General features: G+C 70.1%; 53 protein-coding genes (2 of these 53 only partly in view). 31 read left to right on the plus strand and 22 right to left on the minus strand.

The window, feature by feature from the left end; translation table 11 throughout:
- Both EDC36_RS06760 and EDC36_RS06765 read left to right on the plus strand, forming a co-directional pair.
- Positions 1 to 85: the 3' portion of an ABC transporter permease gene (locus tag EDC36_RS06760; RefSeq protein WP_132962480.1), read on the plus strand. 743 nt of this gene lie to the left of the window's left edge; only the last 85 of its 828 coding nucleotides appear in the window; its start codon lies beyond the left edge, outside the window; it ends in the stop codon at positions 83 to 85.
- 20 nt (positions 86 to 105) lie between these two features.
- Positions 106 to 438 carry a DMT family transporter gene (locus tag EDC36_RS06765; protein ID WP_132962481.1) on the plus strand — a complete coding sequence of 111 codons (333 nt, stop codon included), beginning with the start codon at positions 106 to 108 and terminating at the stop codon, positions 436 to 438.
- On the opposite strand, the gene EDC36_RS06770 is transcribed toward EDC36_RS06765, so the two are convergent.
- The 3 genes from EDC36_RS06770 to gshA are packed head-to-tail and all read right to left on the minus strand — an operon-like array spanning position 407 to position 3,073.
- The gene (locus EDC36_RS06770; protein WP_243646506.1) at positions 407 to 805 is read right to left on the minus strand and encodes a VanZ family protein; all 399 of its coding nucleotides are present in this window, start codon (positions 803 to 805) and stop codon (positions 407 to 409) included. The two genes, EDC36_RS06765 and EDC36_RS06770, sit on opposite strands and share 32 nt — an antisense overlap.
- Positions 802 to 1,785 carry a glutathione synthase gene (gene gshB, locus EDC36_RS06775; RefSeq protein ID WP_132962483.1) on the minus strand — a complete coding sequence of 328 codons (984 nt, stop codon included), beginning with the start codon at positions 1,783 to 1,785 and terminating at the stop codon, positions 802 to 804. The genes EDC36_RS06770 and gshB overlap by 4 nt, the downstream gene beginning before the upstream one ends.
- Positions 1,778 to 3,073 (minus strand): glutamate--cysteine ligase, encoded by a 1,296-nt coding sequence (gshA, locus tag EDC36_RS06780; protein WP_132962484.1) that lies wholly within the window; start codon positions 3,071 to 3,073, stop codon positions 1,778 to 1,780. Before gshA ends, gshB begins: the two co-directional genes overlap by 8 nt.
- A gap of 137 nt (positions 3,074 to 3,210) precedes the next feature.
- On the opposite strand from gshA, the gene EDC36_RS06785 reads away from it, so the two are divergent.
- Positions 3,211 to 4,395: an MFS transporter gene (locus EDC36_RS06785; RefSeq protein WP_132962485.1), complete on the plus strand. Its 1,185-nt coding sequence runs from the start codon at positions 3,211 to 3,213 to the stop codon at positions 4,393 to 4,395.
- A gap of 54 nt (positions 4,396 to 4,449) precedes the next feature.
- Here EDC36_RS06785 and EDC36_RS06790 read toward each other — a convergent pair whose 3' ends face one another.
- The 6 genes from EDC36_RS06790 to EDC36_RS06815 form a co-directional block, all read right to left on the minus strand.
- Complete coding sequence (locus tag EDC36_RS06790; RefSeq protein WP_132962487.1) at positions 4,450 to 6,633, minus strand: putative bifunctional diguanylate cyclase/phosphodiesterase; 2,184 nt, start codon at positions 6,631 to 6,633, stop codon at positions 4,450 to 4,452.
- A gap of 24 nt (positions 6,634 to 6,657) precedes the next feature.
- A complete protein-coding gene (locus EDC36_RS06795) occupies positions 6,658 to 8,442 on the minus strand; it encodes a methyl-accepting chemotaxis protein (protein WP_132962489.1) in 1,785 nt (594 codons plus the stop codon).
- Positions 8,443 to 8,459: 17 nt separating this feature from the next.
- The gene (locus EDC36_RS06800) at positions 8,460 to 9,800 is read right to left on the minus strand and encodes a methyl-accepting chemotaxis protein (protein ID WP_132962490.1); all 1,341 of its coding nucleotides are present in this window, start codon (positions 9,798 to 9,800) and stop codon (positions 8,460 to 8,462) included.
- Positions 9,801 to 9,825: 25 nt separating this feature from the next.
- The gene (locus tag EDC36_RS06805) at positions 9,826 to 10,317 is read right to left on the minus strand and encodes a chemotaxis protein CheW (protein WP_132962492.1); all 492 of its coding nucleotides are present in this window, start codon (positions 10,315 to 10,317) and stop codon (positions 9,826 to 9,828) included.
- Between the two features lie 108 nt (positions 10,318 to 10,425).
- A complete protein-coding gene (locus EDC36_RS06810; RefSeq protein WP_132962493.1) occupies positions 10,426 to 10,971 on the minus strand; it encodes an adenine phosphoribosyltransferase in 546 nt (181 codons plus the stop codon).
- 17 nt (positions 10,972 to 10,988) lie between these two features.
- Positions 10,989 to 12,974, minus strand: coding sequence for a monovalent cation:proton antiporter family protein (locus EDC36_RS06815; RefSeq protein WP_132962495.1), 1,986 nt, complete (start codon positions 12,972 to 12,974; stop codon positions 10,989 to 10,991).
- Between the two features lie 91 nt (positions 12,975 to 13,065).
- On the opposite strand from EDC36_RS06815, the gene EDC36_RS06820 reads away from it, so the two are divergent.
- The 4 genes from EDC36_RS06820 to lptC are packed head-to-tail and all read left to right on the plus strand — an operon-like array spanning position 13,066 to position 16,932.
- Entirely contained in the window at positions 13,066 to 14,694 is a 1,629-nt protein-coding gene (locus EDC36_RS06820) for an ATP-binding protein (protein ID WP_132962497.1), read from the plus strand.
- A 26-nt stretch (positions 14,695 to 14,720) separates the two neighbouring features.
- On the plus strand, positions 14,721 to 15,719 hold the full coding sequence (locus tag EDC36_RS06825) for a KpsF/GutQ family sugar-phosphate isomerase (protein WP_132962498.1): 999 nt from the start codon (positions 14,721 to 14,723) through the stop codon (positions 15,717 to 15,719).
- Positions 15,719 to 16,267: a KdsC family phosphatase gene (locus EDC36_RS06830; RefSeq protein ID WP_132962499.1), complete on the plus strand. Its 549-nt coding sequence runs from the start codon at positions 15,719 to 15,721 to the stop codon at positions 16,265 to 16,267. Before EDC36_RS06825 ends, EDC36_RS06830 begins: the two co-directional genes overlap by 1 nt.
- Positions 16,264 to 16,932, plus strand: a complete 669-nt coding sequence (gene lptC, locus EDC36_RS06835) for an LPS export ABC transporter periplasmic protein LptC (protein ID WP_132962500.1) — start codon at positions 16,264 to 16,266, stop codon at positions 16,930 to 16,932. The genes EDC36_RS06830 and lptC overlap by 4 nt, the downstream gene beginning before the upstream one ends.
- 9 nt (positions 16,933 to 16,941) lie before the next feature.
- Here lptC and EDC36_RS06840 read toward each other — a convergent pair whose 3' ends face one another.
- Both EDC36_RS06840 and EDC36_RS06845 read right to left on the minus strand, forming a co-directional pair.
- Entirely contained in the window at positions 16,942 to 17,328 is a 387-nt protein-coding gene (locus EDC36_RS06840; RefSeq protein ID WP_132962501.1) for an RNA recognition motif domain-containing protein, read from the minus strand.
- A 249-nt stretch (positions 17,329 to 17,577) separates the two neighbouring features.
- Positions 17,578 to 18,396: a formate/nitrite transporter family protein gene (locus tag EDC36_RS06845; protein ID WP_132962503.1), complete on the minus strand. Its 819-nt coding sequence runs from the start codon at positions 18,394 to 18,396 to the stop codon at positions 17,578 to 17,580.
- 166 nt (positions 18,397 to 18,562) lie between these two features.
- On the opposite strand from EDC36_RS06845, the gene metX reads away from it, so the two are divergent.
- The 3 genes from metX to EDC36_RS06860 all read left to right on the plus strand — a co-directional run bounded on the left by metX (position 18,563) and on the right by EDC36_RS06860 (position 20,920).
- On the plus strand, positions 18,563 to 19,762 hold the full coding sequence (gene metX / locus EDC36_RS06850; protein ID WP_185971188.1) for a homoserine O-succinyltransferase MetX: 1,200 nt from the start codon (positions 18,563 to 18,565) through the stop codon (positions 19,760 to 19,762).
- The gene (gene metW / locus EDC36_RS06855) at positions 19,759 to 20,346 is read left to right on the plus strand and encodes a methionine biosynthesis protein MetW (protein ID WP_132962504.1); all 588 of its coding nucleotides are present in this window, start codon (positions 19,759 to 19,761) and stop codon (positions 20,344 to 20,346) included. The genes metX and metW overlap by 4 nt, the downstream gene beginning before the upstream one ends.
- Positions 20,347 to 20,467: 121 nt before the next feature.
- Positions 20,468 to 20,920 carry a hypothetical protein gene (locus EDC36_RS06860; RefSeq protein ID WP_132962505.1) on the plus strand — a complete coding sequence of 151 codons (453 nt, stop codon included), beginning with the start codon at positions 20,468 to 20,470 and terminating at the stop codon, positions 20,918 to 20,920.
- 31 nt (positions 20,921 to 20,951) lie between these two features.
- Here EDC36_RS06860 and aptA read toward each other — a convergent pair whose 3' ends face one another.
- Positions 20,952 to 22,343, minus strand: a complete 1,392-nt coding sequence (gene aptA / locus EDC36_RS06865; protein WP_132962507.1) for an omega-aminotransferase AptA — start codon at positions 22,341 to 22,343, stop codon at positions 20,952 to 20,954.
- A gap of 80 nt (positions 22,344 to 22,423) precedes the next feature.
- Here aptA and EDC36_RS06870 point away from each other — a divergent pair, with 80 nt between their 5' ends.
- From EDC36_RS06870 to cobA, 7 genes are all read left to right on the plus strand, one after another.
- Positions 22,424 to 22,876 carry a sirohydrochlorin chelatase gene (locus EDC36_RS06870; protein ID WP_243646507.1) on the plus strand — a complete coding sequence of 151 codons (453 nt, stop codon included), beginning with the start codon at positions 22,424 to 22,426 and terminating at the stop codon, positions 22,874 to 22,876.
- Positions 22,877 to 23,075: 199 nt separating this feature from the next.
- Positions 23,076 to 24,815 carry a nitrite/sulfite reductase gene (locus tag EDC36_RS06875; RefSeq protein WP_132962508.1) on the plus strand — a complete coding sequence of 580 codons (1,740 nt, stop codon included), beginning with the start codon at positions 23,076 to 23,078 and terminating at the stop codon, positions 24,813 to 24,815.
- A gap of 5 nt (positions 24,816 to 24,820) precedes the next feature.
- Positions 24,821 to 25,309 carry a DUF934 domain-containing protein gene (locus EDC36_RS06880; RefSeq protein ID WP_132962510.1) on the plus strand — a complete coding sequence of 163 codons (489 nt, stop codon included), beginning with the start codon at positions 24,821 to 24,823 and terminating at the stop codon, positions 25,307 to 25,309.
- Positions 25,302 to 26,114 carry a phosphoadenylyl-sulfate reductase gene (locus EDC36_RS06885; protein WP_132962511.1) on the plus strand — a complete coding sequence of 271 codons (813 nt, stop codon included), beginning with the start codon at positions 25,302 to 25,304 and terminating at the stop codon, positions 26,112 to 26,114. Before EDC36_RS06880 ends, EDC36_RS06885 begins: the two co-directional genes overlap by 8 nt.
- Positions 26,111 to 27,070 (plus strand): sulfate adenylyltransferase subunit CysD, encoded by a 960-nt coding sequence (gene cysD / locus EDC36_RS06890; protein ID WP_132962512.1) that lies wholly within the window; start codon positions 26,111 to 26,113, stop codon positions 27,068 to 27,070. The genes EDC36_RS06885 and cysD overlap by 4 nt, the downstream gene beginning before the upstream one ends.
- 2 nt (positions 27,071 to 27,072) lie before the next feature.
- Complete coding sequence (locus EDC36_RS06895) at positions 27,073 to 28,371, plus strand: sulfate adenylyltransferase subunit 1 (RefSeq protein WP_132962514.1); 1,299 nt, start codon at positions 27,073 to 27,075, stop codon at positions 28,369 to 28,371.
- A 4-nt stretch (positions 28,372 to 28,375) separates the two neighbouring features.
- Complete coding sequence (cobA, locus tag EDC36_RS06900) at positions 28,376 to 29,146, plus strand: uroporphyrinogen-III C-methyltransferase (protein ID WP_132962515.1); 771 nt, start codon at positions 28,376 to 28,378, stop codon at positions 29,144 to 29,146.
- Here the strand turns inward: cobA and EDC36_RS06905 are convergent.
- The 5 genes from EDC36_RS06905 to EDC36_RS06925 all read right to left on the minus strand — a co-directional run bounded on the left by EDC36_RS06905 (position 29,065) and on the right by EDC36_RS06925 (position 34,436).
- A complete protein-coding gene (locus EDC36_RS06905) occupies positions 29,065 to 29,877 on the minus strand; it encodes a sulfite exporter TauE/SafE family protein (protein WP_132962517.1) in 813 nt (270 codons plus the stop codon). The two genes, cobA and EDC36_RS06905, sit on opposite strands and share 82 nt — an antisense overlap.
- 96 nt (positions 29,878 to 29,973) lie before the next feature.
- Positions 29,974 to 31,260, minus strand: a complete 1,287-nt coding sequence (locus EDC36_RS06910; RefSeq protein WP_243646508.1) for a glycerate kinase type-2 family protein — start codon at positions 31,258 to 31,260, stop codon at positions 29,974 to 29,976.
- Positions 31,251 to 32,027, minus strand: coding sequence for a hydroxypyruvate isomerase (gene hyi, locus EDC36_RS06915; RefSeq protein ID WP_132962520.1), 777 nt, complete (start codon positions 32,025 to 32,027; stop codon positions 31,251 to 31,253). The genes EDC36_RS06910 and hyi overlap by 10 nt, the downstream gene beginning before the upstream one ends.
- 26 nt (positions 32,028 to 32,053) lie before the next feature.
- Positions 32,054 to 33,601 carry a glycerol kinase GlpK gene (glpK, locus tag EDC36_RS06920; protein WP_132962521.1) on the minus strand — a complete coding sequence of 516 codons (1,548 nt, stop codon included), beginning with the start codon at positions 33,599 to 33,601 and terminating at the stop codon, positions 32,054 to 32,056.
- Between the two features lie 34 nt (positions 33,602 to 33,635).
- The gene (locus EDC36_RS06925) at positions 33,636 to 34,436 is read right to left on the minus strand and encodes a DeoR/GlpR family DNA-binding transcription regulator (RefSeq protein ID WP_132962523.1); all 801 of its coding nucleotides are present in this window, start codon (positions 34,434 to 34,436) and stop codon (positions 33,636 to 33,638) included.
- A gap of 147 nt (positions 34,437 to 34,583) precedes the next feature.
- Here EDC36_RS06925 and glpD point away from each other — a divergent pair, with 147 nt between their 5' ends.
- The 6 genes from glpD to ugpQ all read left to right on the plus strand — a co-directional run bounded on the left by glpD (position 34,584) and on the right by ugpQ (position 41,171).
- Entirely contained in the window at positions 34,584 to 36,176 is a 1,593-nt protein-coding gene (gene glpD, locus EDC36_RS06930) for a glycerol-3-phosphate dehydrogenase (RefSeq protein ID WP_132962525.1), read from the plus strand.
- Between the two features lie 81 nt (positions 36,177 to 36,257).
- Complete coding sequence (gene ugpB, locus EDC36_RS06935) at positions 36,258 to 37,577, plus strand: sn-glycerol-3-phosphate ABC transporter substrate-binding protein UgpB (RefSeq protein WP_243646509.1); 1,320 nt, start codon at positions 36,258 to 36,260, stop codon at positions 37,575 to 37,577.
- 9 nt (positions 37,578 to 37,586) lie between these two features.
- Complete coding sequence (ugpA, locus tag EDC36_RS06940; protein ID WP_132962527.1) at positions 37,587 to 38,468, plus strand: sn-glycerol-3-phosphate ABC transporter permease UgpA; 882 nt, start codon at positions 37,587 to 37,589, stop codon at positions 38,466 to 38,468.
- Between the two features lie 14 nt (positions 38,469 to 38,482).
- Positions 38,483 to 39,337 (plus strand): sn-glycerol-3-phosphate ABC transporter permease UgpE, encoded by an 855-nt coding sequence (ugpE, locus tag EDC36_RS06945; protein ID WP_132962529.1) that lies wholly within the window; start codon positions 38,483 to 38,485, stop codon positions 39,335 to 39,337.
- An 11-nt stretch (positions 39,338 to 39,348) separates the two neighbouring features.
- Positions 39,349 to 40,359 carry a sn-glycerol-3-phosphate ABC transporter ATP-binding protein UgpC gene (gene ugpC / locus EDC36_RS06950; RefSeq protein ID WP_132962531.1) on the plus strand — a complete coding sequence of 337 codons (1,011 nt, stop codon included), beginning with the start codon at positions 39,349 to 39,351 and terminating at the stop codon, positions 40,357 to 40,359.
- Between the two features lie 5 nt (positions 40,360 to 40,364).
- Positions 40,365 to 41,171, plus strand: coding sequence for a glycerophosphodiester phosphodiesterase (ugpQ, locus tag EDC36_RS06955; RefSeq protein WP_132962533.1), 807 nt, complete (start codon positions 40,365 to 40,367; stop codon positions 41,169 to 41,171).
- Positions 41,172 to 41,186: 15 nt separating this feature from the next.
- On the opposite strand, the gene mnmH is transcribed toward ugpQ, so the two are convergent.
- Positions 41,187 to 42,233 (minus strand): tRNA 2-selenouridine(34) synthase MnmH, encoded by a 1,047-nt coding sequence (gene mnmH / locus EDC36_RS06960; protein ID WP_132962535.1) that lies wholly within the window; start codon positions 42,231 to 42,233, stop codon positions 41,187 to 41,189.
- A 69-nt stretch (positions 42,234 to 42,302) separates the two neighbouring features.
- Here mnmH and selD point away from each other — a divergent pair, with 69 nt between their 5' ends.
- Positions 42,303 to 43,379 (plus strand): selenide, water dikinase SelD, encoded by a 1,077-nt coding sequence (gene selD / locus EDC36_RS06965; protein ID WP_132962536.1) that lies wholly within the window; start codon positions 42,303 to 42,305, stop codon positions 43,377 to 43,379.
- Positions 43,380 to 43,389: 10 nt separating this feature from the next.
- Here the strand turns inward: selD and EDC36_RS06970 are convergent, their stop codons facing one another.
- Positions 43,390 to 44,373: a metal ABC transporter solute-binding protein, Zn/Mn family gene (locus EDC36_RS06970; protein WP_243646510.1), complete on the minus strand. Its 984-nt coding sequence runs from the start codon at positions 44,371 to 44,373 to the stop codon at positions 43,390 to 43,392.
- Positions 44,374 to 44,506: 133 nt separating this feature from the next.
- Positions 44,507 to 46,423 carry a glutamine--fructose-6-phosphate transaminase (isomerizing) gene (glmS, locus tag EDC36_RS06975; protein WP_132962538.1) on the minus strand — a complete coding sequence of 639 codons (1,917 nt, stop codon included), beginning with the start codon at positions 46,421 to 46,423 and terminating at the stop codon, positions 44,507 to 44,509.
- A gap of 140 nt (positions 46,424 to 46,563) precedes the next feature.
- On the opposite strand from glmS, the gene EDC36_RS06980 reads away from it, so the two are divergent.
- Together EDC36_RS06980 and EDC36_RS06985 are read left to right on the plus strand one after the other, a co-directional pair.
- Positions 46,564 to 47,067, plus strand: coding sequence for an Lrp/AsnC family transcriptional regulator (locus tag EDC36_RS06980; RefSeq protein WP_132962539.1), 504 nt, complete (start codon positions 46,564 to 46,566; stop codon positions 47,065 to 47,067).
- A 34-nt stretch (positions 47,068 to 47,101) separates the two neighbouring features.
- Positions 47,102 to 47,557 carry an SH3 domain-containing protein gene (locus tag EDC36_RS06985; protein ID WP_132962541.1) on the plus strand — a complete coding sequence of 152 codons (456 nt, stop codon included), beginning with the start codon at positions 47,102 to 47,104 and terminating at the stop codon, positions 47,555 to 47,557.
- 19 nt (positions 47,558 to 47,576) lie between these two features.
- Here the strand turns inward: EDC36_RS06985 and glmU are convergent, their stop codons facing one another.
- Positions 47,577 to 49,025, minus strand: coding sequence for a bifunctional UDP-N-acetylglucosamine diphosphorylase/glucosamine-1-phosphate N-acetyltransferase GlmU (gene glmU / locus EDC36_RS06990; protein ID WP_132962543.1), 1,449 nt, complete (start codon positions 49,023 to 49,025; stop codon positions 47,577 to 47,579).
- Between the two features lie 106 nt (positions 49,026 to 49,131).
- Between glmU and EDC36_RS06995 the strand changes: the two genes are divergently transcribed.
- From EDC36_RS06995 to EDC36_RS07005, 3 genes are read left to right on the plus strand one after another with little or no spacing between them, the layout of a single operon-like run.
- On the plus strand, positions 49,132 to 50,076 hold the full coding sequence (locus EDC36_RS06995) for a ketopantoate reductase family protein (protein WP_132962544.1): 945 nt from the start codon (positions 49,132 to 49,134) through the stop codon (positions 50,074 to 50,076).
- 46 nt (positions 50,077 to 50,122) lie between these two features.
- Positions 50,123 to 50,971, plus strand: coding sequence for a formyltetrahydrofolate deformylase (purU, locus tag EDC36_RS07000; RefSeq protein ID WP_132962545.1), 849 nt, complete (start codon positions 50,123 to 50,125; stop codon positions 50,969 to 50,971).
- A 15-nt stretch (positions 50,972 to 50,986) separates the two neighbouring features.
- Positions 50,987 to 51,859, plus strand: coding sequence for a LysR substrate-binding domain-containing protein (locus tag EDC36_RS07005; RefSeq protein ID WP_132962546.1), 873 nt, complete (start codon positions 50,987 to 50,989; stop codon positions 51,857 to 51,859).
- Between the two features lie 48 nt (positions 51,860 to 51,907).
- Here EDC36_RS07005 and EDC36_RS07010 read toward each other — a convergent pair whose 3' ends face one another.
- Positions 51,908 to 52,333, minus strand: coding sequence for an Hsp20/alpha crystallin family protein (locus EDC36_RS07010; RefSeq protein ID WP_132962547.1), 426 nt, complete (start codon positions 52,331 to 52,333; stop codon positions 51,908 to 51,910).
- A 187-nt stretch (positions 52,334 to 52,520) separates the two neighbouring features.
- Between EDC36_RS07010 and EDC36_RS07015 the strand changes: the two genes are divergently transcribed.
- Together EDC36_RS07015 and EDC36_RS07020 are read left to right on the plus strand one after the other, a co-directional pair.
- Positions 52,521 to 54,014: an FAD-linked oxidase C-terminal domain-containing protein gene (locus EDC36_RS07015; protein WP_132962548.1), complete on the plus strand. Its 1,494-nt coding sequence runs from the start codon at positions 52,521 to 52,523 to the stop codon at positions 54,012 to 54,014.
- A 61-nt stretch (positions 54,015 to 54,075) separates the two neighbouring features.
- Positions 54,076 to 55,203: the 5' portion of a sensor histidine kinase gene (locus tag EDC36_RS07020; RefSeq protein WP_132962549.1), read on the plus strand. Its footprint extends 603 nt past the window's final position; 1,128 of the gene's 1,731 nt are visible here — the first part of the coding sequence; its start codon is at positions 54,076 to 54,078; its stop codon lies beyond the right edge, outside the window.

A 55,203-nucleotide genomic window follows, 5' to 3' on the forward strand; every position in this document is an offset into this window, starting at 1 on the left:
CCTGGTGCTGGATGCCCTGGTCGGGCGCGTCGAGCGGCGGCTCCTCACTTGGCAGCCCAAGGCCGGCGAAACCGAAAAACTCTGATGGACGCCAACGCAGGAACGATGAAACCGTGGCTGTTGCTGGCGCTGGCCATCGTCAGCGAGGTGATCGCCACCACGGCGCTCAAAGCCAGCGACGGCTTGACGCGGTGGCAGCCGTCTCTCGTGGTCGTGGTGGGCTACGGGGTGTCGTTTTACTGCCTGTCCCTGGTGTTGCGTCACATCCCCGTGGGCATCACCTACGCGGTGTGGTCGGGGCTGGGCATCGTGCTGATCACGTTGGCCGCCGCGGTGCTGTACGGTCAGCGGATCGACCTGGCCGGCTGGGTCGGCATCGGGCTGATCGTCGCCGGTGTGCTGGTGCTCAACCTCGTGTCGCGCGCCACGTCGCACTGAGGCCGCGTGCCACGGTCAACCCGACCCAGCCCAGCGCCACGCCCACCGCATCGGCGATCCAGTCGGCCACGTCCCCATGGCGCCAGCCGGTGGCGGCTTGGGCCACCTCGATGGCCGCGCCGTGCGCCAGCAACGCCAGCACCACCTTGGCCGTGTGCGCCTGAGGCCACGCCAGCCGGGCCAACACCGCCAGCGCGGCGAAGGCCAGCGCGTGCTGCGCTTTGTCCCACACGTCGAACACCTGGGGTGGCAGGTGCTGCACCGGCGTCAAGGACAGCACCGTCACCCCGCCCGCCCACAGCAGGAACAGCCCCCGCCACACCGTCGGCCTGACCGGGCCAGCGCCACCACGACCCATCGTGGTCATCCCTGGGCCGGCGTCAGCGCCGCCTGCAAAGCGTCGACGAAGCGCGCCGCGACATCGAACCCCGTTTGCTGGGTGATTTCCTGAAAGCACGTCGGGCTGGTGACGTTGACCTCGGTCAGGTAGCCGCCGATGACGTCCAACCCCACCAGCAGCAGACCACGCGCCGCCAGCGTCGGCCCCAGCGCGCGGGCAATCGCCCACTCCGCTTCGGTCAGCGGCTGCGCCACCCCCTTGCCTCCGGCGGCCAGGTTGCCGCGCACCTCGCCGCCTTGGGGGATGCGCGCCAGCGCGTACGGCACCGCTTCGCCGCCGATGATCAGCACGCGCTTGTCGCCCTGCGCGATGGCGGGCTCGAAGCGCTGCACCATGATCGTGGTGTGGCCGTGCTGGGTCAGCGTCTCGACGATCGCGCCGAGGTTGAGGCCATCCGGTCCGACGCGGAAAATGCCGCGCCCGCCCATGCCATCCAGCGGCTTGAGGATGATGTCACGGTGCTCGGCATGAAAGGCACGGATCGCCTCGGCCGAGCGCGTCACCAGCGTCGGCGGCGCGAACGCGGCAAACTCCATCACCGCCAGCTTTTCCGGGTGGTCACGCAGCGCGGCCGGGGCGTTGAACACGCGCGCGCCGTCGCGCTCAGCCTGCTGCAGCAGGTGCGTGGCGTAGAAATATTCGGCGTCGAACGGGGGGTCCTTGCGCATCAGCACCGCATCGAAGCTGTGCAGCGGCTCGCGCGCCTGCGCGCACACGTGGAACCAATCGTGCGCGTCGTCGCGCAGCTCGAGGTCGCGCACCCACGCCGTCACCGGGCCGCCGCTGCCCCACTGCAGGTGCTGCGGCTCGCACGCGGCCAGCCGGGCCCCGCGGCGCGCCAGTTCGCGCATCATCGCGTAGGTGCTATCCTTGTAGGTGACGAAGGTGTGCAGCGGGTCGGCCACCACCAGCACGCGCCGACCGTGCCAGAACGCTGGCTCAGGCATCGTGCTCGGCCTCCGGGTCGGTGGCTTCCAGCTCGTAGGCCGCGGCCAACATGGCCAGCCGCGCCACCACGCCGTACATGTAAAACCGGTTGGGCACACTGGCCCCGGGTTTGCTGCCGGGCTGCGGCTGCAGCGCGCTTTTTTCGAACGCCAGGGGCACAAAGCTGGCGCCAGGGGCGTTGAGGTTTTCGTCCACGCCGCGCTCGGCGTGCACGCGGTAAAACCCCCCAACCACGTAGCGGTCCATCATGTACACCACCGGCTCGGCCACGGCGTCGTGGATGCGCTCGTGCGTCATGACGCCCTCCTGGATGATGACGTCGCTGACCTGCTGGCCGTCCTTGATGACATTCATTTTGTTCTTGGTGCGGCGGTTGAGGTTGCTCAGTTCCGCGGCGTCGCGCACCATCATCACCCCCATGCCGTAGGTGCCGTTGTCGGCCTTGACGACGACGAAGGGCCGCTCCTGGATGCCGTACTCCTTGTACTTGCGGCGGATTTTGGTCAGCAGCGCGTCGACGTTGGACTGCAGGCACTCAAACCCCGTGCCTTCGGCAAAGTTGACCTGGCCGCAGTGCGCGAACATGGGGTTGATCAGCCACGGGTCGATGCCGACCAACTTGCCAAAGCGCTTGGCAACCTCCTCGTAAGCGCGGAAGTGGTTGCTCTTGCGCCGCACGTGCCAGCCCGCGTGCAGCGGGGGCAGCACGTACTGCTCGTGCAGGTCCTCCAGCATGCCCGGCACGCCAGCGCTGAGGTCGTTGTTGAGCAGAATGGTGCACGGGTCGAAGTGCTTCAGGCCGATGCGGCGCCCCTGGCGGATGATGGGCTCCAGCACGATGCGCTCGCCGTTGGGCAGGTCGATCGGCGTGGGTTCCTTGACCTCGGGGTTGAGCGAGCCGATGCGCACGTTGAGCCCGGCCGAATAAAAAATGCGCTGCAACTGCGCCACGTTCATCAGGTAAAACATGTTGCGGGTGTGGTTTTCCGGCACCAGCAACAGGTTTTTGGCCTCGGGGCAGATTTTTTCGATCGCCGCCATGGCCGCCTGCACGGCCAGCGGCAGCATTTCGTTGGTCAGGTTGTTCCAGCCGCCGGGAAACAGGTTGGTGTCCACCGGGGCCAGTTTGAAGCCAGCGTTGCGAATATCCACCGAGGTGTAAAACGGCGGCGTGTGCTCCATCCATTCCAGGCGAAACCAGCGCTCAATGACCGGGGTGGACTCGAGGATGCGCTGCTCCAGCTCGTTGATGGGGCCGGTCAGCGCGGTGACGAGGTGCGGAACCATGGGGTGTCCTCCTGCGCGTTGTGGATGCCCAGGCGCAAGCGAGGGCGCGATGGGCTGCATTGTAGAAAGCTCCCCGCCCCGCGGAAGCCCCAGCCGGCGGCGCTGCCGCCAACCGCTATGCGCTATAACAGCGCCCCATGAACCGCAACCTGTGGCTGCTGGCCGCCGCGCAAGGCCTGTTTCTGACCAACAACGTGGTGTTCATCGCCATCAACGGGCTGGTGGGGCTGCAGCTGGCGCCCGCGGGTTGGATGGCCACGCTGCCGGTGATGGGCTACGTGGTGGGCGGGGCGCTGTCCACCGGTTGGGTGGCGCGCGCCCAGGCGCGGTGGGGCCGCCAGCGCGCGTTTCAGCTCGGCTTGCTGGTGGCGCTGGGGTCAGCCTTGCTGGCGGCCTGGGCGGTGTGGCTGGGCAGTTTTGCGCTGCTGGTGACCGCCACCGTGGTGGCCGGCTACTACAGCGCCAACGGGCAGCTGTACCGCTTTGCCGCCGGCGAGCTGGCCGCCCCAAGCGAGCGCGAAAAAGCCGTCTCGCTGGTGCTGGCCGGCGGTTTGATCGGCGCCATCGCCGGCCCCAACCTGGCCAACCACACACGCGACGTGCTGGGCGTGCCGTTTCTGGGGGCGTACTTGGCGTTGGCCGTGGTGGCGCTGGTGTCGATGGTGATCATGGCGGCGATCCGCTTCCCAGCCGAGCCGCCACGCCCCGCCGGCCCACGGGCCAGCGGCCGCAACGCCTGGGCGCTGCTGCGCGAGCCACGGTTTGCCGTGGCCGCGCTCGGGGCCGCGCTGGGCTACGGGGTCATGAACCTGCTGATGGCCGCCACGCCACTGGCCATGCAAACCTGTGGCATGCCGTTCAGCGACGCGGCCTTGGTGCTGGAGTGGCACGTGATCGGCATGTTCGCCCCCGGCTTTGTCACCGGCCACCTGATCAAGCGCTGGGGCGTGCTGCGTGTGATGGGCGCGGGCGTGGCGCTCAACGCGGCGTGCATCGCCATCGCGTTGTCGGGGCAAGACCTGCAGCAGTTCGTGGTGGCGCTGTTCCTGCTGGGGGTGGGGTGGAATTTTTTGTTCACCGGCAGCACCACGCTGGCCATGCAGGCCTACCGCCCCGAGGAAAAAGACCGCGCCCAGGCGTTGATCAACTTCGGCGTGTTCGCAACGATGGCGCTCACCTCGTTCGCGTCGGGGGCGTTGGTGACGACGCAGGGCTGGTGGTGGCTCAACGTCGGCTCCACCGTGCCGGTGGCCGTGATGGCGCTGGCGTTGTGGATGCTGGCGTGGCGGCAACGCGCCGCGGCGGCGGGCACGGGCGCCTGAGCGCTTGCATCAAACCCCGGGCACCGCCCACCGCCCCAACGGGTCGCGCCCGCATCAGGCGGGGGATGGGGATGCGGCGCCGATGATGGTGACGCCAAAACCGGTCGGGGTCGGCCCCAACGGCTGCGCGGGTTCCAGCGGGACCGGCCGTCCGAAGTGGTAACCCTGGAACAGCCGGCAACCCATCGCGCGCAGCACCTCGAACTGTTCCGCCGTCTCCACGCCCTCGGCCACGACGTCCATCTCCAGGCTCTGCGCGAGTTGCAGGATGGTGCGGGCGATGGCGGCGTCGTTGGGATCGGTCAGCAGGTCACGCACGAAGCTGCGGTCGATCTTGAGCTGCGTCAGCGGCAAGCGCTTAAGGTACGCCAGCGACGAGTACCCGGTGCCAAAGTCGTCCAGCGCAAACTGGATACCCAGCGCCGCCAGCGCCTCCATCTTGGCGATGGTGTCCTCGACGTCGTGCAGCAATTGGCTCTCGGTCAGCTCCAGCTTGAGCCGGCGTGCATCGGCACCCGCCTCGTGCAGCGCGCGGCGCACGGTGTCGACGAAGTCGGGTTGGCGCAACTGGCGTGCGCTCAGGTTGACGGCCAGCGTCCAGCCAGCGCGCTGCGGGTCGTGCGCCCACGCGGCCAGCAAGCCGCAGGCGCGCTGCAGCACCCACTGCCCCAGGGGGATGATCAACCCGCTTTGCTCGGCCACCGGGATGAACTCGCCCGGCGGCACCAGACCCCGCGTCGGGTGGTGCCAGCGCAGCAGCACCTCCTGGGCGCACACCTGGGCACGTACGTCCACGATGGGCTGACCGTACAGGCACAACTCGCCGTCGCGCAGGCCGTGGCGCAGCTCGCGCTGCAGCGTCGCACGCTGCACCACGGTGGCCTGCATCGACGGGTCAAAAAACTGCACCGCGTTGCGCCCGGCGGCCTTGGAGTGGTACATCGCCAAGTCCGCGCGGCCCAGGATGTCGGCGGCGCTCTCATCCTGACCGGCAAACAACGTGATGCCGATGCTGGGCGTGACGGTCAGGTCGTGCGCGTCGACGACGACCGGCTGCTGCACCACCTGGCGGATTTTTTCGGCCACGTGCTGCGCGCGCCACGCCGCCTGATCGGGCTGCGCGTGCAAATCTTCCAGCAGCACCACGAACTCGTCGCCGCCCAGCCGCCCCACCGTATCTTCGGCCCGTACCGCGGCACGCAGCCGCTCGGCGCACGCGCGCAACAGGGCATCGCCCGCCGCGTGACCATAGGCGTCGTTGACGTCCTTGAAGTCGTCCAGGTCGATGAACAGCAGCGCCGCCCACTGGCCGCTGCGCACGCTGCTGGCCTGCGCCTGACGCAGGCGGTCCTGGAACGCGCGCCGGTTGAGCAGCCCCGTGAGGTCATCGTAATAGGCCAGCCGCTGGATGGTGGCCTCGGCGCTCTTGCGCGCGGTGACGTCGCGCCCGATGCCGCGCCAGCCGACGCAGCGCCCCGCGGCGTCGCGCACCGGCTCGCCGCTGATGGCAAACCAGTAGGTACGCCCGTCCGGTAAGGTGCGCTGAATCTCAAAACGCTTGAACGGTCGGCCCTGCGCCACGGCGTCGCGCAGGGGCTTCCAGTCCTCGGGCTTGGGACGGTTGGCCGCCGGCACCTCCCACGGCGTGCGCCCCATGAACGTCGGCGCGATGCCCTGCTCGCGCACCACGCGCCCTTCCAGCCGGGTGTAGCGACCTTGGGCGTCCCATTCCCAATACCAGTCGGCCGACAGCTCCGTGAGGCTGCGGAAGCGCTCTTCGCTGTCGCGCAACTGCGCCAGCGCCTGCGCGTGCCTGGAAATGTCGGTGTACACCCGTGCCCAACCGCCGCCCGGCACGGCCACCGTGGCGCCCTGCAGCGTGCGCCCGCTGGCGGTGGTGTAGCTGTACACGTGGGGTTGGCCGCTGGCACGGGTGGCCCGCAGGTGGTGCCAGACGCGCTCGATGAGCCGCTCGGGATCGCCTTTCAGGTCGCCGCGCGCGGCTTGCCAGCGCACCACGTCGTCGATCAGGGGGGCGCGCTGCATCAGCTCGGCCGGCAACTCCAGCATCTGCAACGCGCATGTGTTGTAGCCCACCACCCGACCCTGCGCGTCCAGCACCACAAACGCATGCTGCAGCGCGTCGAGCAACTGCGCCACCGACAGCCGCCCGCTGCGCACGGCCTCGTCAGCGGCGGCGCTGGCCACGCCGGGCAGGGTCACGGTGAAGTCGGTCATGGCGCGTGGTCAGGGAATCGACGGTCAAAACGTCTCCCACTCACCGTCGTCCGCGGCCGCAGGCTTGGGGGCCGGGCCCGCCTTGGACGCCGCCGCAGCCGGGGCCTTGGCCGTCGCCGGGGCCGGCTTGGGCAGCGAGGGTTCACGCCGCGCGGCCGCCCCGGGCAGCGGCTTGGGCGGCCCCGCCGGCTTGCGTGGCGGCGCCACCTTGGGCAAGCTCGGCTTGGACGTGGCCGTTGGCTCGACAGCCACCGGCAGGTTGTCCCCCGTGCGGAATTGCGCCACCACCCGCTGCAGCTCGGCCGCTTGCTGACGCAGGCTCTCCGCCGCCGCCGTGGCCTGCTCCACCAGCGCCGCGTTTTGTTGCGTGGCCTGGTCCAACTGCGACACCGCCGCGTTGACCTGCGTGATGCTGTCGCTTTGCTCGGCGGTGGCCGCGGTGACTTCGCCAATCATGTCCGCGACGCGCTGGATGGCCTGCACGATCTCCTCCACCGTGCGACCCGCGGTCTCGACCTGCTGGCCGCCCTGCTGCACCCGCGCCACGCTCTCTTCGATCAGCGCTTTGATCTCCTTGGCCGCCTGCGCGCTGCGCTGCGCGAGTTGGCGCACCTCGCCCGCCACCACCGCAAAACCACGCCCTGCCTCGCCAGCACGGGCCGCTTCCACGGCGGCGTTGAGCGCCAGGATGTTGGTCTGGAACGCAATGCCGTCGATGACGCCAATGATGTCGGCGATCTTGCGGCTGCTGGCGTCGATGCCCTGCATCGTGCCCACCACTTCGCGCACCGCCGCGCCGCCACGCTGCGCCGCGTCGGCCGCTTGCTGCGCCACCTGGTTGGCCGTGCGCGCCGCGTCCGCGCTGTGGCGCACCCCGTCGGTGAGTTGCTGCAAGCTCGCCGACGTCTGCTCCAAACTCGCCGCGTTGCTCTCGGTGCGCGCCGACAGGTCCTGGTTGCCTTGGGCGATTTGCACCGCGGCGCTGGCCACCTGGTCGGAGGCGCCGCGGATGCGCGCAAACGCCTGCCGCAGCGCGGTCTGCATGGCGTCCAGCGCGCGCAGCAGATCCCCCACCTCGTCGCCCCGGCTGGTGTGCAGGCGGTGCGTCAGGTCGCCTTGGGCGATGCTGCCCGCCACCGCCACGGCCTCGCGCAACGGCCGCACGATGCCCCGCGTCAACGACACGGCCACACCGATCCCAAGCACCACCGCCACCACCAAGGCAGCCAGTTCCAGCCACTGCGCAACGCGGGCCGCCTCGCGCGCCTGATCGACCAGTTGTTCCGCTTCCTTGACCAAGGCATCGCTGAGCGCCTGCTGCGCGGCGGTGTAGGCTTGCGCCGCGGGCTGGTAGCGCGACTCGGCCAACTGACGCGCACGCTCCATGTCGCCCGCGCGCACCGCGGCCATCACCTCGTCGCGCACCGCGATCTGCGCCGCGCGCAACTGACGCACCCGCTCGAACGCGCTTTGCTGGCTGCTCAGGCCAATGCTGTCAGCCACCTGCTTTTCGAGCTGATCCACCTGCTCGCGCGTCGCGGCGATTTGCTGCTGAAAATACGCCAGCAGCTCTGGGTTGTCCCCAAAGCGCGCCAGCGCTTGCGTGCGCGCCACCTGCTGGCGTGTCAGCGCCGTCCACTTTTCGGCGGCAAACGCCACATCGGTGATCGCATCGGACGCGCGCACATGCTGATCCACGGTTCGCGCGCCCACCCAGGCGGCGACGAACACCATCAGCATCAGCACGATCATCAGCCCGAACGCCAGCCCCAACCGGATCCCAATCTTCCAATCGCGTATCGCCATCATCAGCTCCTCATTTCGGCTCAAACCTGCGCTGCGCTCAGCCGCCGCCGCTCAGGCCCGCGGTAGCTGGACGGGTCGCCGTGGCCGCGCACCTGGGCCGGCACCAGCGGCGCATGTTCACCCCCGGCGCCGCCGGGCAGGCGGAAGACGGCCACCATGTCGCTCAGGCGCTGCGCCTGGGCGCGCACATGGGTGGCGGTGTCGGTGCTGCGGGCCACCAACGCGGCGTTTTGTTCGGTCATCTGGTCCACCTCGGCCACGGCGGCGTTGATTTGCGCCAGCCCCTGGGCCTGTTGCTGGGTGGCGGCGGTGATTTCGCGGATGAAGGCCGAGACTTGCTCGGCGTTGGCCACGATGTCGCGGATCGTCGCGCCCGCGGCGTGCACCTGTTCGGTGCCGGCGCTGACCTTGGCCACACTGGCTTCGATGAGGGTTTTGATCTCCTTGGCCGCCTGCGCGCTGCGCTGCGCGAGTTGGCGCACCTCGCCCGCCACCACCGCAAAACCACGCCCTGCCTCGCCCGCGCGGGCCGCTTCCACGGCGGCGTTGAGCGCCAGGATGTTGGTCTGAAACGCAATGCCGTCGATGACGCCAATGATGTCGGCGATTTTGCGGCTGGCCGATTGGATGCCGTCCATCGTCGTCACGACGTCGGCCACGGCACGCCCGCCACGCTCGGCCACGTCGGCGTTGCGGCGCGCCAGCTCGATGGCGGACTGCGCCGCTTCGCTGCTTGAGGCCACGTGGCGCGTCAGGTCGTCGATGCTGGCGGCCGTCTGGCGCAGGTGTTCAGCGGTCTGCTCGGTGCGCTGCGCCAAGTCCTGGCTGCCGCTGGCCACCGCTTCGGCGGTGGCGCGCAGCCGTGCAGCAGTCTCGTGCACGGCGCCCACGGTGCGCACCAGCGACGCCTGCATGTCGGCCAGGCTGCGCATCAGCTCGGCCAGTTCGTCCTGGCCTCGGGTGTCGGCGCGGGTGGTCAGGTCGCCACGTGCGATGGCCACCGCCAGCGCCTGCGCTTGCTGCACCGGGCGCACGATGCTGCGCATGTTGATCCAGGTCGTCGGCGCCACGATGGCCAACGCCACCAGCAGCGCCCCCCCCAACGCCCACAGCGCTTGCTGGCGAATCTGCTCGCCGTGCTCGGTGAGCTGAATCATCTGCTGCGCAAAAGCCTCGTCACCGCCATTGCCGGCTGCCGTCCAGGCCAGGGTCAGCGCCTCGTGCTGGGCGATTTGCATGTGGTGCACCGCCCACACGCCCACCCCCGCCAGGGCCAGCAGCAGCGCCAGCACCACGGCAATGGCACCCAGCATGCGCGTGCGCACGCGCCATGTGCGCATCCAGTCGTTGTTGGTCATCATGTTGCCTCGACGGTTGGGCCGGCGTTCAGGCGTCCATCAGCCCCATGTCGGGGCTGCTCATCAGCGCCTCGATGTCCATCAGGATCAGCATGCGCTCGCCCACGCTGGCGATGCCGGTGATGAAGGCCGTGTCCACGGTGGTCGAGGTCATCTCGGGCGCGGCGCGGATCTGGTCACGCGGCAACTCCAGCACGTCGGACACCGAATCGACCACCACGCCGACCACCCGCCCCTTGACGTTGAGCACGATGACGACGGTGAGGCCGTTGTACTCGACGCTGGGGCAGCCCAGCTTGATGCGCAGGTCCACCACCGGCACGATGACGCCGCGCAGGTTGACCACGCCCAGCATGTGCCGCGGCGCGTTGGCGATGCGGGTGGGGTTTTCGTACGAGCGGATTTCCTGCACGCGCAGGATGTCGATGCCGTATTCCTCAGCGCCAAGGCGAAACGTCAGGTACTCGGCGCTGTGGCGTGCGGCGGCGTCGTGGCTTGGCGCGGCGGCGATGGCGGTCATGGCAGCACTCCTCGTCGGCTCAAAGCCCTAAGTATCGGCCAAAACACCACGGCCGCCAGCCGGGTCAACCCCAACGGGCCGCATCACGCAGCCCGAAGGTGACGGATGTCAATGTCCGTCGAAGCTGACCAGCGTGTACAGCGGCAGACCCGCCGAGCGCAGGCGCTGCTCGCCCCCCAGCTCGGGCAGCGTCACGATGGCGGCACCCTCCATCACGGTGGCGCCGAGCTTTTCCAGCAGTTTTTTGCCGGCCATCATCGTGCCGCCGGTGGCGATCAGGTCGTCGATCAGCAGCACACGGTCACCGGGCTTGACGGCGTCGGTGTGCAGCTCGACGGTGGCGCTGCCGTACTCGAGCTCGTACGTCTCTTCGACGGTGGTGAACGGCAGCTTGCCCTTTTTGCGGATGGGCACGAAACCCACCCCCAGCTCGTAAGCGACCACCGAGCCGATGATGAAGCCGCGCGCGTCCAGCCCCGCCACGACGTCGGGCCGCAGCGCACGGTCCATGTAGCGGTGCACGAAGGCGTCGATCAACACGCGAAAGACCTTGGGGTCTTGCAGCAAGGGGGTGATGTCGCGAAACTGCACACCCGGCGCGGGCCAGTCGGGCACGGTGCGGATGTGCGAGCGCAGGTAGGCGGCGGTGTCCATGGGACGTGATTATCCTGCTAGCCGGCCAACAAGCGGCTTTCGGCCAACGCCAGCGCTTCCGGCACGCCGTACAGCACCACGGCGTCGCCACCTTGCAGCACCAGGTCGTCCGACGCTGCCTCACGGCGCCCGCTGGCGCGGCGCACATCCATGACCTGCACCCCGATGGCGTGCAGCGCCAAGTCACCCAAGCGCTGGCCGACGGTGGGGCCGGCCGGCGGCAGCACCACGGTGGCCAGCCGCGCCTGGTGTTGCTCGTCGACGCTGTCGTCGTCGGCGCCATGGAAGTAGCTGCGCAGCAGTTGGTAGCGCGCTTCGCGCTGCTGCTGCACGAGGCGCACCACACGCCGCAGCGGCACGCCCACCAACGCCAGCGCATGGCTGGCCAGCATCAGGCTGGCCTCCAGCGCTTCGGGCACCACCTCGGCGGCGCCCTCGGCTTGCAACTTGGCCAGGTCGGTGTCGTCCAGCGTGCGCACCACCACCGGCACGTGCGGCGCGTGCTCGCGCACGTTGTGCAGCACTTTGATGGCACTGGGCGTGTCCATATACGTCACCACCACCGCCGAGGCCCGCGCCAGCCCCGCCGCCATCAGCGCCTGCAACCGCGCAGCGTCACCGAACACCACCGAATGGCCCGCCGCAGCAGCTTGGCGCACCCGATCCGGATCCAAGTCCAGCGCCATGTAGGGGATCTTTTCCGCCTCCAGCAGACGCGCCAGGTTTTGCCCGCAGCGGCCGTAGCCGCAAATGATGACGTGCCTGTCGGCGGCAATGGCGCGGCGTGCGATCTGCGTCATCTGCACCGACTGCATCAGCCAGTCGCTGCGCACCAGCCGCGTCACCAGCGCGTTGCTGTGCTGGATCACAAGCGGCGCCAGCAACATGGAAAGGATCATCGACGCCAACGTGGGGTTGAACAGGGTGGGCGGCACCAGGGCGTTCTGGTTGGCCAGTTGCAGCAGCACCAAGCCGAACTCGCCCGCCTGCATCAGGTACAGCCCAGTGCGCAGCGCCGTGCCCAGCGGGGCGCCCAGGGCGTGCACCAGCAGGGTGATCAAGCCCGCTTTGAACGCCAGCGACAGCACCAGCAGCAACAGCACCAAGGGCCAGCGCTCCAGCACGATGCGCCAGTCCAGCATCATGCCGATGGTGATGAAAAACAGCCCCAGCAGCACGTCGTGAAACGGCCGGATATCGGTCTCCACCTGGTGGCGAAATTCGGTCTCGGCGATCAGCATGCCGGCCACGAACGCGCCCAGCGCCATCGACAAGCCGGCGTGTTCGGTCAGCCACGCCAGCCCCAGCGTGACCAGCAGCAGGTTGAGCATGAACAGCTCCTGGCTTTTGCGCCGGGCCACCAGCGTCAGCCACCAGCGCATCACGCGTTGCCCGCCGGTCATCAACAGCACCAGCAGGGCCGCTGCCTTCAGCAACGCCAGGCCCAAGGCCCACCACAGCTCTTCGCCCGGGGCGGCCAGCGCCGGAATCAACACCAGCAACGGCACCACCGCCAGATCCTGGAACAGCAAGATGCCCACCACGCGCTGGCCGTGCTCGGTTTCCAGCTCCAGACGCTCGGCCATCAGCTTCATCACGATGGCGGTGCTGCTCATCGCCATCACGCCGCCCATGGCCACCGCCATCGGCCACTCAATGCCCCACCAGTCCGGCAACAGCCACCCCAGCGCCAGCGCGGCGGCGGTGGTCAGCAGCACCGTCAGCAACACCTGCGCCGTGCCCAGCCCAAAGACGAACCGCCGCATCGCCCGCAGCTTGGGCAGGCTGAACTCCAGGCCGATGGCGAACATCAAGAACACCACACCGAATTCGGCCAGGTAGCGCAGCCCCTCGGTGTTGTGCGCCAACGCCAGCGCGTGCGGCCCGAGCGCCACCCCCACCGCCAGGTAGCCGATCAGCGGCGGCAGCTTCAGCAACCGGCACACCACCACCCCCAGCACGGCGGCCAACAGCAGCAACAGGGTTAGGTCGAGCACGTTCACGCACCCGATCTTACTGGCCAACATAGATAGCGACGGCCCGAGCCTGGACTTCGGCGCCACCCGCGCGCCGCATGCGCTACCATCCTGGCGCATGAGCGCGCGCCGCAAGCTGCCCATCGGCATCCAGACCTTCGCCAAGATCCGCGGCGAGGGCTGCTACTACGTCGACAAAACCCCGCTGATCGCGCGGCTGGTCGAGCAAGGCAGCTTTTACTTCTTGTCGCGCCCGCGCCGCTTTGGCAAGTCACTGCTGATCGACACCATCGCCGAGGCCTTTGCCGGCCAGCGGGCTTTGTTTGAAGGCGGTGAGGCCGCCGTGGCGCTGGGGGTGGACCCGGCGGTGGCCAACCGCCCGCGGCTGTTTCTCGCCGAGCACTGGGACTGGGGCCGGCGCCACCCGGTCATTCGCCTGAGCTTCGCCGGTGGGGTGCACCATGACCCAGCCGGGCTCCACCGGGCCATCGTTGACCAGATCGACCGCAACGCCGAGCAGCTGGGGGTGGAGCTTCCCCCCACCGATGACGTGGCCTTGCGCTTTGACCATCTGCTGCAACGCGCCGCCAACGTCTGGAACGCCCAGGCCGTGGTGCTGGTCGATGAGTACGACAAACCGATCCTCGACAACCTCGAAGCGCCCGAGGTCGCCCGCGCAATGCGCGAGGGCTTGCGCAACCTCTACTCCGTCATCAAGGGGCGCGACGCCGATGTGCGCTTTGCGATGTTGACGGGCGTATCCAAGTTTTCCAAGGTGTCGATCTTTTCGGGCCTCAACAACCTCAACGACATCACGCTGGACGACCGCTACGGCACGCTGTGCGGCTACACCGAAGAGGATCTGGACACCGTCTTTGCGCCCGAGTTCGAGGCGGCGGCCAGCGACGGCCAGCCCCTGGACCGAGGTGAAGTGCGCCGTTGGTACAACGGCTACGCCTGGGGGCCAACCTCGGTGTACAACCCGTTTGATGTGCTGCTGCTGCTGGATAAGCGCCAGTACCGGGCGCACTGGTTCGAGACCGGCACGCCGACCTTCCTCGTGCAGTGGTTGCAGCGCAAGGGCTTCTTCACCCCCAGGCTGGAGCAGCTGTGGGCCAGCGAGGCGCTGCTGTCGGCGTTCGATGTGGACGGCATCGAGCCCGAGGCGATGCTGTGGCAGACCGGCTACCTGACGATACGGCGCAGCGTGCTCAAAGCCGCGCGGCGCGAGTACGAGCTGAGCGTGCCCAACCTGGAGGTGCGTGCCGCGCTCAATGAACACCTGCTCCATGCATGGCACCCCAACCCAGCGCAGGTCAGCGTGTTGACCAGCGCGTTGTACGACATTTTGGTCAGCGGTGACGCCGCCGCGCTCAAAGCGCACTTCCAGCGCCTCTTTGCCTCCATCCCACACGACTGGTACCGTGCCAACCCGATCGCGCAGTACGAAGGCTACTTTGCCAGCGTCTGCTACAGCCACCTGGCCAGTCTCGGGGTGGAGATCATCGCCGAAGACGTCAGCAACGAAGGCCAGTGCGACCTCACCGTCAAGCACGCCGGCACCGCGTGGGTGTTCGAGTTCAAGGTCGTGGACGGCGACCAGGGCACGGGCGAGGCGCTGCGGCAACTCCAGACCAAGGACTACGCGGCCAAGCACCGCGGCGCGCCGGGCGTGGAGCGTGTGATCGAAGTCGGCGTGGAGTTCAGCCGCAGCAAGCGGCAAATCGTGGGGTGGGACGTGCGGTGACACCACCCTTGCACACTCGGGATGTCATGACCAACGACCGATTGCCTTCAAGCGACGCCGACTGGATCGCGCTGGCGCGCCAGACACTGGCCATCGAAGCCGCCGGCCTGCAAGCGATGGCCGAGCGGCTGGACCAGCGCTTCGCCGACGCGGTGCGCACGCTGCTGGCGTGCCGCGGCCGCGTCGTCGTCACCGGCATGGGCAAAAGCGGGCACATCGGCCGCAAGATCGCGGCGACGCTGGCCTCCACCGGCACGCCGGCGTTTTTCATGCACCCAGCCGAAGCCAGCCACGGTGACCTGGGAATGATCACCCCGGCCGACGCGGTGCTGGCCATCAGCAACAGCGGCGAAAGCGATGAGCTAACGACCATCTTGCCGCTGATCAAACGCATGGGCGTGCCGCTGGTGGCCATGACGGGGCGCGCCGACTCGACGCTGGCGCGGCACGCCGACGTCGTGCTGGACACCGGCGTGGCGCGCGAAGCCTGTCCGCACAACTTGGCCCCCACCGCCAGCACCACGGCGCAGCTGGCCATGGGTGATGCGCTGGCCGTGGCGCTGCTGAGCGCGCGCGGGTTCCAACCGGAGGACTTCGCGCGCTCCCATCCCGGCGGTGCGCTGGGCCGCCGCCTGTTGACGCTGGTGCGTGACGTCATGCGGCCGCTGGACGTGACCCCGCGCGTGGCGCCGCACGCCACGCTGCCGGAGACGATGCGGACCATGAGCGCCGGGGGCCTGGGCGCTGCCGCCGTCGTCGACGAGCAGGGGCGTCCCATCGGCATTTTCACCGACGGCGACCTGCGCCGCCTGATCGAAGCGCGCCCGGGGGCCGACCTGCGGGCGTTGACCGCCGCCGAAGTCATGCACCCCCGCCCGCGCAGCGTGCACCCCGGGATGCTGGCCGTCGAAGCAGCCGACCTGATGGAGCAGCACCGTATCCACAGCGTGTTGGTGGTCGATGACGACGGCCGGCTGGTCGGCGCGCTGAACTCGCACGACCTGATGCGTGCCAAGGTGATCTGATGGACCGCCCTGTGCTGACCTTTGCCCCTGAGCTGCTGCTGCGCGCCCAAGGCGTGCGCGTGGCGCTGCTCGACGTCGATGGGGTGCTGACCGACGGCGGCCTGTGGTACGGCCCGGACGGCGAACAGCTCAAGCGCTTTCACACCCTGGACGGCCACGGCCTCAAGCTGCTGCGCCGCGCTGGCATCGAACCCGCGGTGGTGACCGGGCGCGATTCCCCCGCGCTGCGTGCACGGCTGCAGGCGCTGGGGGTGCGCCACGTGCGCTACGGCACTGAAGACAAGCGCCCCGCCGCCGAAAGCATCCTGGCCGAGCTTGGCGTGGGGTGGGACGCGGCGGCGGCCATCGGCGACGACTGGCCGGACCTGCCGGTGCTGACGCGCTGCGCCCTGGCCGCGGCCCCACCCACCGCGCACCCGGAGGTGCTGGCACGGGTGCACCACGTCACCGCAGCGCCCGCCGGGGGCGGGGCGGCGCGTGAGTTCTGCGACCTGCTGCTGGTGGCGCGCGGCCACTACGTCACGTTGTTGCAGGAGGCGCTGGCGTGACCCCGCGTGCGGCCCCGCCGCCCCCCCGTCCCACGCGGCCGGCGCAGCCTTGGTGGGTGCGGGCGTGGGATGTGGCCTCGCTGTACCTGCCGGTGGCGCTGATGGGAACGCTGGCGCTGCTGACCTGGGCGGTCGTGCAACGCGTGCCGACCGACCACCCCAGCCCCAGCCGCGCCCTGGGCCAGGGCGAGCCGGACTACACGCTGCACCACTTCACGCTGCAGCGTTGGAGCGCACCGGGGCAACCCGAGCTGTTGCTGCGCGGTGACCGTCTGGTCCACTACCCCGCCGACGCGCGCACCGACATCGAGCAAGCGCATCTGCAACGGGTGGTGCCCGCCGACGCGACACGCAGCACCCTGCGAGCCCACCTGCTGCAAACCGACGACCGCCGCGTCCACTACACGTTGCGGGGACAGGTTCGCTACGAGCGAACACCTTTGCGCCCCGGGGGCGCGCCGCGCCTGACGTTGGACGCCGAAGAGCTGACCTGGGACAGCGAACGGCAGGTGCTGCAAAGCACACAGCCGGTGCGCATGACGCGTGACGCGGACGTGATAACGGCCAACCAGATGCGCTACGACGAGCGCCACGGGTTGGCCGAATGGCAAGGTCAGGTGCGCGCCACGCTGGTGGCGCGCGCGGGGCAACGGGCGCCCCGCTGAGGTTGGCGATCAGTAGCCGCCGCCGTACCCACCACGGTCATCGCGGCGACGCGGTGCACCGTAGGGGCTGCGGAATTGGCCATCGCCACCGCCGAAGCCGCCTTCACGACGGCCGCCGCCAAACCCGCCGCTGCGCGGCGGGCGCGGCTCCATCGGCCGGGCTTCGTTGACCACCAGGTTGCGGCCGCCCATCGACTGGCCATGCAGACCGGCGATGGCCGCCTGGGCCTCGGCATCGCTGCCCATTTCGACAAAACCAAAACCCTTGGAGCGACCGGTGTCGCGCTCCATCATCACCTTGGCGCTGGCCACTTGGCCGTACGCGCTGAACGCTTGCTGCAGATCGCCGTCGCGCACCGAATACGGAAGGTTGCCGACGTACAACTTGTTGCCCATGAAGGGACTCCTCGAAAAACACACTGACACAAACGAGCGACGGAGCCCCGACGGCAAACAAACCAACTGCTGCACGCGAAACCGACCGATCACCACTGACTGGGCCGACGTCGCGAACATCGACCCGGATCGCATTATGCGCCGATTGCGCTGCCCGTGGGGATTTTTTGATCCATACACCCCTGCCACCACGGGAATGATGCGCCAAAACAACACCGCGCCCGTCGAAACACCGTTGCGGCCCAACGTTCACGACGCGGAACCACGGCGGTAGATCACGTGGTAGGTCAACCCCACCAGCACACTGCCTCCCAGCAAATTGCCACCGATCACCGGCACCAGGTTGCCCAGCATGCCGCTGAACGTCACCGGGGGTGTCGCGGGCGCACCGCCCCCGGCCTGCACCAGCATCGCCAGCGGAAAGAAAAACATGTTGGCGATGCTGTGCTCGAAGCCCGCCGCCACGAACGTGGCGATGGGCGGCACGATCGCCACCGCCTTGTCCGCCACGCTGCGCCCGGCCATGGCCATCCACACGGCCAGACACACCAGCACGTTGCACAACACCCCGCGCCACAGGGCCTCGTGCCACGGCAATGCCTGCTTGTTCAGCGCGATGTGGACCACCTGCTGCGCCAGCCGTCCGCCGTTGAGTCCGGTTTGACCGCTGGCCCACACCAACACCGCCAGCCCCGCGGCGCCCAGCCCATTGGCCAAACACACCCACCCCCAGTTGCGCAGCACCTCGCGGGTGCTGATGCGGCCATCGGCCCAGGCCATGGCCAGCAGGTTGTTGCCCGTGAACAGTTCGGCGCCGGCCACCACCACCAGCAGCAGGCCCAGTGCAAACACCAGCCCACCCAGCCACTGCGAGGCCGCCCAGCCCAGCGTGGCATCGGCCTTGACGATGAGAAACGCCAACGCCCCCAACCCAATGAACGCGCCGGCCAACACCCCCAGCATCAACAACGGCAGCGTGGCCAGTCGCGCCTTGGCCACGCCCACCGTCTCGATACGCTGGGCCACTTCCCGTGGGGCGTAGGCGTCAAAACCATACAGCTCGGACATGATCAGCCTCCTGCGGCCTGCGACGCCGCAACGCCCTTTATACTGTGGTCTGCGCCGATTTGGATCCCGCTTGCGGGCGCGTAACAAGTACCGCTAAAGAGGAAGCGCCGGCCAGGCCTTGCCGGCGTCGCCACTGCGGTCACGGCGCATCAGGCAAGGAAACACCGTGATCGTCACCCCCCAACGCCTTCACGTCGACACCCCGCTGCCGCTGCGCAGCGGTGCGGTGCTACCCGCTTTCGAGCTGGTGTACGAGACCTACGGACAGCTCAACGCCGCGCGCGACAACGCGGTGCTGATCTGCCACGCGCTCAACGCCAGCCACCACGTCGCCGGCCACCACGCCGACGCCCAGGGGCAACCCATCCCCAAAAGCGAAGGCTGGTGGCACAACATGGTCGGACCGGGTAAACCGGTGGACACCGAGCGCTTCTTCGTCATCTGCGCCAACAACATCGGTTCGTGCTTTGGCTCCACCGGCCCCACGCACATCAACCCGGCGACGGGCCAGCCGTGGGGCGCCGACTTCCCCGTCGTCACGGTGGAGGATTGGGTCAACGCCCAGGCGCGGCTGCTGGACGCGTTGGGCATTGAGCGGCTGGCCGCCGTCATGGGCGGCAGCTTGGGTGGGATGCAGGCGCTGTCGTGGACGCTGCAGTACCCCGAGCGGGTGCGGCACGCGGTGGTGGTGGCCAGCGCCCCCAACCTGACGGCCGAAAATATCGCCTTCAACGAGGTGGCGCGCCGCGCCATCGTGACCGACCCGGATTTTCATGGCGGGCACTACCTGCGCCACGGCACCAAGCCGCGGCGGGGCTTGCGCATCGCGCGCATGATCGGTCACATCACGTACCTCAGCGACGACGTGATGAACGAAAAATTCGGCCGCCGCCTGCGCCCGCTGGCCGAGGCGGTGCGCAACGGCGACATCGCCACGGCCGAGCGGCTCGCCTACCGCTACACCACGCAGGACGTGGAGTTCGAAATCGAAAGCTACCTGCGCTACCAAGGCGACAAATTCAGCGAGTATTTCGACGCCAACACCTACCTGCTGATCACGCGGGCGCTGGACTATTTCGACCCCGCGCGCGAACACGACGGGGACTTGAGCGCCGCGCTGCGCCGCGCGCGGGCGGACTTTTTGGTGATTTCGTTTTCCACCGACTGGCGGTTTGCGCCGGCGCGCAGCCGCGAAATCGTCAAGGCGCTGCTGGACAACCAGCGCGCGGTGAGTTACGCCGAGATCGACGCTCCGCACGGGCACGATGCGTTTTTGCTCGACGACCCCCGCTACCACGCGGCGGTGCGCGCGTACTTCGAGCACCGCGTCGGCGCCCACCTGAGCACGCCCGGAGGCACGGCATGAGCGACCGCCTGATCCAACACCTGATCGCTGAGCGCGTGCCGCACGGCGCGCGTGTGCTCGACCTGGGCTGCGGCGACGGCGCGCTGCTGGCGCACCTGCGCGACGCGCGCGGCTGCCGCGGCTACGGCATCGAAATCGACGACGCGCTGGTGCACGCCTGCCTCAAGCGCGGGCTGGACGTGCTGCAGTTCAACCTGGAAGAAGGGCTGTCGATGTTCGCCGACGACAGCTTCGACGTGGTGCTGCAAATCGACACGCTGCAGCACCTGCGCAACGCCGAGACGATGCTGCGTGAGACGGCGCGGGTGGGGCGCAGCGCGATTGTGGCGTTTCCCAACTTCGCGCACTGGCCCAACCGGCTGCGTGTGCTGGCCGGGCGCATGCCGGTGACCCGGCGGCTGCCCTACCAGTGGTACGACACGCCCAACATCCGCGTGGGCACCTTTGCCGATTTCGAGGTTCTGGCCGAACGCCTGGGGTTGCACATCGACGACGCCTTTGGCATCGACGACCGCGGCCGTGTGGTGCGCCGCTGGCCCAACCTGCTGGCCAGCACGGCGGTGTTCAAACTCAGCCAACGCTGACACCGCCCAGCAACCCCGGAATTGGCGGCGGTTGGTGCCGCTGTTTCCATGATCAGCCCGCGGCGGGCGCTGCCATCATCGGTTCACTGCCCCCACGTGGAGGAGCAGCAGGAGGTCGATCATGCGCATCCCGGCAACCCATCCCGCCCATGCCGCTTGGCCTGCGCCCCGGGCGTCGACGACCCGCACCACCGCAGGCGACGCCGCGCCCTCGGCGACGGACAGCCCCGTGGCCACACCAACGTCCGCCACCGCCAGCGGCGGCCCGCCTGGCCTGCAACGGGTGCTGCAGCGGCTGCAAGCCCTGCCCACCGACACCCGCACGCCTGGCCAGCAGCAAGCGCTGACGCGCATCGAGCGCAACTTGCAACGCTACCTGGAGCATCAGGGCCTGGCCGACGGCACGGTGCGGCCGGCCGAGCAACCGGCCCTGACCACCGAGGTTGACCCGGTGGCGGCCCCGGGCCCAACCCCTGAGCCCGACGAGGCGCAAGGGGACGTGGCCTTGACCCCCGTCACCAACGGTGAGCCGCCCCTTCCAACGCAAGCGTTGTTGGAGGCTTTGCCCGGCTGAGTCAGGCCGGGCCACCGGGCGCGCAGAGGGGTCAGTCCAACGCCCGCAGCGTCTCGCCCAGCGCGTCCACCAGGCGGTCGATCTCGGCTTCGGTGCTGATGAAGGGCGGCGCCAGTTGCACGGTGTCGCCGCCGTAGCGCACGTAAAAGCCCTTGGCCCACATGCGCATGGCCACCTCGAAGGGGCGCTTGAGCGGCTCGCCCGGCGCCGGGGCCAACGTCAGCCCCGCCGCCAGCCCGTAGTTGCGGATGTCGAGCAGATGGGGGCTGGCGCCGCGCAGGCTGTGCACCTTGGCCTCGAACACCGGGGCCAGCGCCCGCACCCGCTCGGGGGCGTTGTCGCGCTGCAGCAGCGCCATCGACGCCAAGCCCGCCGCGCACGCCACCGGGTGCGCCGAGTAGGTGTAGCCGTGCGGGAACTCCAGCGCGTACGTGGGGCCGCCAGCGTCCATGAAGGCATCGTAGATGCCTTGGCGCACCGCCACCCCTCCCAGCGGCTGCACGCCGTTGGTCACTTGCTTGGCAAAGGTCAGCATGTCCGGCACGACGCCGAACGCCTCGGCGCCGGTCCACGCGCCGCAGCGCCCAAAGCCGGTGATCACTTCGTCAAAAATCAACAAGATGTCGTGCTGGGTGCAGATGTCGCGCAGGCGCTGCAGGTAGCCCTGCGGCGGCACCACCACACCGGCCGAGCCGGACATCGGCTCGACGATCACCGCCGCGATCGTCGAGGCATCGTGCAGCTCGATCAGGCGCAGCAGCTCGTCGGCCAGCGCCGCGCCGGCGTACAGCCCGGCGCCGTCGGCCGGCGGTTGGCCACGGAAAAACGCCCCCGCCGGGGGCTGGGTGTGCGGCAGGTGGTCGGCTTCGACACCCTGGCCAAACAGCTTGCGGTTGCCAACGATGCCCCCCACCGACACGCCACCGAAGTTGACGCCGTGGTAGCCCTTGGCGCGCCCGATCAGACGTGTCTTGCTCGCCTGCCCGCGCACGCGCCAGTAGGCGCGGGCGATTTTGAGCGCGGTGTCAGCCGCCTCCGAGCCCGACGCGGTGAACATCACGCGGTTGAGCCCAGCGGGCAGGCGCTCGACGATGCGGTTGGCCAGCTCGAACGACAGCGGGTGCCCAAACTGGAACGCGGGCGAGTAGTCGAGCGTGGCGACCTGGCGGCTGACGGCTTCGACGATCTCGCGCCGCCCGTGCCCCAGCCCGGTGCACCACAAGCCCGACAGCCCATCGAACACACGCCGACCGTCGGCGTCGATCAGGTACGCGCCCTCGGCGGCCACGATGATGCGGGGGTCGGCCTTGAACTGGCGGTTGCCCGTGAACGGCATCCAGTGCGCAGCCATCCACGACGCGTCACCGGGACGCAGCTCGGCGCTGGTGGGGGTCGTGTGGGCGGGGGTGTCGGACAGGTTCATGGTCGGATCAACAAGTCGCGGGAGGAGGGAGAAACAGCGCAACCCCTTGGCTGCACCGAGGTTGCTGCATTCGTGCCATTATGCGCGCCATGACCGCGCACGGCCAAGCCCCACATCCGCCCGAGGTGCCCGGCAGCGGCCCGGCAGCGGCCGCCGCGCAGGGCCTGATCTTGCTGGCGCACGGCGCCCGTGACCCGGCCTGGGCCGCGCCGTTCGAGCGCGTCGCGGCGGCGGTGCGCGCGCAACGGCCTGCGTGGCGGGTGAGCCTGGCCTACCTTGAGCTGATGACGCCCGACCTGCTCACCGCCGGCACCGTGCTGGCGGCGCAGGGGTGCGCGCAAGTGACGGTGTTGCCGCTCTTTTTGGGGGTGGGCGGGCATGTGCGGCGCGACGTCCCGGCGCTGCTCGCGCAACTGCAGGCCGACCACCCCGGCGTGCATTGGCAGCTTGCCCCGCCCATCGGGGAGCACCCGCGGCTGCTGCAGGCGTTGGCCGACATCGCCTTGGGGGTGGTGCCACCGCCCCCGGGCTGAGGCCGCCAGCGGGCAGCCCCAACCGCTGCACGGACCCATGGCACCCCACCGCGGCGCCGGCAGCGCGACCGTCCCCATGGCCGCCGGGCCTTATATGCACCCACGTTATAGATATAAAACTATCTTTTAGTTCCATTTTTCATAACCCATCAGCACAATCAGGGGCCCAAGTAAGGTTTGAACGCTTGACGCCCCTGCGATGTACAGCTACACCGACTTCGACCGCCACGTCATCCGCCAACGCGCGGCGCAGTTCCGCGACCAACTGCAGCGCCACCTGCGTGGCGAGCTCAGCGCCGACGACTTCAAGCCGCTGCGGCTGCAAAACGGCTGGTACATCCAGCGCCACGCCCCCATGCTGCGCGTGGCCATCCCGTACGGCGAGCTCAGCAGCCGCCAGTTGCGCACCTTGGCGCGGGTGGCACGCGACCACGACCGCGTGACCGAGGGCCCCTTCGCGGGGCAAGGCGGCGTGGGCCACTTCACCACGCGACAAAACATCCAATTCAACTGGATCGCGCTGGAGCGCGCGGCCGACGTCATGGACCTGCTGGCCGAGGCCGACCTGCACGGCATCCAGACCAGCGGCAACTGCATCCGCAACATCACCACCGACGCGCTGGCCGGCGTCGCGCCGGACGAGGCGGTGGACCCGCGCCCGTACTGCGAGCTGCTGCGCCAGTGGAGCACGCTGCACCCGGAGTTCGCCTTTTTGCCGCGCAAGTTCAAAATCGCCGTCACCGGCGCGGCGGACGACCGTGCCGCCATCGCGTGGCACGACATCGGGCTGCAACTGCTGCGCAACGACGCCGGCGAAATGGGGTTTCGCGTGCTGGTCGGCGGTGGCATGGGTCGCACGCCGCTCATCGCCCCGACGATCGCGGACTTTGTGCCGTGGCACGACATCCTGCTGTTCCTGGAAGCCATCGTGCGCGTGTACAACCTGTACGGCCGGCGCGACAACCTGTACAAGGCGCGCATCAAGATCCTGGTCAAGGCCGAGGGGCAGGCGTTCATCGACGCGGTGCTGGCGGAGTACGAGGCCTTGCGGCGTGATGATGCGCTGGGCGCGGCGCTGCGCCTGCGCGAAGCCGATCTGCAGCGCGTGCAAGCGATGTTCGAGCCCCCGCGCGACTGGGTGGCGCGACCACCGGCACCGTCCCCCGATGCGCCGACCATCGAAGCCGACCCGGCGTTCCAGCGCTGGCGGGCGCGCCAGGTGCACGCGCACCGGCTGCCCGGGCTGGTGGCGGTGACGCTGTCGATCAAGCGCCCTGGCCAAGCGCCCGGCGACGTCAGCGCCGAGCAGCTCGACGCGCTGGCCGACCTGGCCGACCGCTTCAGCGCCGGCGAAGCGCGCGTGACGCACGAACAAAACCTGCTGCTGCCGTGGGTGCACGCCACCGCACTGCCGGCCCTGTGGCAGGCCGCGCGCGCGCTGGGGCTGGCCGGCGCCCATCGGGGGCGTCTGACCGACCTCATCGCCTGCCCGGGTGGCGACCTGTGCGCGCTGGCCAACGCGCGCACCACGCCGATCGCGCTGCAGGTGCTGCAGCGCTACCAGGACCCCGACGAACTGGAAGCCCTGGGCGACATCGCGCTGCACATCAGCGGCTGCATGAACTCGTGCGGACACCACCACAGCGGCCACATCGGCATCCTGGGCGTGGACAAGGACGGCACCGAGTGGTACCAGCTCACGCTCGGTGGCTCCGACGGCCAGGCCGCCCACGGCCCCGCGCGCGCCGGGCGCGTGGTGGGCCCGGCGTTCGCCGCCGACGAAATCGGCGACGCCCTGCAAGCGGTGCTGGACACCTACCTGGAGTTGCGGCAGCCCGGCGAACGGCTGCTGGACACCGTGCAGCGCGTGGGCGTGGCGCCGTTTCGTGCCGCCACCGACAGCGTGCGCCGCACCACCGCCGAACCCGTGGAGGCCTGAGCACGATGCCACAACCGTTGCTGCACTTCATCGACCCGGCGCACGATCTGTGGCGCCGCGCACCCGCCGACGCCACCGCCCCCGCGCCCCACGCCGGCCTGGTGCTGAGCGCCGAACAATGGCACGCCGTGCGCGGCCACTGGCCCGCCGAGCTGCCCGTGGGCGTGCTGTGGCCCAACGATCGGCCCATCGAGGCGCTGGCGCCGGACCTGCCCCGGCTGGAACTGGTGGCGCTGGTGTTTCCCAAGTGGACCGACGGCCGCGCCTACACCCAGGCCCGGCTGCTGCGGGCGCGCTACGGCTTCACGGGCCAGGTGCGCGCCACCGGCGATGTCATCGCCGACCAGGCGCTGCCGCTGTGGCGCTGCGGCTTTGACGCCGCCGAGCTGCGCGCCGACCAATCCCGCGAGGTCGCGCAGCGGGCCCTGCAGTGGTTCGCAGCGTACTACCAACCCGATGTGCGCCATCCCGAGGGAGGACGCCTCCATGCCTGAGACACCCGTTCCAACCATCGTCATCGAGCCGCCCGTGCCGGGGCGGGCCTTCAGCCTGTACGACGACCCCAGCGCCGACCACGACGACCGCGTGCAACGCAGCGTGCAATGGCTGCGTGACAGCGCGCAGCAACACCCCGGCCGCATCGTGCAGGCCACGAGCCTGGGCGCCGAGGACATGGTGCTGACCGACCTGATCGTGCGCTACGGCATCCCGATCGACGTGGCCATGATCGACACCGGCCGGCTGCACCCCGAAACGCTGGCCTTGCGCGCACGCGCCGAAGCGCACTGGGGCATCCGCATCGAGGTCTTCGCCCCCGAGCCCGAGGCGGTGGCTGCCTTCGAGGCCGAACACGGCCCCCATGCGATGTACCGCAGCCCCGCGCTGCGCCACGCCTGCTGCGGTCTGCGCAAGCTGCAGCCGCTGCAGCGCCTGCTGGCGGGTCGCACGGCGTGGGTCACGGGCCTGCGGCGCGAGCAGTCGGCGCAGCGCGCCGACGTGCCCATCGTCACCACCGACGACGCCGGGCGCACCAAGCTCAACCCACTGGCCGAATGGAGCTGGGGCGACGTGTGGCACCACATCCGCCGCCATGGCGTGCCGTACAACCCGCTGCACGACGCCTTCATGCCCAGCATCGGCTGCGCCCCCTGCACCCGCCCCATCGCGGTGGGCGAGGACTTTCGCGCCGGCCGCTGGTGGTGGGAAGACGACCACCGCCGTGAGTGCGGCCTGCACCTGCCCAGCCCCGCGCGCCACGCCGCCTCCCCCATGGCCTCCACCTTGGTTCAGCCCCTATGAACGCCACCGTACACCCTGACCAACTGCTGCCCGAGATCGATTGGCGCCACCTCGATGCGCTGGAAGAAGAATCGATCGAGATCCTGCGCGAAGCCGTGGCCGCGTTCGAGCGGCCGGCGCTGCTGTTTTCCGGGGGCAAAGACTCGTGCGTGGTGCTGCATCTGGCGCGCAAAGCCTTCCAGCGCCGCGGTCCCGATGGGCGCTGGCACGGCGCCCTGCCGCTGCCGCTGCTGCACATCGACACCGGACACAACTTCCCCGAGGTCATCGCCTTTCGCGACGCGCTGGTGGCCCGCCACGGCGACCGGCTGCTGGTGGGCCATGTGGAAGACTCCATGCGCCGCGGCACCGTGCGGCTGAGTGACCCGCTGGCGTCGCGCAACGCGGCGCAAAGCGTCACGCTGCTGGAAACCATCGAGGCGCACCGCTTGGACGTGCTGGTGGGTGGTGCGCGCCGCGACGAAGAAAAGGCGCGCGCCAAGGAGCGCATCTTTTCGCACCGCGACGCCTTCGGCCAGTGGCAGCCCAAGGCCCAGCGGCCCGAGCTGTGGACGCTGTTCAACACCCGGCTGCAGCCCGGCGAGCACATGCGCGCCTTCCCCATCAGCAACTGGACCGAACTGGACGTGTGGGCCTACATCGCGCGCGAGCGCATTGAGCTGCCGTCGCTGTACTGGGCGCACCCGCGCCAGGTGGTCCGCCGCGGCGGGCTGCTGGTGCCGGTCACGCCGCTGACCCCACCGCAACCCGGTGAAACGGTGGAAACGCTGCAGGTGCGCTTTCGCACCGTGGGCGACATGAGCTGCACCTGCCCGGTGCCCAGCAGCGCCGCCACGCCCGAGGCCGTGGTGCTGGAGACGCTGCGCAGCACGGTCAGCGAGCGCGGCGCCACCCGCGTGGACGACCGCGCCAACGACGCCGCCATGGAACGCCGCAAACGCGAAGGGTATTTCTGACGATGGACACGCACCTGAACGACCACCACACCCCCGCCGAGCACGCCGCGCTGCGCTTTCTGACCGCCGGCAGCGTGGACGATGGCAAAAGCACCCTGATCGGCCGCCTGCTGCTGGACAGCCAGGCGCTGATGACCGACCAGGTGCAGGCGCTGCAAGCGCGCAGCCGCACGCCCGACGCGCTGGAGCTGGCGCTGCTGACCGACGGCCTGGAGGCCGAGCGCGAGCAGGGCATCACCATCGACGTGGCGTACCGCTACTTCGCCACGCCGCGGCGCAAATTCATCATCGCCGACGCGCCCGGCCACGAGCAGTACACCCGCAACATGGTCACGGCCGCCGCCGGCAGCCACGCCGCCGTGGTGCTGGTGGACGTCACCAAGCTGGACCTGCACGCACCGCAGGTGGCGCTGCTGCCGCAAACCCGCCGCCACGCGCTGCTGGCGCACCGCCTGGGCGTGGCGCACCTGATCTTTGCCGTCAACAAAATCGACGCCGTGGCGGACCCCGGAGCGGCTTTCGCCGCCGTGCGGGCGGCGCTGCAGGCGTTTGCCCAGCAGGCCGGGCTGCAGCCGACGGCCATCGTGCCGATTTCGGCGCTGCGGGGCGACAACGTCACGCAGCGCCTGCAAGCGCCGTGGTGGGACGGCCCGGCGCTGCTGGAGCTGCTGGAGGGACTGCCCGTGCCGCAGCCACGCAGCGATGGGCCGTGGCGCTTGTCGGTGCAGTGGGTGCAACGCGACGGCGATGGCACCGGACACCAGGCGCGCGTGTACTGGGGCCGGCTGGCCAGTGGCCGCGTGCGCGTGGGCGACACCGTGCAGGTGCACCCCAGCGGCGAGCTGGCCCAGGTGGTGCGTCTGCTGCACCACGCCGGCGCCGAGCGCCCCGAGGCCCGCGCGGGCCAATCGGTGGGGGTGGTGCTGGACCGCCAGCTCGACATCTCCCGCGGCGACTGGCTGGGCGCCCCTGGCACGCTGCAGGCGCAGCGGCGCTTTGCCGCCACCGTGGCGTGGCTGGATCCCGACCCGGCGGCCATCGGCCGGCGCTACTGGCTGCGCCACGGCCACCGCTGGGTGCAGGGCCGCATCGCCGCCATCGAGCACCGGCTCGACATCCACACCCTCACGCCGCAGCCCGCCGACAGCCTTGGCGTCAACGAGCTGGCGCGCGTGATCGTGGACGTTGCCGAACCGCTGCCCGTCCAACCACTGGACGGGGCCAGCCCACAACCCGGTGCCTTGATCATGGTCGATCCGGGCACGCACCGCACCAGCGCCGCGCTGCTGGTGGAGGCCTGAGACCGTGGCCACCGTGGCCTTTGTCGGCGCAGGGCCGGGCAGCGCCGACCTCATCACCCTGCGTGGGGCACGTTGGCTGGCCCAGGCCGACGTCGTGCTGGCCGATGCCCTCACCGACCCCGGCCTGCGTGCGCTGGCGCCCCAGGCCCAGTGGGTCGATGTCGGCAAGCGCGGCTTTGCGCGCAGCACCGCGCAAGAGGTCATCCACGCGCTGCTGCTGCACCATGCGGCGCGGGTGGGCTGCGTGGTGCGCCTCAAAGGCGGCGACCCGAGCGTGTTTGGCCGGCTGGAGGAGGAGCTGGCCGTCGCACAAGCGGCTGGCCACGCCACCGTGGTGGTGCCGGGCGTCACCGCCGCGCTGGCGGCCGCGGCCGACGCGCAACGCCCGCTGACCCGCCGCGGCCGCGGCCGCAGCGTCGCGCTGACCACCGCGATGACACGCGAAGGCGCCCTGCAAGCCCAGCGGCACGCCGCCACCGAGGTGCTGTACATGGCGGGCAAACAACTCGGCGCGCTGGCGCGGCAACTGCGCGCCGCCGGTTGGGCCGACGACACGCCGGTGGCGGTGGTGTCGCGCGCCGGCTGGCCCGACGCCATCCACACCCAGCACACCGTGGCCACCCTGGCCCAGGCCAGCGTGCTGCACAGTGGGCGGCCGACGGTGGTCATCGTCGGCACGGGGGCCTTGCCCCCTCACGACAACACCAGCTTGACCCCCACCCAGGTCAGCAGCACCGACAGCAGCGAACGCACCAGCGCCACCGGCGCCCATTGAACCAAGCGGCTGCCCAGCCAAATGCCGGGCAGCGAGCCGGCCAGCAACCAACCCAGCAAGCTCCAGTCCACCGTGCCCAGCGTGGCGTGGCCCAACCCCGCCAGCAGCGTCAGCGGCACCGCGTAGGTCACGTCCGCCGCCACCAGGCGCGCCAGCGGCAGGTGCGGGTACAGCACCATCAGCACCGCCACCCCGATGGCGCCCGCCCCCACCGATGTCAACGTCACCAGCGCGCCGATGAGCGCGCCCATCACCACCGCCGCGCCTGGCCAGCGCGGGCGCTCTTGTTGCCCGGCAGGCACCACGGTGCGCACCACCGAACGATCGGCGTGGCTGCGCCACCACCACCCCGCACGCAGCACCTTGTAGGCGGTGGCCGCCGCGGTCAGCAGCAGCATCACGCCCAACGTGACCTTCATCGCGTGCTGCACGGCGGGGTTCGTGGCCCCCACGTGCGCCAGCACCGCCAGCATCAGCAGCGTGCCCAACACCCCACCGCCGGTGAGCTGGGCCACCACGCGCCACGGCACCAGGCCATGGCGCGCGAACGACACCGCCCCCGCCCCCTTGGTGGCAGCGGCAAACAGCAAATCGGTCCCCACCGCCAGCTGGGGTTGGACCCCAAACCCGTAGATCAGCAACGGGGTCATCAACGAGCCTCCGCCCACCCCCGTCAAACCCACGATGAAGCCGACCACGGCCCCGCCCACGATGTACGTCCCTTCGATCATGGGGCGCACTGTAGGCGCAACACCGTCCAAAACGAACAACTTTTTTGGCGTTTGTTTATGCCTTGCCGCTATAAGGTAGCGGCGCGTCGGACGCCCTCACAACACCAGCAGCGCACGAAAATCGTTGACGTTGGTGTGCGTGGGCCCGGTGACCAGCAGGTCGCCCAGCGCGGCGAACAAGCTGTACGCATCGTGCGCCTCCAGGTACGCGCGCGGCGGCAGGCCGGCCGCGCGCGCCCGCGCCAGCGTGTCGGGGGTCACGAACGCGCCGGCGTTGTCTTCGCTGCCATCGATACCGTCGGTGTCCGCCGCCAGCGCCCACACGCGCGGCTCGCCCTGCAGGGCCAGCGCGCAGCCGAGCAAAAACTCCGTCGCGCGCCCGCCGCGCCCCGCCGGCCCGCTGACCGTCACGGTGGTTTCACCGCCCGACAGCAACACGCACGGCCCCGCCCATGGCTGCCCGCGCCGCGCCACGCTGCGCGCCAGCGCCGCGTGCACCTGCCCGACGGTGCGGCTCTCGCCCTCGACGTCATCCCCCAGCAGGTGGGCCGCCAGCCCCGCTTGGCGCGCCGCCTCGGCGGCTGCGCACAGGCTGTCCCACGGGGTGGCGATCAGGTGCACTTCGGCCCCGGCCAGCCGGGGGTCGCCGGGCTTGGGCGTTTCCCACCGCCCGCTGCGCCAGGCATCGCGTACCACCTCGGGCACTTCGATGCCGTAGCGCTGCACGATGGCCAGCGCCTCGGCGCAGGTGGTGGGGTCGGGCACCGTGGGGCCGCTGGCGATCACCGCCGGGTCATCCCCCGGCACGTCGCTGATGGCCAGCGTGATCACTTTGGCCGGCGCGCACGCCGCCGCCAGCCTGCCGCCCTGGATGGCGCTCAGGTGCTTGCGCACGGTGTTCATTTCGTCGATCGACGCGCCGCTGAGCAGCAGCGCACGCCCAATGGCCTGCACGTCCGCCAACGACAGGCCCGGCTGCGGCAGCGGCAGCAGCGCCGAGCCGCCCCCCGAAATCAGGCACAGCACCAGGTCGTCGGCGGTCAGGCCCTGGGTGAGCGCCAGCATGCGCTGGGCGGCGTCCCAACCCGCTTGGTCCGGCACCGGGTGCGCCGCTTCCACGACGGTGATGCGCCCGCCGCCCACCCCCGGCGGCGTGTGGCCATAGCGGGTCACCACCAAGCCGTGCAGCGGCCGGTGCGCAGGCCAGGCCGCCTCCACCACGGCGGCCATGGCCGCGCTGGCTTTGCCCGCGCCCAGCACCAGCGTGCGTCCGCGCGGCGGCGCAGGCAGCCACGCGGGCAGCACATGCGCGGGTTGGGCGCGCCGAACCGCCGCCTCGAACAGGGCGCGCAGCAGGGCGCGGGGGTCGTGTTTCAGCGCCATCGTTGCATCCATCCCAAGCCGGCCTCGGTGCCGGCGGCGGGGCGGTACTCGCACCCCACCCAACCCGTGTAGCCCAGCCGGTCAAGTTCGTCCAGCACCGCTTCCCAGCGGATTTCACCGCTGCCGGGCTCGTGACGCCCCGGGTTGTCGGCGATTTGCACATGCCCGATGCGCGCCATGTGGCGCCGCAACGTGCCGATCAGCTCGCCCTCCATGCGTTGGGCGTGGTACAGGTCGTACTGCAACGCCACGTTGGGCTCGCCCACGTCGTCCACGATGTCCAGCGCCTGCACGGTGCGGTGCACGAAAAAGCCCGGGATGTCGAAGGTGTTGATCGGCTCCAGCAGCAGCTGGATGCCGTGCGGCTGCAGCTGCCGCGCCGCGTAGCGCAGGTTGTCGATCAGAACCTGGCGGGCCTCGACCTGGGGCACGTGCGCCGGCGCCACGCCCGCGATGACGTTGAGGCGCGGCACCTGCAGCGGCACCGCCCAGCGCAGGGCGTGCTGCACGCCGGCACGGAATTCGTCGATGCGGTCCGGGTGGCAGGCGATGCCGCGCTCGCCCGCCGCCCAGTCACCGGCGGGCAGGTTGTGCAACACCAACGGCACGCCAGCCCCGTCCAAGGCGGCACGCCAAGCGTCGGGCTCGTGCTCGTAGGGGAACTGCACCTCGACCGCGGCAAAGCCCGCGCGCGCCGCCGCTTGCACCCGTTGCAGCAGCGGGTATTCGGTGAACAGCAGCGACAGGTTGGCGGCGAAGCGTGGCATGGGGCGCATCGTAGCGCAGCCACGCCTCAGCCCGAGGCGCAGCCGCCGGGCGTGTCCACCCCCGCCAACACCTGCCGCACGGCGCGCTGCCAGCGTGCCATTTCGCCCTCGGCCCAGGCGCGCGGTCGCTGCGGTTCGAAGCGGCGCTGCACGCGCCACAGCGCGCGCAGCTCGTCCAGGCTGCGGTACACGCCCGCTTGCAGGCCGGCCAGCCAGGCGGCCCCCAGGGCCGTGGTCTCGGTCACGGCGGGGCGCAGCACGGGTATGCCCAGCAGGTCGGCCTGGTACTGCATCAACAGGTCGTTGACGGCCGCGCCACCGTCGACGCGCAGCTCGCGCACGGGGGCGCCGCCAGCGGCTTGGGCGTCGGCATTCATGGCTTGCAGCAGCTCGGCGCTTTGCAGCGCGATCGACTCCAGCGCCGCGCGCGCGATGTGCGCCGCGGTGCTGCCGCGGCTCAGGCCCACGATGGCGCCGCGCGCGTGGGGCTGCCAGTGCGGCGTGCCCAGCCCCGTGAAGGCCGGCACCAGCGCCACGCCGCCGCTGTCGGGCACGCGCTCGGCCAGCGCCTGCACCTCGGCGCTGCTGCGGATGATGCCCAGGCCATCGCGCAGCCATTGCACCACCGCCCCGCCGACGAAGACACTGCCTTCCAGCGCGTACGCCGTTGACGCCCCCGCCTGCGCCGCGGCGGTGGTCAACAGCCCGTGCTGCGACGCGGGCCAGTGCCCACCGGTGTGCAGCAGCATGAAGCAGCCGGTGCCGTAGGTGTTTTTGGCCAGCCCGGGCTCGAAGCACGCCTGCCCAAACAACGCCGCCTGCTGGTCGCCGGCCACGCCGCCCATCGGCAGCGGTGGCAGCCGGGACGCCAGCTCGGGGTCATCCAGCACCGTGGGGTCAAGCTCGCCAAAGACGTGACTCGACGGATGAACGCTGGGCAGCCACGCGGCAGGCACCTCGAACGCGCGCAGCAGCGCCTCGCTCCAGGCGCCGGTGCGCACGTCCCACAGCAGCGTGCGCGCGGCGTTGCTGACGTCGGTGGCGTGCACGCGCGCGCCGGTCAGCCGCCACAGCAGCCAGCTGTCCACGGTGCCGCAGGCCAGTTCGCCCTGCTCAGCACGGGCACGCAGGCCCGGCACATGGTCCAGCAGCCAGCGCAGCTTGCCCGCCGAAAAGTACGCGTCCAGCCGCAAGCCGGTGGTGGCTTGCACCAGCGGCTGCAAGCCTTGGTCGCGCCAGCGCGCGCAGGCCTGCTCGGCGCGGCGGTCTTGCCAGACGATGGCGCGATGCACCGGGCGGCCGCTGGCGCGCTCCCACACCACGGTGGTTTCGCGCTGGTTGGTGATGCCCAGCGCCCGCAGCTCGCGCACGCGCGGCCCAAGCTGGCGCAGCACGTCGACCAGGGTAGCGCGTTGGGTGGCCCACAGCTCCTCGGGGTCGTGCTCCACCCAGCCGGGCTGGGGGTAGTGCTGGGTCAGCTCGCGCTGCGCCACGGCCACGATGCGCCCTTCGGCGTCGAACACAATGCTGCGCGAGCTTGTGGTGCCCTGGTCCAGGGCCAGCAACAAAGCCATCGGATGCTCCTCGTCCCTCGTGGGGCTGTGGGCTTCAGCCCGCCGTCGCGACCACGCAGGCCACGTCCGCCTCGCGCAGCATGGCGTCGAACGGCGCCGGCGGCGCACGGTCGGTGTACACCCGCGTCAGCTCGCTGATGTGGCCCACCTCCACCATGGCCGGGCGGCCAAACTTGCTGTGGTCGGCGCACAGCCAGACCTGGCGCGCGTGCTCGATGATGGTGCGCGCCACGCGCACTTCGCGCACGTCGTAGTCGCGCAGCGTGCCGTCGGCTTCGATGCCCGAAATGCCGATGAGCGCGATGTCGACGCGGAACTGGCGCAAAAAGTCGATCGTGACCTCGCCCACGATGCCGCGGTCGCGCGCACGCACCACGCCGCCGGCGATGACGACCTCACAGTCGGGGTTGTCGGCCAGGATGGCGGCGACGTTGAGGTTGTTGGTGATGACGCGCAGGCCGCGGTGCTGCACGAGGGCGCGGGCCACCGCCTCGGTCGTGGTGCCGAGGTTGAGCATCAGCGAGCAGCCTGGCGGCACGTCACGCGCCACGGCGCGCGCGATCGCTTCCTTGGCCGCGGCGTTGAGCGTCTGGCGCTGGGTGTAGGCCAGGTTTTCCACCGTGGACACGGGCGTGCGCACCCCGCCGTGGAAGCGCGCCAGCAGGCCCAGTTGCTCCAACTGGCGCACGTCGCGCCGCACGGTTTGCAGCGTGACCCCAAAGCGCTGCGCCAGCGCCTCGATGGACAAGGCGCCGGCCTGGCGCACGGCGGCCAACAACTCGCTTTGGCGGGGGTTGAGGGCGCGTCGCCGGCGCCCGACGGTGGGTTCGTGCATGGCCTGCCATTGTGCCGCGTGGCGGCGGCAACGCCCATCGGGATACACCCCAACAAGCAACATAAACGAACAGTACCGAATACAATCGAACCATCTCCGCGCGCCCTCGACCTGGTTGGCGTGCCCACCTTGCGCTTGGCTTCACCGATGGACACCAACGCCCCTTCGCTCCCTCCCCAGGGCCCACTGTTCGACGCTGTGGTCGTCGGCGGCGGCATCAACGGCTGCGGCATCGCACGCGACTTGGCCGGCCGTGGCGCACGGGTGTTGCTGGTCGAGCAACACGACCTCGCGGCGCACACGTCGTCGGCGTCCACCAAGCTGATCCACGGTGGGCTGCGCTACCTGGAGTACGGTGAGTTTGGTCTGGTGCGCAAGGCGCTGCAGGAACGCGAGGTGCTGCTGCGCGCCGCGCCGCACCTGATCCAGCCGCTGACCTTCGTGATGCCGCACGACCCTGGGATGCGCCCGGCGTGGATGATTCGCATCGGGCTGTGGCTGTACGACCACCTGGCGCGGCGCGAGCTGCTGCCGGCCAGCACGGCGTTGGACCTGCGTCAGCACCCCGCCGGCCAGCCACTGCGCGACGGCTGGACGCGCGCCTTTGCCTACGCCGATGGCTGGGTGGACGACGCCCGCCTGGTGGTGCTCAACGCGCTGGACGCCGCCCAGCGCGGCGCGGTGGTGGCGCCGCGCACGCGCTGCACCGGGCTGCAGCGGCACGCGCAGCACTGGATGGTCACGCTGCAGCCCGATGGCGGCGCCCCTGTCACGGTGCGCACCCGCGCCGTCGTCAACGCCGCCGGTCCGTGGGCCGAGCAACTGCTGCGCGAACACGCCGGCCTGCCGCCGCAGCGCCACCTGCGCCTGGTGCGCGGCAGCCACATCGTGGTGCCGCGCCTGTTCGCGCACGACGCTGCGTACCTGCTGCAGGCGCGCGACCGGCGGGTCATCTTCGCCATCCCCTTCGAGCAGCGCTACACGCTGGTGGGCACCACCGACGTGGAGCATCACGCCGGCCTGGACGCGGTGGCCATCGACGCCGATGAAACCGCCTACCTGTGCGCCGAAGTCAGCCGCTACTTTCGTCGCGCCATCACCCCCGACGACGTGGTGTGGCATTACAGCGGCGTGCGTCCGCTGCTGGACGACGAGCACGGCAACCCGGCGGCCGTCACGCGCGACTACCGCCTGGAGCTCGACACCGCGGGCGCGCCGTTGCTGACGGTGTGGGGCGGCAAAATCACCACCTTTCGCACGCTGGCCGAGGAAGCGGCCCAGCGCTTGGCCGCACCGCTGGCCTTGCGCGGCGCGCCTTGGACCCGCGCGGCGCCGCTGCCCGGCGGGGATCTGGAGCGCGTCGTGGGCCCATGCGCGACGCCGATGCAGGCCCTGCAACGCTACCGCGCGCACCTGCAGCGGCGCTGGCCGTGGCTGGACGCCGCCGTGGTTCACCGTTGGGCGCGCGCCTACGGCACGTTGGCGCTGGACTGGCTGGAGCCGGCGCGTGGACCGCACGACCTCGGACGCCAAGTCGCCCCCGGCCTGTTCGAAGCCGAGCTGCAACACCTGCACCGGCGCGAATGGGCGCGCGACGCCGACGACGTGCTGTGGCGACGCACCAAGCTGGGGCTGCACCTGGAGGCGGCGCAGCGCACGGCCGTGGCGGACTGGCTGCAACGCCTGCCACCCCCGGACAAACCCCTAGCCCCCTTGGAGCGCGGGGCTGGATGTCACTAAACTGTCATCCGGTGTTCGCATACTCGCGTAGCCTTTCGTTTGAAGGTTCGTTTTGCATCTCTGTCTGATCAAGGAGCCGTGATGACACTGCCGCTCAAGCGCCTGATGGCCGCCACGCTGGCCGCTGCTGGCATCGCCAGCGCCCACGCCCAAACCGAAATCGTCTGGTGGCACTCGATGGGTGGCGCCTTGGGCGAATGGGTCAACGACCTGGCCGCCGAGTTCAACGCCAGCCAGAAGGACTACAAGGTGGTGCCGGTCTTCAAGGGCAGCTACGACGAGTCGATGACCGCGGCCATCGCGGCGTTTCGCGCCGGCAACGCGCCGCACATCCTGCAGGTGTTCGAAGTGGGCACCGCCACGATGATGGCCAGCCGCAACGCCATCGTGCCAGTGGCCGAGGTGATGAAAAAGGCCGGCGCGTCCTTCGACCCCAACGCCTACGTGGACGCCGTCAAGAGCTACTACACCGCCCCCAACGGCCAGATGCTGAGCTTCCCGTTCAACAGCTCGACCACGGTGTTGCACTACAACAAGGACGCCTTCAAGGCCGCCGGGCTGGACCCCAACAAGGCGCCCAAGAGCTGGCCGGAGGTGGCCCTGGCCGCGGCCAAGCTCAAAGCCAGCGGCCACAAGTGCCCGTTCACGACCAGCTGGCAGAGCTGGACGCAGCTGGAAAGCTTCTCGGCCTGGCACAACGTCGAGTTCGCCACCAAGAACAACGGCTTTGGCGGCCTGGACGCGCGGTTGGCCTTCAACAGCCCGCTGCACGTGCGCCACATCGAAAACCTGGCCAACATGGCCAAACAAGGCTTGTTTGTCTACAAAGGGCGCGGCAACGCGGCCGATGCCACCTACGTCTCGGGCGAGTGCGCGATGATGACCGGCTCGTCGGCGCTGTACGGCAACGTCAAGCGCAACGCCAAGTTCGACTTCGGCATTTCCACGCTGCCGTACTACCCCGACGTGCCCGGCGCGCCGCAAAACACCGTCATCGGCGGCGCCAGCCTGTGGGTGATGGCGGGCAAAAAGGACGCCGACTACAAGGGCGTGGCCCAGTTCCTCGCGCACCTGTCCAAGCCCGAGGTGGCGGCCAAGAGCCACCAGCGCACCGGCTACCTGCCGGTGACCAAGGCAGCCTACGAGTTGACCGAAAAATCGGGCTTTTACAAGCAAAACCCCGGCACCGACGTCTCGGTGGAGCAGATGATCCGCAAAACCACCGACAAGTCGCGCGGCATCCGCTTGGGCAACTTCGTGCAGATCCGCACCATCATCGACGAGGAGATGGAGCAGGTCTGGGCCGGCAAAAAGAGCGCCAAGCAGGGGCTGGACGACGCGGTGCGCCGTGGCAACGAACAGCTGGAGCGCTTCCAGCGCGCCAACCAAGGCAAACTGTGACGGCGCGGCGTGGATAAACGGGTTCACTTCCACGCCCGCTGGCTGCCGTGGCTGCTGGTGGCGCCGCAACTGGCCATCGTCGGGGTGTTTTTCTTTTGGCCGGCGGCGCAGGCGCTGCTGCAAAGCGTGCTGGAGCAAGACGCCTTCGGCGGCAGCGTCACCTTCGTCGGGCTGGACAACTTCCGCCGGCTGCTGGCCGACGAGACCTACCTGCAGTCGTTTCAGGTCACCGCGGTCTTTTCCGCGCTGGTGGCGGTGGTGGGGCTGGCGGTGTCGCTGCTGCTGGCGGTGATGGCCGACCGCGTCGTGCGCGGCGCGCGCTGGTACCGCACGCTGCTGATCTGGCCCTACGCGGTGGCGCCGGCGGTGGCCGGTGTGCTGTGGATGTTCATGTTCGCCTCGCCGATGGGCGTGGTGGCCTGGGCGCTGCAGCACGTCGGCATCGAATGGAACCACCGCCTCAACAGCCAGCACGCGCTGACACTGATCGTGCTGGCCGCAGTGTGGAAGCAGGTGTCGTACAACTTTTTGTTTTTCCTGGCGGGGCTGCAAGCCATCCCGCGCTCGCTGATCGAAGCGGCCACGCTGGACGGCGCCAGCCCCTGGCGGCGCTTTTGGACCATTGTCTTTCCGCTGCTGTCGCCGACGACGTTTTTCCTGCTGGTCATCAACGTCGTCTACGCGTTTTTTGACACCTTCGCCATCGTCGACGCCACCACGCAGGGCGGCCCCGGCAAAGACACCGCCATCCTCGTGTACAAGGTGTACTACGACGGCTTCAAAGCGCTGGACATGGGTGGCTCGGCCGCGCAGTCGGTCGTGCTGATGGCCATCGTCATCGCGCTGACCGTGGTGCAGTTCCGCTACATCGAGCGCAAAGTCCAATACTGACCCCCCAAAGCACCATGGTTGAACGACGTCCCTGGCTCGACGCCTTGGCCCACGCCCTGTTGCTGCTGGGCGTGGCGGTGATCGCCTTTCCGGTGTACCTGACGTGGGTGGCCTCGACGCAAAGCGCCGAACAGATCGCCACCAGCGCCCCGCTGTCGCTGCTGCCCGGCGACCAGATGCTGACCAACTACCGCCTGGCGCTGCTCGGTGGCGAGACCAGCGCCGGCAGCCGCTTTGCGCCGGGGCTGCCGATGATGGGCGTCAGCCTGGCGATGGCGTTGACCATCGCGCTGGGCAAGATCGCGATCTCGCTGCTGTCGGCGTTTGCCATCGTGTACTTTCGCTTCCCGCTGCGCAAGCTGGTGTTTTGGGCCATCTTCGTCACGCTGATGCTGCCGGTGGAGGTGCGCATCGGCCCCACCTACGAGGTCATCGCCGGCCTGGGGCTGCTCAACACCTACGCCGGCCTGACGGTGCCACTGATCGCCTCGGCCACGGCGACGTTTTTGTTCCGGCAGTTTTTCATGACCATCCCGGACGAGTTGGTCGAGGCCGCGCGGGTCGATGGCGCCGGCCCGATGCGGTTTTTCTGGGATGTGCTGCTGCCGATGTCGCGCACCTCGATGGCGGCGCTGTTCGTGATCCAATTCATCTACGGCTGGAACCAGTACCTGTGGCCGCTGCTGGTCACCACCGACGAGTCGATGTACCCGATCGTGCTCGGCATCAAGCGGCTCATCACCGGTGAGGCCTACACCGAGTGGAACATCGTCATGGCCACCGCGATGCTGGCCATGCTGCCACCGGCCATCGTCGTGCTGGCGATGCAAAAGTGGTTCGTCAAAGGCCTGGTGGACAGCGAGAAATAACCCCAACCCTCATGGCATCCCTGCACTTCGACAACGTCGTCAAACGCTACGAACACGGCCGCCAGCACGTCACCGCGATCCATGGCCTCAGCGCCGAGATCGGCGATGGCGAGTTCGTGGTCATCGTCGGCCCCTCGGGCTGCGGCAAATCCACGCTGCTGCGCATGGTGGCGGGGCTGGAAACCATCTCCGCGGGCACGATCCGCATCGGCCAGCGCGTGGTCAACGATCTGGAGCCCGCGGCGCGCGACATCGCGATGGTGTTCCAGAACTACGCGCTGTACCCGCACATGAGCGTGTTCGACAACATGGCCTACGGCCTGAAGCTGCGTGGCGTGCCGCGCGACGACATCCGCCGTCGCGTCGAAGAAGCGGCGCGCATCCTGGAGCTGGGCCACCTGCTGCAGCGCAAGCCGCGGCAGTTGTCGGGCGGGCAGCGTCAGCGCGTGGCCATGGGGCGCGCCATCGTGCGCCACCCGCAGGTGTTTTTGTTCGACGAGCCGCTGTCCAACCTGGACGCCAAGCTGCGCGTGCAAACCCGGCTCGAAATCCAAAAGCTGCACCGCACGCTGGGCATCACCAGCCTGTTCGTCACCCACGACCAGGTCGAGGCGATGACGCTGGCGCAGCGTGTGATGGTGATGAACGCCGGCCGCATGGAGCAGTTTGGCACGCCGGAGGAGGTGTACCACCGCCCGGCGACCACGTTCGTGGCCACCTTCATCGGCTCGCCGGCCATGAACCTGCTGCACGATGTGCCCGGCAGCCAGGCAGGGCGTTGGCTGGGCATTCGGCCCGAGCACCTGCGCGTTGGCAGCGAGGGCTGGCCGGTCACCGTGGAGGCGGTGGAGCTGCTGGGGGCCGAGCGGCTGATCCACGGCCACACGCACGGGCAGGCCATCACGGTGCGCGTGGCCGAATCCGACCCCTGCCACCCGGCGCCGGGCGACGTGCTGCACGTGCAACCGCTGCCCGAGCGCGTGCACCAGTTCGACCGCGCCAGCGGCCAGCGCGTGGGGTGAGGCCCATGGCCGCCGACCTCGACGCCCCCAGCCCCAGCGCCATGCCGGCGTGGCCGTGGCCGCGCTGGATCGCGCACCGCGGCGCCGGCAAGCTGGCCCCGGAAAACACCCTGGCCGCGTTCGAGCTCGGCTGGCGCCACGGCTGGCGCGCCTTCGAGTGCGACGTCAAGCTCAGCGCCGACGGGGTGCCGTTTTTGCTGCACGACGCGACGCTGCAGCGCACCACCAACGGCCACGGCATCGCCGGTGAGCTGGCGTGGGACGCGCTGGCCCGGCTGGACGCCGGCGGTTGGCACAGCCCCGCGTTTGCGGGCGAGCCGCTGCTGCGGCTGGACCGGCTGGTGGCCTGGGCGCTGCCGCGCGGGGCGCTGCTCAACCTGGAGATCAAACCCACCCCCGGCACCGAGGCCGCCACCGGCGCCGCCGTGGCGCAGGCGGTGGACGCGCTGTGGCGCGACCACGGCGCAGGCACACCCGGCGGCCCGCCGTGGCCGCTGCTGACCTCGTTCCAGCCAGTGGCGCTGCAGGCCGCCCAGGCCACCTGCCCGCACCTGCCGCGCGGGCTGCTGCTCGACACCCTGTGGCCCGGCTGCTGGGCGGTGGCGCGCAGCCTGGGCTGCGTGGCGGTGGTGCTCAACCACCGTCTGTGGACGCGCACGTTGCTGCAGCAGCAGCGCGCCGCCGGCTACCGCACGCTGGCCTACACGGTCAACCACGCGCGCCGCGCCGAGCAGCTGCTGCGCTGGGGGCTGGACGCCGTCATCAGCGACCGCATCGACGCGTTGGGGCCCGGCGCGTCCGCCGCCGGTTGACGCGGCGTTCGGCCCTCAAGGGTGCGCGGCCACCCACGCACACGCGGTGGCCTGCAGCGTCGCGGGCGTCACGTCCGGCAGCGGCCACACCGTCGTGGCGACACCACGCGGCAGCGCCCGGCGGTACAGCGGGTCGTAGTGCAGCGCCATCAACTCGGCGAACAACTCGTCCAGCCGCCCCTGGCGGGCCCACCGCTGCCAGCGTTGCAGCGTGTCGTTGGGGTGCAGGCCACGCAGGGCCGCCAGCCGCTGCGCCAGCGCCTCGGGGTCGCGGCCCAGCCAGGCATAGTCCTGCCGCACCAGCGCCAGGCGAGCGGCAAAGGGCACTTCGAGCTCGACGCGCGGCGCACGCTGGATGGCGTCGGCCAGCGTCGTGGGCAGTTGCACCGTGCCGATTTTGCGGCTTTCTGCTTCCACCCACACGGGCCGCGTCGGGTCCAAGCGGCGCAGCGCGTCGACCAAGGCGCTGTCGAACGCTTTTTGGCTGGGTTGCGGCTGTCCGTCGGGCCACGCCCCCAGGATCGAGCCGCGGTGATGCGCCAGCCCCTCCAGGTCCAGCACCTGCGCGCCTTGCTGCGCCAGCGCGTGCAGCAGCCGCGTCTTGCCGCTGCCGGTGGGGCCGGCCAACACCCGCCACGTCAGCCGTGGCGGCAGCGCGTCGAGCTGCTGCACCACCCAGCGCCGGTACGCTTTGTAGCCACCTTGGAGCTGCGCCGCCGCCCAGCCGATTTGCCGCAGCCACAGCACGAAGGCGCCGCTGCGCTGCCCGCCGCGCCAGCAGTACACCAACGGCCGCCATGCGGCGGGCTTGTCCGCCATCAGGCGCTGCACGTGCTGCGCGATGTTGCGCGCCACCCACACGCCGCCCAGGCGGCGCGCCTCAAACGGACCGCGCTGCTTGTACAGGGTGCCGACGATGCGGCGCTCGTCATCGCTGAGCACCGGGGCGCTGACCGCACCGGGGATATGGTCCAGCGCGAACTCCGCGGGGCTGCGCGCGTCCAGCACGGTGTCGAACGCGTGCAGCGCGTCGAGCGTCACAATAGCGGGCGCATGGGCCATGGCTGCGATTCCAATGCGGTGGCGGGCCTGTGTGTTGACGGTCAACCTCCATCCACCCCGAGCGACACCATGTCCAGCGAAGCACGCGACCCCAACCGGCTGACCCAGTGGGCCCACGGCGGCGGCTGTGGCTGCAAAATCGCCCCCGCCGTGCTGCAACGCCTGCTGGCCCAGGTGCCGGCGCACCTGATGCCGCCGGAGCTGCTGGTGGGCACGGCCACCAGCGACGATGCGGCAGTCTACCGCCTGCGCGACGACTTGGCGCTGGTGGCCACGACCGATTTTTTCACGCCGGTGGTGGACGACGCCTACGACTTTGGCGCCATCGCCGCCACCAACGCGCTGTCCGACGTGTACGCGATGGGCGGTGAGCCGCTGCTGGCGCTGGCGCTGGTGGGCATGCCTGTCAACCAACTGCCGCACGAGGTGATCGGGCGCGTGTTGCAGGGCGGCGCCGACGTGTGCCGCCAAGCGGGCGTGGTGCTGGCGGGCGGCCACTCGATCGACACGGTGGAGCCGATCTACGGGCTGGCCGCCATCGGCACGGTGCACCCGGCGCGGCTCAAAACCAACGCCGGCGCGCAGCCGGGCGATGTGCTGGTGCTGGGCAAACCGCTGGGCATCGGGGTGCTGTCGGCGGCGCTCAAAAAGGGCCTGCTCAGCGCCGACGGCTACCAGGAGATGCGCCGCTGGACGACGCTGCTCAACCGCGCCGGCGCCGCCCTGGGGGCGTTGCCGGGCGTGCACGCGATGACGGACGTGACCGGGTTTGGTCTGGCCGGGCACCTGCTGGAGGTCTGCCGCGCCGCGGCGGTGCAGGCCACCGTGCAGGCCCGTGCGTTGCCGGTGCTGCCGATCAGCCGCGCGTTGCTGGCGCAAGGGGTGGCCACCGGCGCTGCGGGGCGCAACTGGGCCAGTTACGGCGACGCGGTGGACCTTGGCGCCGTGGCCGCGGACGAGCGCGGCGCCGTGCAAGCCATCCTGACCGACCCGCAAACCAGCGGCGGGCTGCTGGTGGCGTGCGCGCCGCAGGCGCTGGACGCGGTGCAGGCGGCGCTGGCCGCCGCGCAAGGGCAACCGGGCTGGGTCATCGGCCGGGTGGAGGCGCTGCCGCCCGGCGCGCCCGCCACCGTGCGCGTGGTGTAGCGGCGCGGGCTCAGCCGCCTGCGCCGCGGATGGCCTCGGTGAGCACGCGCGTGTTGTGCCGCATCAGCGCGATGTAGTCCGGCGCCGGCCCTTCGGGGGTCGACAGGGCGTCGGAATACAAGGGCTGCCGCGACGGACGCACGCCGGCTTCGCGCGCGATGCGCTCGACCAGGCGCGGGTCGCTCAAGCGCTCGACAAACACCGCGCGCACGCCCTCGGCCTTGATGTGGCGGATCAACCGCGCCACCGCCGCGGCGGACGGCTCACTGGCCGTGCTCACGCCCTGGGCGGGCAAAAACGTCACCCCATAGGCCTGCGCGTAGTAGCGAAAGGCGTCGTGCGAAGTCACGACCTTGCGCTGCGCGGCGGGGATGGCCTGCCAAGCCGCGCGGATCTCGTCGTCCAGCGCTTGCAGCCGGGCACGGTAGTCGGCCGCGCGCTGCCGGTACCCAGCGCACCCGCCCGCGTCCAGCCGGCACAGCGCCTGCTCAATGCGCTGGACGTAATGCAGGACGTTGCGCACGTCCTGCCACGCGTGCGGGTCATGCTCGCCGTCATCGTGATCGTGATCGTGACCGTGCGCGTGGGCCGCGTCGCGCTTGCCGGCCCCGGCCGCCGGCAGCGGCGTCAACCCGTCGGTGACGCGCAGCAGCTCGCCGCGGTAGCCGGCGCTGCGCATCAGCCGCTCCAGCCACCCCTCAAAACCAAGGCCATTGGCAACCAGCAAACGCGCCGTGCTCACCGCCCGCACGTCGGCCGGCGTCGGGTGGTAGGCGTGCGCGTCGGCCTGTGGCCCCACCAGCGCGCGCACCTGCACGCGCTCGCCGCCCACCTGCCGCACCAAATCGGCCAGGATGCTGAAACTGGCCACCACCGGCAGCGGCGCCTGCGCCCGCACGGGCAGCGCCACGCTCAGGGCCGCCGCACCGGCGGCCGCCAGCCACGGGCGTCGGCGCACATTGGTCATCCCCAGAACATCGTCCCAAAGCTTCATGCACCGTACCTCCTGATCGGGCGCGTCGCGGATCGGCCCACCAACCAGCCCGCGGGGAACCACCCCCCACAGCCGCCCGCGCCAACGCAGCCCCACCCCACCAGCGTAGCCAAGCTGTCAAGAGGGGGGCGCCTTACTCCACCGTGACGCTCTTGGCCAGGTTGCGCGGCTTGTCGACGTCGGTGCCGCGCAGGCACGCGGTGTGGTAGGCCAACAGCTGCAGCGGCGCCACGTGCAGGATGGGGCTGAGCGCGCCGTAGTGCTCCGGCATGCGGATCACGTGCAGCCCCTCGCTGGCGGTGATGTGGGTGTCGGCGTCGGCCAGCACGTACAGCACGCCACCTCGCGCGCGCACTTCCTGCATGTTGCTCTTGAGCTTTTCCAGCAGCGCGTCGTTGGGCGCCACCGTCACCACCGGCATGGCGCTGGTCACCAGCGCCAGCGGCCCGTGCTTGAGCTCGCCCGCGGGGTATGCCTCGGCGTGGATGTAGCTGATTTCCTTGAGCTTGAGCGCCCCCTCCAGCGCGATCGGGTAGTGCAGCCCCCGCCCCAAAAACAGCGCATGCTCTTTGGCCGCGAAGTCCTCGGCCCAGCGGATGACCTGCGGCTCCAGCGCCAGCACCGCCTGCAGCGCCGCCGGCAGGTGGCGCATGGCGCGCAGGTGCTGCGCCTCTTGCTCGGGGCTGAGCCGCCCCTTGCGCTGCGCCAGCGCCAGCGTCAGCAAAAACAGCGCCGCCAGTTGGGTCGTGAAGGCCTTGGTGCTGGCCACACCGATTTCCACCCCAGCGCGCGTGACGTAGGCCAGCTCGCACTCGCGCACCATGGCGCTGGTGGCCACGTTGCAGATGGTCAGCGTGTCGGTCAGGCCCAGCGCCTGCGCGTGGCGCAGCGCGGCCAACGTGTCGGCGGTCTCGCCGCTTTGGCTGATCGTGACAACCAGCGTGCCGGGCTCGGGGACGCTCGTGCGGTAGCGGTACTCGCTGGCGATCTCCACCGCGGTGGGCACCCCCGCGATGGCCTCCAGCCAATAGCGCGCCACGCAGCCGGCGTAGTAGCTGGTGCCGCAGGCCAGGATCAGCACGCGCTGGGTGGCGTCGAACACGCGCCACGCGGCGCGCGAACGCACGCCGTGGTCGTCGAACAGCTCGGGCACGATGCCCTCCACCCCCTCCAGCGTGTCGGCCAGGGCACGGGGCTGCTCAAAGATTTCTTTTTGCATGTAGTGCCGGTACGGGCCCAGCGCCACGTCCTGGCTGCCGACCTGCACGGTCTTGATCGGACGCTGCGCGTCGTCCAGCCGGGCACCGTCGCGCCCCAGCACACGCCAGCGGCCCAGCTGGATATCGACCACATCGCCTTCGGCCAAAAAAACGAAGCGGTCGGTGACGCCGGCCAGCGCCAACGCGTCGCTGGCCAGGTACAGCGGCGCGGGCACGCCATCGCCCCCGGTACCCACGCCCAACACCAGCGGCGAGCCCGCGCGCGCGCCCACCAGGCGCTGCGGCTCGTCGTGGTGCAGCACGGCGATCGCGTACGCACCCTGCAAGCGCTGCGCCGCACGGTGCACGGCCTCGGCCAGGTCGCCCGCGTACAGGCTGTCGATCAGGTGCGCGATGACCTCGGTGTCGGTCTGGCTTTCGAACACGTAGCCCAGGGCCTCCAACTCGGCGCGCAGCGCGTCGTGGTTCTCGATGATGCCGTTGTGCACCAGCGCCACGCGCGGCGGGCGCTGCGCCGCCGCGGCGCCCGGCCCATGGCTGACATGCGGGTGGGCGTTGTGCACCGCCGGAGCGCCGTGCGTGGCCCAGCGCGTGTGGGCGATGCCAGTGGCCGCCGCCACCCCCTGCACCTGCGCAGCCAGCTCGGCCACGCGCGCGGTGCTGCGCGCCCGCCACAGCCCGCGGCCCGGCGCCGTGCCGTCGGCCAACGGCGCGCCCAGGTGCAACGCCAACCCGCACGAGTCGTAGCCGCGGTACTCGAGCCGCTGCAAGCCCTGCACCAGCACCCCCACGATGTCGGCGGTTGCCACCGCCCCGACGATGCCACACATATCGGTTGACCTCCTTGCGACATGGATGGGTCACAGCGTACGCCGAAGCGATCGACATGTGCTTTTGATTTCGCGTGACTTTTGGAATATTCTTTTGATCTACAGACGTACGCGCATAAAGCTTCATAAGCAACACTTATATGAAAGATTATTCCATCGACACCGTGGACATCGCACTGCTGGACGCGCTGCAAGACGATGCCAGCCTGTCATGGGCGGCGCTGGGGCAACGCTGTGGTGTGTCGGCCCCGACGGCGCTGCGACGGGTGCGTCGGCTGCAGCAGCTTGGCTTGATCGAGCGCCACACCGTCGTGCTGCGCCCGGAACGCTTGGCCGCCTGGCTGGGCCATGGGCTGACGGCCATCGTCGAAGTGGCGCTGGAACACCAGGGCGCGGAGCAGCTGCAGGCGTTCGAGCAGCGCGCCGTGGCCGAGCGCGCGGTGCAGCAGTGCTACCGCGTCAGCGCCGGGCCGGACTTCGTGCTGGTGGTCGCGGTGCCCGACATGGCCGCGTACCACGCGCTGGCGCAGCGCCTGTTCACCCAGGCTGGCAACGTGCGCCACGTCAAGGCCTACTTCAGCGTGCACCGCGCCAAATTCGACCCGCGTCTGCCGTTGCCCACGGCCATGGTGGCTGACGTATGATGATGCGGTGTTCGGTCACCGGTGGAGGCACACGATGAAACACTTGACCGGCTGGGTGGGCCACGCCGCATTGGTCGTGGCGCTGCTGGCGGCGCCGCTGGTCACCGCCGCGCAGGAGCTCGTCAGCGTGCGGGCGGCGGTGGTCAACCTGCGTGCCGGGCCGGGCACCGACACCGAGGTGCGCTGGCAGCTGCGCCAGGGCTACCCGCTGCAGGTGCTGCAACGGCAAGGCAGCTGGCTGCAGGTGCGCGACTTCGAAGGTGACGAAGGCTGGGTGGCCGCGGCCTTGACCGGCCCAGCCCGCCACCACGTGGTGCGGGCGCGCGTGCTCAACCTGCGCAGCGGTCCGGGCACCCAACACCCCGTGGTCGGCACGGCACGTTACGGCGACGTGCTGCCGACCCTGCGCCGCGCGGGCGACTGGGTGCAACTGCGCGGCCCCAACGGCCAGCCGGTGTGGGCCGCCGCTGACCATCTGTGGGGCTGGTGAGCGCGGCGCACCGGCACCGTCAGGACGATGCGCTGCCGTCCTTGCGCGGGCGCTGCCAGCCCGGCACCGTGACCGGCTTGGCGCGCGCCACGGTCAGCGCCCCCGGGGGTGTGTCCTTGGTGATGGTGCTGCCGGCGCCGATCGTGCCCCCCGCCCCCAGCGTCACCGGCGCCACCAGCACGCAGTTGCTGCCCACGTGCACGTCGTCGCCGATGACGGTGCGGTGCTTGCGCGCGCCGTCGTAGTTGGCGGTGATGCTGCCGGCACCGTAGTTGACGCGCTCGCCCACGGTGGCATCGCCCAGGTAGGCCAGGTGGTTGGCCTTGGCCCCTGCGGCCAGCGTGCTGTTTTTAATCTCGACAAAGTTGCCCACGTGCACCTCCGGGCCGAGCTGCGCACCCGGCCGCAGGCGGGCAAACGGCCCCACCTGGGCGCGCGGCCCCACGACGACGCCTTCGCGCCCGCCGTCGATGTGCGTGAAGGGGGCAAGCTGCGCGCCGGCCTCGATGCGCGCGTTGGCCACGACGCAGTACGCCCCCACGCGCACGCCCTCGCCCAGTTCGACACGGCCTTCAAAGACGCAGCCGACGTCGATGTCGACATCGGGCGCGCACACCAGCTCGCCACGCACGTCGAGCCGCGCGGGGTCGGCCAGCCGCACCCCTTGCGCCAGCAGCGCCTCGGCCACGCGGCGCTGGTGGGCGCGCTCCAGCGCCGCCAGCTGCGCCGGACTGTTGACGCCAGCCACCTGCACCGCGTCGTCGATGCGGTGCGCCACCACCACTGCGCCGTCGGCCACCGCGTGGCGCACCACGTCGGTCAGGTAGTACTCGCCCTGGGCGTTGCGGTTGTCGAGCCGCTGCAGCCATGCCCGCAGCCGGGCTGCCGGCGCGGCCAAGATGCCGCTGTACACCTCGGTGATGCGGCGTTGCTCGGCGCTGGCGTCCTTCTCTTCGACAATGGCGGTGATGCGCCCCTGCGCGTCGCGCAGCACGCGCCCGTAGCCGTGGGGGTCGTCCATCGTCACCGTCAACAGCGCCAGCGCGTGCTGGGTACCGGCCGCCGCCTGCGCCTGCAGCAGCGCCCGCAGCGTGGCCGGCGCGGTCAGCGGCACGTCGCCGCTGAGCACCAGCACGACGCCATCGTCGTCCAGCACCGTCATGGCCTGCTGCACCGCATGGCCCGTGCCCAACTGGGGCTGCTGCAACACCGGGCGCACCGCCAGGCCCGGCGCCAGCTGCGGCAGCGCGGCCTGCACGGCTTGGGCTTCGTGCCCCGTGACCACCACCACCTGCCGCGCCGCCAGCGCCTGCGCCAGCCCCAGCACGTGCCCGAGCAGCGGCCGCCCGGCCAGGCGGTGCAGCACCTTGGGCATGCGGCTTTTCATGCGCGTGCCTTTGCCCGCCGCCAAAATCACCACGTCCAGCGGCGCCGGCGGCCCGTACCCAGCGTGTTCCTGGCTCAACATCAACCTCCTTGTACGATGGGCGGCGCGCAGCCCGGTTGGCTGGCGCACGCCAACCGCATTATGTTATGCTAAGCGCCTCACCCGTCCCAACGGCAACACCACCCCGATGAACACCGTACCGAACCCCACCGCCACGTGGCCGCGCTTTGCCGTGTTGGGCGCGGGCGCCGTCGGCGGCTACTATGGTGGCCTGCTGGCGCGCGCGGGCGTGCCGGTGGTGCTGATCGGACGGCCGGCCTTCGTCGCGGCGGTGCAAGCGCAGGGTGGCCTGCGGCTGCACACCGCCACGTTCGACGCGTGCATCCCCGTGGCGGTGGCCAGCGACGCGCAGGCCGCCGCCGGTGCCGACGTGGTGCTGGTGTGCGTCAAATCCGGCGACACCGAAGCCGCGGGCGCGGCGCTGCGGCCCCACCTGGGCGCCGACACGGTGGTGCTGAGCCTGCAAAACGGCGTGGACAACGCCCAGCGGCTGGCGCGCGTGCTGGGGCGGCCCGTGGTGCCGGTGGTGGTGTACGTGGCCGCGGGCGTGGAAGCGCCGGGGTACGTGCGCCACCACGGGCGCGGCGAGCTGGTGCTGGCGCCGTTTGCAGGCGCCGAGCGCGTGCAGGCGGCGCTGGCGCACGCGGGGGTGCCGACCTCGGTGTCGACGCAGGTGCCGCAGGCGCTGTGGACCAAGCTCGTCATCAACTGCGCTTACAACGCGCTCTCAGCCATCGCCGCACGGCCCTATGGCTGGCTGTGGGCGCAGCCGGGCGTGCCGGCGCTGCTGGACCAGGTGGTGCAGGAGTGCGTGGCGGTGGCCGCGGCCGAGGGCATCGCACTCGACGCTGCGGCGCTGCACACCGAGGTCGAGCGCATCGCCCACAGCATGGCCACCCAGCTGTCGTCCACCGCGCGCGACCTGCTGCGCGGCCACCCCACCGAGATCGACCACCTCAACGGCCACGTGGTGGCACGGGCGCACGCGCACGGCATGACCGCGCCGGTCAACCAGGCCCTGACCACGCTGGTGCACGTGCTGCAGCGCGCCCGCGCCGAAGCCGCCGCGTAACGCCCCGCCCACGCGGCGGGACGGCGCTGCTGCGACAATGGCGGGTATGCAAGATACGTACGTACTGACCCTTTCGTGCCAAGACCGGCCGGGCATCGTGCACGCGGTGTCGGGCTTTTTGCTGGAGCTGGGCGGCAACATCGAAGAAGCCGCGCAATTCAACGACCGCGACAGTGGGCGCTTTTTCATGCGGGTGCAGTTCACCTGCCCGGGGCAAGAGGTGACGACCCTGCGCGGCGCGGTGCAGGGCTTTGGCCACCAGCACGGCATGGACTGCCGGCTGCACCCTTGGCACGAACCCATGCGCACCGTCATCTTCGTCAGCCAGCAGGGCCACTGCCTCAACGACCTGTTGTTTCGCTGGAAAAGCGGTCTGCTGCGGCTGGACATTCGCGCCATCATCAGCAACCATCGTGACTTTTACCAGCTCGCGGCCAGCTACAACGTGCCGTTTCACCACATTCCGGTCAGCCCTGGCACCAAGGCGCAGGCCGAGGCACGCCAGCTCGACATCATCGAGTCCGAACAAGCCGAGCTGGTGGTGCTGGCGCGCTACATGCAGATCCTCTCCGATGGCATGTGCCAGCAACTGGCGGGCCGCGCCATCAACATCCACCACAGCTTTTTGCCCAGCTTCAAAGGCGCCAAGCCGTACCACCAGGCGCACGAGCGCGGCGTCAAACTGATCGGGGCCACCGCGCACTACGTCACCGCCGACCTGGACGAAGGCCCCATCATCGAGCAGGACGTGGCGCGCGTGGACCACAGCATGACGGTGGAGGACCTCACCGCCATTGGCCGCGACACCGAAAGCCAGGTGCTGGCGCGCGCCGTCAAATGGCACAGCGAGCACCGCGTGCTGCTCAACGGCCAGCGCACCGTTGTGTTCCGCTAAACGGCCCCCGCCCCCATGCCCGCGCCCCGCATTCCGCCCATCCAGTGCCTGTTGACGTTCGAAGCCCTGGCGCGGCTGCGCAGCGTCACGCAGGCGGCCGACGAGCTGTGCGTCACCCCCAGCGCGGTCAGCCATCGCATCCGCCAGCTGGAGGAGCAACTGGGCGTCAAGCTCTTTGGTCGCGCCGATTTTTCGCTCACCACCGAAGGCAGCGAGTACCTGGCACAGGTGCGCGAAGCCTTGGCGGCGCTGCAGCGCTTTCCGAGCCGGCACGCCGCGCCCGGGCGGCGCAAGCTGCGGCTGGCGGTCACGCCCACGTTTGCGCGCTCCATCCTGATGCCGCGGCTGCACCAGTTTGCCGAGGCTTACCCCGAGATCGACCTCACGCTGCAGGTCAGCATCCCGCTGCTGGACGTGGTGGCCGAAGACGCTGACCTGACGATCCGCTTCGGCACCGGGCGCTACCAGGACGTGGAGTTCATCTGCATCCTCAAGGATGTGGTCACCCCGGTCGCATCGCCAGCGTTCGTGCGCCAGCACGGCCCATTCGAGACGCCGCAGGACCTGCAGGGTGTGCCGCTGCTGCGCAGCCCGTTGGAGCCGTGGCGCACGTGGTTTGCCGCGCACCATTTGGACTGGCCCGAGCCGACCGACGGCTCGCAGTTCAACGACATCGGCTTGATGTGCGACGGCGCCGCCGCCGGCATGGGCGTGGCGCTGGTGCGGCTCAAACTCGGCGCGCCATGGCTGGACCACGGCACCCTGGTGCGGCTGTACCCGCACAACGTGCCCAGCCCGCACGCCCACTACCTGTGCTGGCGTGCCGGGGCGATGGAGCGTTGGGAGTGCGCCACCTTCGCAGCCTGGCTGCGTCAGGCGCTGGCCTGACGCCGGTGCAGCCGCCGATGCCCGGGCCGCACCGGCCGCCGCGGCGCATCACTCGATGCGGATGCGCTTGCCGGCCACCGCCACCTTCTTCGGCAGCGTCAGCGTCAGCACGCCGTTGTCGTACTTGGCGCTGGCCGCGGACTCATCCACGTCGCTGGGCAACGCGAAGCTGCGCGACACTTGGCCGTAGTAGCGCTCGCTGTGCAGCACCTTTTCGCCGTCGCGCTGGGCGTCTTCTTGCTTGACTTCAGCGGCGATGGTCACCAGGTTGTTTTCCACCGTGACGTGGATATTGTCCTTGCCCACCCCCGGCATTTCGGCCGAAATGATGTAGGCCTGGTCGTTTTCCTTCACATCGACCTTGATTTGCTGCGGCAGCGGATCGCCGTGCAGCGGCCGGATGTAAAAGCCCGGTGCCAGGTCGCGGAAGAATTCATCGAACAAGCTCATGCGGCGCGGCAACAGGTTGCTCATGGTCAACTCCTCTCGTTGGCAATCGATGGTGGAGGCACCCAGTCCCCGGCACCGCGCGCGGCCTCCACACCAGCGGGCGGCACCGTCATTCGTCTGACGATTACATAGCGTCCGTGGCGGCCATTTCAAGGGGTTTTGGCAAAGATTTCAGCCCCATCGCGGCGCGCACTGCCCTACACTGCGGCCCATGAACGCTGCCCTGCCCCCCGACGCCGCCGAACGCGCCGCCCGCCAGGCCGAGGTGGTGCGCGCGCTGCAAGCGGTGCTGCCGGCCCACGCGTTGCTGTGGACCGACGAGGACACCACGCCTTACGAGTGCGACGGCCTGACCGCCTACCGCCAGCGCCCGCTGGCCGTGGCGCTGCCCGAAACCGAAGACCAGGTGCAAGCGGTGCTGCGCGCGTGCCACCTGCTCAAGGTGCCGGTGGTGGCCCGCGGCGCGGGCACGGGCCTGTCGGGTGGGGCCATGCCGCACCCCATGGGCGTGACCTTGAGCCTGGCCAAGTTCAACCGCATCGTCGCCATCGACCCCCTAGCGCAAACCGCCACCGTGCAAGCGGGTGTGCGCAACCTGGCCATCAGCGAAGCAGCCGCCCCCTACGGCCTGTATTACGCGCCCGACCCCAGCAGCCAGATCGCCTGCACCATCGGCGGCAACGTTGCCGAGAACTCTGGCGGCGTGCACTGCCTCAAGTACGGCCTGACCGTGCACAACGTGCTGCAGGTACGCGGCTACACGGTGGCCGGGGACCCGGTGACCTTCGGCAGCCGCGCCCCCGATGCGCCGGGGCTGGATCTGTTGCCGCTGGTGGTCGGCTCCGAAGGCATGCTGGCCGTGGTCGTGGAAGTGGTGGTGCGCCTGATCCCGCGACCGCAGCTGGCGCGCTGCATCATGGCGAGTTTTGACAGCGTGCGCGCCGCCGGCGACGCGGTGGCGGCCATCATCGGCGCGGGCATCATCCCCGCCGGCCTGGAGATGATGGACAAACCGATGACCGCGGCGGTGGAGGATTTTGTGCACGCCGGCTACGACCTCGACGCCGAGGCCATCTTGCTGTGTGAGTCCGACGGCACGCCGGAGGAAGTGGCCGAAGAGATCGAGCGCATGAGCGCGGTGTTGCGCGCCGCCGGCGCCACCGCGATCGCCGTCAGCCGCGACGAGGCCGAGCGGCTGCGCTTTTGGAGCGGGCGCAAAAACGCCTTCCCGGCCAGCGGCCGCATCAGCCCGGACTACATGTGCATGGACTCCACCATCCCGCGCAAGCGCCTGGGCGAAATGCTGCAGGCCATCGCGGCCATGGAGACGAAGTACGGGCTGCGCTGCCTCAACGTCTTCCACGCCGGCGACGGCAACCTGCACCCACTGATCCTGTTCGACGCCAACGACCCCGACCAACTGCGGCGCGCCGAGGCCTTTGGCGCCGACATTTTGGAAACGAGTGTGGCGATGGGGGGCACCGTCACCGGCGAGCACGGCGTCGGCGTCGAAAAACTCAACAGCATGTGCGTGCAGTTCAGCCCCGAGGAACGCGCGCAGATGCAGGCGCTCAAGCGCGCCTTCGACGAACACGAACTGCTCAACCCCGGCAAGGTCATCCCCACCCTGCACCGCTGCGCCGAGTACGGCAAGATGCTGGTGCGCGGCGGGCGGCTGCCGTGGGCCAACCTGCCGCGGTTTTGAGCCTTGGCGTAGCCGGGTTAGTTGGCGTCGAACCGACTGCGCATGCGCTACAGTAGCTGGCATGCAGCCGCTGCCGCGCGACCCCTGGCCCACGCACCTGCCACCGGCGTTTTTTGCCGCCCTGCACGCCGACCACGCGGCCGCGGGCGATCCGCCCGTGCCCAACGCGCAGACCATGGCGTGGCGCTGTTTGCAAGCGCTGCCCGACGGCGTGGTGCTGCTGGACCGGGAACTGCGCGTGGTGGCGGCCAACCCGCGCGCCCAGCCGTTGCTGCGCCCGCACCTGACGCCGCCAAGCGCAGCGGGGCTGTTGTGGCACGAGGCGCTGGACGACCTCTGGCTTGACACCTTGCTGCCGTGGGTAAGCCCGGCGCTGGCGCACGGCGAAGCCAGCCGAGTGGCGGTGCAACGTGGCACGGGCGACGACGCGCGCCACTGGCAGGTGACGCTGCTGCCCGACACGACCGAGGGCAGCGTGCGCGGGCTGTTCGTGCTGCTGCGCGACGAGACCGCCCAGCAGCGCGCCGCAGCGCACCAGGCCGACCAGGAACAAGCCCTGCGCCAACAACTGCAGCAGCAGGACGCGCACCTGCTGTGGCAGCAAACCCGCTGGCAAGCCCTGTCCGACGCGCTGCGCGACGCCGCGATTTATTTTTTGGACAACGACGGCGCCATCCACGACTGGCCCGCCAGCGCCGAGCGGCTGCTGGGCTACCGCGCTGACGAGGTGTTGGGCTCCCGCGGCCCCGACGCGCCGGACCGCCCGCATCCGCTGCCCGCCGACGCCGCGCAGGCGCTGGAACGCGCCACGCTGCTGGGCCAAAGTGAATCGACCGGCTGGGTGCGCCGAGCCGACGGCAGCCGCCTGTGGGCGCACAGCGTGTACACCGCGCTGGTGGGCCCCGGAGGGGAGGCGCTGGGCACCGCCTGCCTGGTGCGCGACATGACCGACGTGCACCGCCTGGAAGAACTGCTGCGTGAGCTCAACGCCGCGCTGGAGCGCAAGGTGCAGGAACGCACCCGTGCCCTGCAGGCCGCCATCGACGACCTGGAGGCCTTTGCCTCGTCGGTGTCACACGACCTGCGCGCGCCGCTGCGCCACATCACCAGCTACGTGCAACTGCTGCGCGAGGACTTGGGCGAACCGCTGGCGCCCGACGTCGCCGAGGACTTGCGCACCATCGACGAA

It is taken from the genome of Tepidimonas ignava (genome assembly GCF_004342625.1).
Taxonomy (GTDB): domain Bacteria; phylum Pseudomonadota; class Gammaproteobacteria; order Burkholderiales; family Burkholderiaceae_C; genus Tepidimonas; species Tepidimonas ignava.

Excerpts from the sequence above, each read along its gene's own strand:
- EDC36_RS06765 (WP_132962481.1), top strand. The coding sequence starts at position 106 with ATGAAACCGTGGCTGTTGCTGGCGCTGGCCATCGTCAGCGAGGTGATC.
- EDC36_RS06770 (WP_243646506.1), bottom strand. The coding sequence starts at position 805 with ATGACCACGATGGGTCGTGGTGGCGCTGGCCCGGTCAGGCCGACGGTG.
- gshB (WP_132962483.1), bottom strand. The coding sequence starts at position 1,785 with ATGCCTGAGCCAGCGTTCTGGCACGGTCGGCGCGTGCTGGTGGTGGCC.
- gshA (WP_132962484.1), bottom strand. The coding sequence starts at position 3,073 with ATGGTTCCGCACCTCGTCACCGCGCTGACCGGCCCCATCAACGAGCTG.
- EDC36_RS06785 (WP_132962485.1), top strand. The coding sequence starts at position 3,211 with ATGAACCGCAACCTGTGGCTGCTGGCCGCCGCGCAAGGCCTGTTTCTG.
- EDC36_RS06790 (WP_132962487.1), bottom strand. The coding sequence starts at position 6,633 with ATGACCGACTTCACCGTGACCCTGCCCGGCGTGGCCAGCGCCGCCGCT.
- EDC36_RS06795 (WP_132962489.1), bottom strand. The coding sequence starts at position 8,442 with ATGATGGCGATACGCGATTGGAAGATTGGGATCCGGTTGGGGCTGGCG.
- EDC36_RS06800 (WP_132962490.1), bottom strand. The coding sequence starts at position 9,800 with ATGATGACCAACAACGACTGGATGCGCACATGGCGCGTGCGCACGCGC.
- EDC36_RS06805 (WP_132962492.1), bottom strand. The coding sequence starts at position 10,317 with ATGACCGCCATCGCCGCCGCGCCAAGCCACGACGCCGCCGCACGCCAC.
- EDC36_RS06810 (WP_132962493.1), bottom strand. The coding sequence starts at position 10,971 with ATGGACACCGCCGCCTACCTGCGCTCGCACATCCGCACCGTGCCCGAC.
- EDC36_RS06820 (WP_132962497.1), top strand. The coding sequence starts at position 13,066 with ATGAGCGCGCGCCGCAAGCTGCCCATCGGCATCCAGACCTTCGCCAAG.
- EDC36_RS06825 (WP_132962498.1), top strand. The coding sequence starts at position 14,721 with ATGACCAACGACCGATTGCCTTCAAGCGACGCCGACTGGATCGCGCTG.
- EDC36_RS06830 (WP_132962499.1), top strand. The coding sequence starts at position 15,719 with ATGGACCGCCCTGTGCTGACCTTTGCCCCTGAGCTGCTGCTGCGCGCC.
- EDC36_RS06840 (WP_132962501.1), bottom strand. The coding sequence starts at position 17,328 with ATGGGCAACAAGTTGTACGTCGGCAACCTTCCGTATTCGGTGCGCGAC.
- EDC36_RS06845 (WP_132962503.1), bottom strand. The coding sequence starts at position 18,396 with ATGTCCGAGCTGTATGGTTTTGACGCCTACGCCCCACGGGAAGTGGCC.
- metW (WP_132962504.1), top strand. The coding sequence starts at position 19,759 with ATGAGCGACCGCCTGATCCAACACCTGATCGCTGAGCGCGTGCCGCAC.
- EDC36_RS06860 (WP_132962505.1), top strand. The coding sequence starts at position 20,468 with ATGCGCATCCCGGCAACCCATCCCGCCCATGCCGCTTGGCCTGCGCCC.
- aptA (WP_132962507.1), bottom strand. The coding sequence starts at position 22,343 with ATGAACCTGTCCGACACCCCCGCCCACACGACCCCCACCAGCGCCGAG.
- EDC36_RS06870 (WP_243646507.1), top strand. The coding sequence starts at position 22,424 with ATGCGCGCCATGACCGCGCACGGCCAAGCCCCACATCCGCCCGAGGTG.
- EDC36_RS06875 (WP_132962508.1), top strand. The coding sequence starts at position 23,076 with ATGTACAGCTACACCGACTTCGACCGCCACGTCATCCGCCAACGCGCG.
- EDC36_RS06880 (WP_132962510.1), top strand. The coding sequence starts at position 24,821 with ATGCCACAACCGTTGCTGCACTTCATCGACCCGGCGCACGATCTGTGG.
- EDC36_RS06885 (WP_132962511.1), top strand. The coding sequence starts at position 25,302 with ATGCCTGAGACACCCGTTCCAACCATCGTCATCGAGCCGCCCGTGCCG.
- cysD (WP_132962512.1), top strand. The coding sequence starts at position 26,111 with ATGAACGCCACCGTACACCCTGACCAACTGCTGCCCGAGATCGATTGG.
- EDC36_RS06895 (WP_132962514.1), top strand. The coding sequence starts at position 27,073 with ATGGACACGCACCTGAACGACCACCACACCCCCGCCGAGCACGCCGCG.
- EDC36_RS06905 (WP_132962517.1), bottom strand. The coding sequence starts at position 29,877 with ATGATCGAAGGGACGTACATCGTGGGCGGGGCCGTGGTCGGCTTCATC.
- EDC36_RS06910 (WP_243646508.1), bottom strand. The coding sequence starts at position 31,260 with ATGGCGCTGAAACACGACCCCCGCGCCCTGCTGCGCGCCCTGTTCGAG.
- hyi (WP_132962520.1), bottom strand. The coding sequence starts at position 32,027 with ATGCCACGCTTCGCCGCCAACCTGTCGCTGCTGTTCACCGAATACCCG.
- glpK (WP_132962521.1), bottom strand. The coding sequence starts at position 33,601 with ATGGCTTTGTTGCTGGCCCTGGACCAGGGCACCACAAGCTCGCGCAGC.
- EDC36_RS06925 (WP_132962523.1), bottom strand. The coding sequence starts at position 34,436 with ATGCACGAACCCACCGTCGGGCGCCGGCGACGCGCCCTCAACCCCCGC.
- glpD (WP_132962525.1), top strand. The coding sequence starts at position 34,584 with ATGGACACCAACGCCCCTTCGCTCCCTCCCCAGGGCCCACTGTTCGAC.
- ugpB (WP_243646509.1), top strand. The coding sequence starts at position 36,258 with ATGACACTGCCGCTCAAGCGCCTGATGGCCGCCACGCTGGCCGCTGCT.
- ugpE (WP_132962529.1), top strand. The coding sequence starts at position 38,483 with ATGGTTGAACGACGTCCCTGGCTCGACGCCTTGGCCCACGCCCTGTTG.
- ugpC (WP_132962531.1), top strand. The coding sequence starts at position 39,349 with ATGGCATCCCTGCACTTCGACAACGTCGTCAAACGCTACGAACACGGC.
- ugpQ (WP_132962533.1), top strand. The coding sequence starts at position 40,365 with ATGGCCGCCGACCTCGACGCCCCCAGCCCCAGCGCCATGCCGGCGTGG.
- mnmH (WP_132962535.1), bottom strand. The coding sequence starts at position 42,233 with ATGGCCCATGCGCCCGCTATTGTGACGCTCGACGCGCTGCACGCGTTC.
- selD (WP_132962536.1), top strand. The coding sequence starts at position 42,303 with ATGTCCAGCGAAGCACGCGACCCCAACCGGCTGACCCAGTGGGCCCAC.
- EDC36_RS06970 (WP_243646510.1), bottom strand. The coding sequence starts at position 44,373 with ATGAAGCTTTGGGACGATGTTCTGGGGATGACCAATGTGCGCCGACGC.
- glmS (WP_132962538.1), bottom strand. The coding sequence starts at position 46,423 with ATGTGTGGCATCGTCGGGGCGGTGGCAACCGCCGACATCGTGGGGGTG.
- EDC36_RS06980 (WP_132962539.1), top strand. The coding sequence starts at position 46,564 with ATGAAAGATTATTCCATCGACACCGTGGACATCGCACTGCTGGACGCG.
- EDC36_RS06985 (WP_132962541.1), top strand. The coding sequence starts at position 47,102 with ATGAAACACTTGACCGGCTGGGTGGGCCACGCCGCATTGGTCGTGGCG.
- glmU (WP_132962543.1), bottom strand. The coding sequence starts at position 49,025 with ATGTTGAGCCAGGAACACGCTGGGTACGGGCCGCCGGCGCCGCTGGAC.
- EDC36_RS06995 (WP_132962544.1), top strand. The coding sequence starts at position 49,132 with ATGAACACCGTACCGAACCCCACCGCCACGTGGCCGCGCTTTGCCGTG.
- purU (WP_132962545.1), top strand. The coding sequence starts at position 50,123 with ATGCAAGATACGTACGTACTGACCCTTTCGTGCCAAGACCGGCCGGGC.
- EDC36_RS07005 (WP_132962546.1), top strand. The coding sequence starts at position 50,987 with ATGCCCGCGCCCCGCATTCCGCCCATCCAGTGCCTGTTGACGTTCGAA.
- EDC36_RS07010 (WP_132962547.1), bottom strand. The coding sequence starts at position 52,333 with ATGAGCAACCTGTTGCCGCGCCGCATGAGCTTGTTCGATGAATTCTTC.
- EDC36_RS07015 (WP_132962548.1), top strand. The coding sequence starts at position 52,521 with ATGAACGCTGCCCTGCCCCCCGACGCCGCCGAACGCGCCGCCCGCCAG.